Source organism: Xanthomonas sp. GPE 39 (assembly GCF_000963005.1).
Lineage (GTDB): Bacteria > Pseudomonadota > Gammaproteobacteria > Xanthomonadales > Xanthomonadaceae > Xanthomonas_A.
In genome coordinates this window covers 2,482,808-2,538,748 of record NZ_JZHZ01000007.1, presented here as the reverse complement: position 1 = coordinate 2,538,748, position 55,941 = coordinate 2,482,808, and the positions used below count along the sequence as shown (strand labels likewise).

General features: G+C 62.5%; 50 protein-coding genes and 1 tRNA gene (1 of these 51 running past the window's edge). 25 read left to right on the top strand and 26 right to left on the bottom strand.

From position 1 onward, the window contains the following. Both XALGPE39_RS10545 and XALGPE39_RS10540 read right to left on the bottom strand, forming a co-directional pair. Positions 1-1,470, bottom strand: partial view of a DUF802 domain-containing protein gene (locus XALGPE39_RS10545; protein WP_045728135.1) — the 5' portion only. It extends 627 nt beyond the left edge of the window; 1,470 of the gene's 2,097 nt are visible here — the first part of the coding sequence; the start codon lies at positions 1,468-1,470; its stop codon lies beyond the left edge, outside the window. A 10-nt stretch (positions 1,471-1,480) separates the two neighbouring features. After that, positions 1,481-2,218 (bottom strand): DUF3348 domain-containing protein, encoded by a 738-nt coding sequence (locus tag XALGPE39_RS10540; RefSeq protein ID WP_045728134.1) that lies wholly within the window; start codon positions 2,216-2,218, stop codon positions 1,481-1,483. 510 nt (positions 2,219-2,728) lie between these two features. On the opposite strand from XALGPE39_RS10540, the gene XALGPE39_RS16245 reads away from it, so the two are divergent. From XALGPE39_RS16245 to XALGPE39_RS10520, 4 genes are all read left to right on the top strand, one after another. Continuing rightward, a complete protein-coding gene (locus XALGPE39_RS16245; RefSeq protein ID WP_200893878.1) occupies positions 2,729-3,592 on the top strand; it encodes a hypothetical protein in 864 nt (287 codons plus the stop codon). After that, the gene (locus tag XALGPE39_RS15725; RefSeq protein WP_152624884.1) at positions 3,589-6,402 is read left to right on the top strand and encodes a hypothetical protein; all 2,814 of its coding nucleotides are present in this window, start codon (positions 3,589-3,591) and stop codon (positions 6,400-6,402) included. Before XALGPE39_RS16245 ends, XALGPE39_RS15725 begins: the two co-directional genes overlap by 4 nt. 102 nt (positions 6,403-6,504) lie before the next feature. Further along, entirely contained in the window at positions 6,505-8,199 is a 1,695-nt protein-coding gene (locus XALGPE39_RS10525; RefSeq protein ID WP_045728133.1) for a type IV secretory system conjugative DNA transfer family protein, read from the top strand. A gap of 4 nt (positions 8,200-8,203) precedes the next feature. Further along, positions 8,204-8,572 (top strand): hypothetical protein, encoded by a 369-nt coding sequence (locus tag XALGPE39_RS10520; protein ID WP_152624883.1) that lies wholly within the window; start codon positions 8,204-8,206, stop codon positions 8,570-8,572. A 307-nt stretch (positions 8,573-8,879) separates the two neighbouring features. Here XALGPE39_RS10520 and XALGPE39_RS10515 read toward each other — a convergent pair whose 3' ends face one another. The 3 genes from XALGPE39_RS10515 to XALGPE39_RS10505 form a co-directional block, all read right to left on the bottom strand. Beyond that, the gene (locus tag XALGPE39_RS10515; protein ID WP_045729145.1) at positions 8,880-11,603 is read right to left on the bottom strand and encodes a TonB-dependent receptor; all 2,724 of its coding nucleotides are present in this window, start codon (positions 11,601-11,603) and stop codon (positions 8,880-8,882) included. Between the two features lie 142 nt (positions 11,604-11,745). Continuing rightward, a complete protein-coding gene (locus tag XALGPE39_RS10510; protein ID WP_045728131.1) occupies positions 11,746-12,924 on the bottom strand; it encodes a phosphatidylinositol-specific phospholipase C1-like protein in 1,179 nt (392 codons plus the stop codon). 213 nt (positions 12,925-13,137) lie between these two features. Then, complete coding sequence (locus XALGPE39_RS10505) at positions 13,138-15,084, bottom strand: acetyl-CoA hydrolase/transferase C-terminal domain-containing protein (RefSeq protein ID WP_045728130.1); 1,947 nt, start codon at positions 15,082-15,084, stop codon at positions 13,138-13,140. 109 nt (positions 15,085-15,193) lie between these two features. Between XALGPE39_RS10505 and XALGPE39_RS10500 the strand changes: the two genes are divergently transcribed. The 3 genes from XALGPE39_RS10500 to XALGPE39_RS10490 are packed head-to-tail and all read left to right on the top strand — an operon-like array spanning position 15,194 to position 17,608. Then, a complete protein-coding gene (locus XALGPE39_RS10500) occupies positions 15,194-15,562 on the top strand; it encodes a BlaI/MecI/CopY family transcriptional regulator (RefSeq protein WP_045728129.1) in 369 nt (122 codons plus the stop codon). After that, the gene (locus XALGPE39_RS10495) at positions 15,552-17,015 is read left to right on the top strand and encodes a TonB family protein (RefSeq protein ID WP_045728128.1); all 1,464 of its coding nucleotides are present in this window, start codon (positions 15,552-15,554) and stop codon (positions 17,013-17,015) included. Before XALGPE39_RS10500 ends, XALGPE39_RS10495 begins: the two co-directional genes overlap by 11 nt. After that, positions 17,012-17,608, top strand: coding sequence for a hypothetical protein (locus tag XALGPE39_RS10490; protein WP_045728127.1), 597 nt, complete (start codon positions 17,012-17,014; stop codon positions 17,606-17,608). The genes XALGPE39_RS10495 and XALGPE39_RS10490 overlap by 4 nt, the downstream gene beginning before the upstream one ends. 17 nt (positions 17,609-17,625) lie before the next feature. On the opposite strand, the gene XALGPE39_RS10485 is transcribed toward XALGPE39_RS10490, so the two are convergent. From XALGPE39_RS10485 to XALGPE39_RS10455, 7 genes are all read right to left on the bottom strand, one after another. Beyond that, a complete protein-coding gene (locus tag XALGPE39_RS10485) occupies positions 17,626-18,243 on the bottom strand; it encodes an ATP-binding cassette domain-containing protein (protein ID WP_045728126.1) in 618 nt (205 codons plus the stop codon). Positions 18,244-18,271: 28 nt separating this feature from the next. Beyond that, the gene (modB, locus tag XALGPE39_RS10480) at positions 18,272-18,967 is read right to left on the bottom strand and encodes a molybdate ABC transporter permease subunit (RefSeq protein ID WP_045728125.1); all 696 of its coding nucleotides are present in this window, start codon (positions 18,965-18,967) and stop codon (positions 18,272-18,274) included. An 8-nt stretch (positions 18,968-18,975) separates the two neighbouring features. Beyond that, positions 18,976-19,752 carry a molybdate ABC transporter substrate-binding protein gene (gene modA / locus XALGPE39_RS10475; protein ID WP_082061887.1) on the bottom strand — a complete coding sequence of 259 codons (777 nt, stop codon included), beginning with the start codon at positions 19,750-19,752 and terminating at the stop codon, positions 18,976-18,978. A gap of 134 nt (positions 19,753-19,886) precedes the next feature. Then, positions 19,887-20,717 carry an MBL fold metallo-hydrolase gene (locus tag XALGPE39_RS10470; RefSeq protein WP_045728123.1) on the bottom strand — a complete coding sequence of 277 codons (831 nt, stop codon included), beginning with the start codon at positions 20,715-20,717 and terminating at the stop codon, positions 19,887-19,889. Next, positions 20,714-21,064, bottom strand: coding sequence for a metalloregulator ArsR/SmtB family transcription factor (locus tag XALGPE39_RS10465; protein WP_045728122.1), 351 nt, complete (start codon positions 21,062-21,064; stop codon positions 20,714-20,716). Before XALGPE39_RS10465 ends, XALGPE39_RS10470 begins: the two co-directional genes overlap by 4 nt. Before the next feature lie 4 nt (positions 21,065-21,068). Then, positions 21,069-21,437, bottom strand: a complete 369-nt coding sequence (locus XALGPE39_RS10460) for a rhodanese-like domain-containing protein (RefSeq protein ID WP_045728121.1) — start codon at positions 21,435-21,437, stop codon at positions 21,069-21,071. Positions 21,438-21,662: 225 nt separating this feature from the next. Continuing rightward, positions 21,663-22,475 carry a S1/P1 nuclease gene (locus XALGPE39_RS10455; RefSeq protein ID WP_045728120.1) on the bottom strand — a complete coding sequence of 271 codons (813 nt, stop codon included), beginning with the start codon at positions 22,473-22,475 and terminating at the stop codon, positions 21,663-21,665. Between the two features lie 222 nt (positions 22,476-22,697). Here XALGPE39_RS10455 and gap point away from each other — a divergent pair, with 222 nt between their 5' ends. The 7 genes from gap (at position 22,698) to XALGPE39_RS10420 (ending at position 30,544) form a co-directional block, all read left to right on the top strand. Next, the gene (gene gap, locus XALGPE39_RS10450; protein WP_045728119.1) at positions 22,698-23,699 is read left to right on the top strand and encodes a type I glyceraldehyde-3-phosphate dehydrogenase; all 1,002 of its coding nucleotides are present in this window, start codon (positions 22,698-22,700) and stop codon (positions 23,697-23,699) included. A 346-nt stretch (positions 23,700-24,045) separates the two neighbouring features. Then, entirely contained in the window at positions 24,046-25,221 is a 1,176-nt protein-coding gene (locus XALGPE39_RS10445; protein ID WP_045728118.1) for a phosphoglycerate kinase, read from the top strand. Continuing rightward, complete coding sequence (locus tag XALGPE39_RS10440) at positions 25,218-25,868, top strand: HAD-IA family hydrolase (RefSeq protein ID WP_045728117.1); 651 nt, start codon at positions 25,218-25,220, stop codon at positions 25,866-25,868. Before XALGPE39_RS10445 ends, XALGPE39_RS10440 begins: the two co-directional genes overlap by 4 nt. Positions 25,869-26,082: 214 nt before the next feature. Then, on the top strand, positions 26,083-27,549 hold the full coding sequence (gene pyk / locus XALGPE39_RS10435) for a pyruvate kinase (protein WP_045728116.1): 1,467 nt from the start codon (positions 26,083-26,085) through the stop codon (positions 27,547-27,549). A 687-nt stretch (positions 27,550-28,236) separates the two neighbouring features. Then, entirely contained in the window at positions 28,237-28,881 is a 645-nt protein-coding gene (locus XALGPE39_RS10430; RefSeq protein ID WP_045729144.1) for a hypothetical protein, read from the top strand. 70 nt (positions 28,882-28,951) lie between these two features. After that, positions 28,952-29,275 carry a hypothetical protein gene (locus XALGPE39_RS16465; RefSeq protein WP_152624882.1) on the top strand — a complete coding sequence of 108 codons (324 nt, stop codon included), beginning with the start codon at positions 28,952-28,954 and terminating at the stop codon, positions 29,273-29,275. A 264-nt stretch (positions 29,276-29,539) separates the two neighbouring features. After that, positions 29,540-30,544, top strand: coding sequence for a class I fructose-bisphosphate aldolase (locus XALGPE39_RS10420; protein WP_045728114.1), 1,005 nt, complete (start codon positions 29,540-29,542; stop codon positions 30,542-30,544). Between the two features lie 175 nt (positions 30,545-30,719). Here the strand turns inward: XALGPE39_RS10420 and XALGPE39_RS10415 are convergent, their stop codons facing one another. Continuing rightward, entirely contained in the window at positions 30,720-31,277 is a 558-nt protein-coding gene (locus XALGPE39_RS10415; RefSeq protein ID WP_045728113.1) for an O-acetyl-ADP-ribose deacetylase, read from the bottom strand. 53 nt (positions 31,278-31,330) lie between these two features. On the opposite strand from XALGPE39_RS10415, the gene XALGPE39_RS10410 reads away from it, so the two are divergent. The 3 genes from XALGPE39_RS10410 (at position 31,331) to cysN (ending at position 35,005) form a co-directional block, all read left to right on the top strand. Beyond that, positions 31,331-31,903, top strand: coding sequence for a hypothetical protein (locus XALGPE39_RS10410; protein WP_235429792.1), 573 nt, complete (start codon positions 31,331-31,333; stop codon positions 31,901-31,903). A gap of 184 nt (positions 31,904-32,087) precedes the next feature. Then, entirely contained in the window at positions 32,088-33,089 is a 1,002-nt protein-coding gene (cysD, locus tag XALGPE39_RS10405; protein WP_255352726.1) for a sulfate adenylyltransferase subunit CysD, read from the top strand. 5 nt (positions 33,090-33,094) lie between these two features. After that, positions 33,095-35,005, top strand: coding sequence for a sulfate adenylyltransferase subunit CysN (gene cysN, locus XALGPE39_RS10400; protein ID WP_045729143.1), 1,911 nt, complete (start codon positions 33,095-33,097; stop codon positions 35,003-35,005). 205 nt (positions 35,006-35,210) lie between these two features. On the opposite strand, the gene XALGPE39_RS10395 is transcribed toward cysN, so the two are convergent. The 4 genes from XALGPE39_RS10395 to XALGPE39_RS10380 all read right to left on the bottom strand — a co-directional run bounded on the left by XALGPE39_RS10395 (position 35,211) and on the right by XALGPE39_RS10380 (position 40,032). Beyond that, a complete protein-coding gene (locus XALGPE39_RS10395; protein WP_235429791.1) occupies positions 35,211-36,551 on the bottom strand; it encodes a hypothetical protein in 1,341 nt (446 codons plus the stop codon). A 240-nt stretch (positions 36,552-36,791) separates the two neighbouring features. After that, entirely contained in the window at positions 36,792-37,892 is a 1,101-nt protein-coding gene (locus tag XALGPE39_RS10390) for a glycosyltransferase family 4 protein (protein ID WP_045728109.1), read from the bottom strand. Beyond that, positions 37,889-38,632: a polysaccharide deacetylase family protein gene (locus XALGPE39_RS10385; protein WP_045728108.1), complete on the bottom strand. Its 744-nt coding sequence runs from the start codon at positions 38,630-38,632 to the stop codon at positions 37,889-37,891. Before XALGPE39_RS10385 ends, XALGPE39_RS10390 begins: the two co-directional genes overlap by 4 nt. Positions 38,633-38,958: 326 nt before the next feature. Continuing rightward, positions 38,959-40,032 carry a hypothetical protein gene (locus tag XALGPE39_RS10380; protein ID WP_235429790.1) on the bottom strand — a complete coding sequence of 358 codons (1,074 nt, stop codon included), beginning with the start codon at positions 40,030-40,032 and terminating at the stop codon, positions 38,959-38,961. 527 nt (positions 40,033-40,559) lie between these two features. On the opposite strand from XALGPE39_RS10380, the gene XALGPE39_RS10375 reads away from it, so the two are divergent. The 3 genes from XALGPE39_RS10375 to XALGPE39_RS10370 all read left to right on the top strand — a co-directional run bounded on the left by XALGPE39_RS10375 (position 40,560) and on the right by XALGPE39_RS10370 (position 43,283). Further along, positions 40,560-41,405, top strand: a complete 846-nt coding sequence (locus XALGPE39_RS10375) for a TrmH family RNA methyltransferase (RefSeq protein ID WP_045728107.1) — start codon at positions 40,560-40,562, stop codon at positions 41,403-41,405. Beyond that, the gene (locus XALGPE39_RS15980) at positions 41,383-41,532 is read left to right on the top strand and encodes a hypothetical protein (protein ID WP_161795340.1); all 150 of its coding nucleotides are present in this window, start codon (positions 41,383-41,385) and stop codon (positions 41,530-41,532) included. The genes XALGPE39_RS10375 and XALGPE39_RS15980 overlap by 23 nt, the downstream gene beginning before the upstream one ends. Positions 41,533-42,227: 695 nt before the next feature. Then, complete coding sequence (locus XALGPE39_RS10370; protein WP_045728106.1) at positions 42,228-43,283, top strand: cytochrome P450; 1,056 nt, start codon at positions 42,228-42,230, stop codon at positions 43,281-43,283. Between the two features lie 105 nt (positions 43,284-43,388). Here the strand turns inward: XALGPE39_RS10370 and XALGPE39_RS10365 are convergent, their stop codons facing one another. The 4 genes from XALGPE39_RS10365 to XALGPE39_RS10350 all read right to left on the bottom strand — a co-directional run bounded on the left by XALGPE39_RS10365 (position 43,389) and on the right by XALGPE39_RS10350 (position 46,255). Continuing rightward, entirely contained in the window at positions 43,389-44,453 is a 1,065-nt protein-coding gene (locus XALGPE39_RS10365) for a LacI family DNA-binding transcriptional regulator (RefSeq protein WP_045728105.1), read from the bottom strand. Between the two features lie 183 nt (positions 44,454-44,636). Continuing rightward, positions 44,637-45,056, bottom strand: a complete 420-nt coding sequence (mscL, locus tag XALGPE39_RS10360) for a large-conductance mechanosensitive channel protein MscL (RefSeq protein ID WP_045728104.1) — start codon at positions 45,054-45,056, stop codon at positions 44,637-44,639. Between the two features lie 101 nt (positions 45,057-45,157). Then, positions 45,158-45,865: a fumarylacetoacetate hydrolase family protein gene (locus tag XALGPE39_RS10355; RefSeq protein ID WP_045728103.1), complete on the bottom strand. Its 708-nt coding sequence runs from the start codon at positions 45,863-45,865 to the stop codon at positions 45,158-45,160. 117 nt (positions 45,866-45,982) lie between these two features. Beyond that, positions 45,983-46,255: a membrane protein gene (locus XALGPE39_RS10350; protein ID WP_045728102.1), complete on the bottom strand. Its 273-nt coding sequence runs from the start codon at positions 46,253-46,255 to the stop codon at positions 45,983-45,985. A gap of 201 nt (positions 46,256-46,456) precedes the next feature. On the opposite strand from XALGPE39_RS10350, the gene XALGPE39_RS10345 reads away from it, so the two are divergent. Beyond that, positions 46,457-46,795, top strand: coding sequence for a Rieske (2Fe-2S) protein (locus XALGPE39_RS10345; protein ID WP_045728101.1), 339 nt, complete (start codon positions 46,457-46,459; stop codon positions 46,793-46,795). Here XALGPE39_RS10345 and XALGPE39_RS10340 read toward each other — a convergent pair. The 4 genes from XALGPE39_RS10340 to thiS form a co-directional block, all read right to left on the bottom strand. Continuing rightward, entirely contained in the window at positions 46,792-48,660 is a 1,869-nt protein-coding gene (locus tag XALGPE39_RS10340) for an SLC13 family permease (protein WP_045728100.1), read from the bottom strand. The two genes, XALGPE39_RS10345 and XALGPE39_RS10340, sit on opposite strands and share 4 nt — an antisense overlap. A gap of 102 nt (positions 48,661-48,762) precedes the next feature. Continuing rightward, positions 48,763-49,521: a tRNA (guanosine(46)-N7)-methyltransferase TrmB gene (gene trmB, locus XALGPE39_RS10335; protein WP_045728099.1), complete on the bottom strand. Its 759-nt coding sequence runs from the start codon at positions 49,519-49,521 to the stop codon at positions 48,763-48,765. A gap of 10 nt (positions 49,522-49,531) precedes the next feature. Continuing rightward, positions 49,532-50,326 (bottom strand): thiazole synthase, encoded by a 795-nt coding sequence (locus tag XALGPE39_RS10330; RefSeq protein ID WP_045729141.1) that lies wholly within the window; start codon positions 50,324-50,326, stop codon positions 49,532-49,534. Between the two features lie 64 nt (positions 50,327-50,390). Beyond that, positions 50,391-50,591 (bottom strand): sulfur carrier protein ThiS, encoded by a 201-nt coding sequence (gene thiS / locus XALGPE39_RS10325; protein WP_045728098.1) that lies wholly within the window; start codon positions 50,589-50,591, stop codon positions 50,391-50,393. 174 nt (positions 50,592-50,765) lie between these two features. On the opposite strand from thiS, the gene XALGPE39_RS10320 reads away from it, so the two are divergent. The 4 genes from XALGPE39_RS10320 (at position 50,766) to XALGPE39_RS10305 (ending at position 54,995) form a co-directional block, all read left to right on the top strand. After that, positions 50,766-52,586, top strand: a complete 1,821-nt coding sequence (locus tag XALGPE39_RS10320) for an autotransporter domain-containing esterase (protein ID WP_045728097.1) — start codon at positions 50,766-50,768, stop codon at positions 52,584-52,586. Positions 52,587-52,831: 245 nt separating this feature from the next. Then, positions 52,832-52,905: transfer RNA gene (locus XALGPE39_RS10315), tRNA-Gly, on the top strand. 252 nt (positions 52,906-53,157) lie between these two features. Beyond that, positions 53,158-54,480, top strand: coding sequence for a site-specific integrase (locus XALGPE39_RS10310; protein ID WP_045728096.1), 1,323 nt, complete (start codon positions 53,158-53,160; stop codon positions 54,478-54,480). Between the two features lie 86 nt (positions 54,481-54,566). Further along, positions 54,567-54,995 (top strand): hypothetical protein, encoded by a 429-nt coding sequence (locus tag XALGPE39_RS10305; RefSeq protein ID WP_045728095.1) that lies wholly within the window; start codon positions 54,567-54,569, stop codon positions 54,993-54,995. A 253-nt stretch (positions 54,996-55,248) separates the two neighbouring features. Here XALGPE39_RS10305 and XALGPE39_RS10300 read toward each other — a convergent pair whose 3' ends face one another. Further along, complete coding sequence (locus XALGPE39_RS10300) at positions 55,249-55,824, bottom strand: hypothetical protein (RefSeq protein WP_045728094.1); 576 nt, start codon at positions 55,822-55,824, stop codon at positions 55,249-55,251. Between the last annotated feature and the right edge of the window lie 117 nt (positions 55,825-55,941).

Here is a 55,941-nt window from a genome sequence, read left to right as displayed (position 1 = left end):
GGCGGTGGTTTGCAGGGTGTCGCAGATGTCCTGCTGGCGCTGGGCGATGCGCTCGCCACTGTGTTCCCAGTGTTCGCTGAGCGTGGCGCTCATACGCGCGAAGCTGTCGGTCCACACGCTCAGACGTGCCTGATCGCGTGCTTCCAGCGCGTCCTGCAATTCGGTGTGTGCCTGCCGCAGTGTGTTGGCGCTTGCGGTGGCGCGTTGTTCCAGGTTCGACGCTGCCGTGTCCAGCGCCTTGGCGTTATCTGCGGCGAGGGTATCGTTGAGTGCTTGCTGTTGCGTCAGCGCATCGTGCCAGGCTTGCCGGGCATCGTCGCTGGCGGCCTGCAAGCGGGCCGAAAGCGTTTCTACCAATGTGTTGGTGCGTTGTTCGAGTCCGTCGCCGGCGCGTTGCAGGGTGCTGCCCAACGCTTGCAGCAACGCGGCGTTGCTGCGTTGTTGTTCGGCCAGTGCGGTGTCCCAGCGCTGCGCGGCATGTGCGGCGGCATCCGCAAAGCCACTCGCCAGGGCGTCCAGTTGCCGTTGTACCGCTTGGCCGACGCTGGCTTGCAGCGTCGCGCTCTCGCGTGCCACGCCGTCCAGTGTGCGTTGCACCACCGGTTGCAGCGCGTCGCCTAGCGCGCGTGCGTGCGCGTCCACGCCAGTCTGCAGTGCCTGCTCGACTGTGCCGGCCAGACGCGTGTAGGTGGCCTCGGTTCTGTGGTGGAAGGCGTCTTGGTGAGCGGCGAGGCGTTCGCCGCTGGTCGCGCTATGGTGTTCGAGTGCGCTCATCAGCGTGTGCAGCTGTTCGACCAGGGTCGGCATCAGTGCGGTTTGGGTTTGCAGCAGTTGCAAGGCTGCGTTGCGTTGATGCGCTTGCGAATGCGCGTGCAGTGCGGTGGTGCCGAGCAGGTCCAGTCGCTGCACTGCGTGGAGCCGTTCGCGTCGGCACAGCGCGGCAAGCAGGCCGAGCATTGCCGAACTGGCCACGCCGGCGATCGAGGTGCCGAAGGCAAATCCCAAGCCTTTGAGCGGTGCGGCCAACGCGGCACGGATGGCGTCCAGGTCGCTCGCGCTGTCCAGTGCCAGACCGGTGCCGCGCAATGTGGCCATCATGCCGAGGAAGGTGCCGAGCATGCCCAGCAGGACCAGCAGGCCGACCAGATACGCGGTCAGCGCGGGTACCGGCAAGGCCGCGCGTGTGCCTTCGATGCGTAGGCGTACCGCGTTGCGCAGGCTTGGGTCCAGCCGTTGCAGCCAGCCGTCCAGATTGGTGCGTGCGGTGTCGGCATCGTCCAGTGCCTGCACCAGAGTCGCGCTGGCCTGACGGTAGCGGTACAACTCCGCTACGCCAGCCATATAACACACGCCGATCAGCATGGCGAAGCCGGCGCCGAGCGGGTTGGAGCCGAGATAACCGCAGCCGATCCAGCAGACGACGGCGAGGCCGGCGAGGAAGACGGTGGTATGGAAAAAGTTTTTGAGCATGAGAGTTCGATCAACGGCTGCGAAGCGCGGCTAGCAGCGCTTCGATGGGATGGAAGCGCACGTCCAGCTCGGCGCGCAGGAGGCTGTGCAGGTCCTGGCGAAAGCGCTCCAGCCAGGCGTCGTCGGGCGTTGCCGGGAGGGTGTGCGTGGGGGCATCGGCGTCGTGCTGGCGTCCTGCTGCGCGCAGGCGCTGGAAATGCTGTTCGAGCACGGTGGGGATGGTCGCCAGCAAGGTTTGCTCGCGCGGGCTCAGGGTCTGTTCCATGACCGCGTCCACTTCAGCCAGCCGTGCCATGTCTGCCGAGACTTGAGCGAGTGCGTCGCGCAGCAGCCCACGCAGTCGCCCGCTAGCGCTGAGAATCGCCCGTTGCAGCGACAGATAGCGTTGCTGGAACGGGGCATAGTCGATCACCTCTATGGCGGCCATGGCGGTGTCGGTCTGCCGCGTGTTTTTTGGCTTGCCGGTTTCCTGGGCGAGGTCGCTGGCAATGGTCGCTTCCAATGTCGCGCGCGCGTGGCGGCATTGCGCTTGGAGCGCAGCGACGTCGGGCGCCTCGGCGGTGGTGGCGGTGGGTAATGTCCCGTCCAATGCCCTGGACACGGCGACCGCGCGGTTCCAGTCGATCCATTGGCCGAGCCGGTCGGCCAGCGGGGGGCTGGACGCTGGCAACTGCGCGTCACTGAAACGCGCGAGCTGGCGAATGAAGGCCGGACCCGGGGCAGGCGACCGTGGGGAGTGTTTCTGCATGCGAGCGATCAAAACGCAGCATTTTACACGCGAATGAAAGACTCGCCCGTTGGCGTTGGCGTTGTCGTCGTCGGTCAGAAATGGGCTGTTGGCAGGATCCTGTCGTTCATGCCGGCAGGCTGCGGGTTCGGCGGTGGTATGGCCCGCCCAATCGACTCGTCGACACATCTCGGAAGTGACCTGATTGCGAGTGCCGTGTTGGTGCGAAGCGATGCTGTAGGAAAACTTATGCCAAACGCTAGCCAGCTCCCCGATGTCTATCGCTTAATGCCTGCGTGATGCTGTGCATGCCGGACGCGGGGCTAAGGGCGTCTGAGCAGCGTTAATCCGTCACCTCGCTATCGCGATCACGCCCTGGGCAGTAGGTTGTCTCTCTCCCTTTCCACAGGTGAAACCATGGCCTTGCCGACTCCATGGGCAGGTCATGCAGCGGCGGCATCGGCCCTTTGTCGTAAGATCGCAGGCGTAGTGGGGAAGCTTGCTCAAAATCAAAAGGAAAGGTAACGCGCGATGAGCCAGGACACCGACGATCACGACGATCACAGCGACAACCCCTATCGCCCGCGCAAACTCAACGTGCGCGATCCGTTGCACGATCTGCAGCTACTGCGCGATATGGCCATCATCAATGCGCGGGTGCGCGCCGAGCTGGGGCCACTGCCATCTGGCGGATTGCCGGTGGAACCCAAGCGTAAACCCGCGCCACTGCCGTACCCGCCTGCCGCCGCATCCGCGACCCATTCCCCCGAGGACGACCCGATGAAACTGCACCACCTTGCCGCCACCGCCATCATGCCGCTGGCCCTGACCGCTGCGGGCTGCTCCAAAGGCATCGATGTCGGCAATGACGGCGCTACTGGTCACCTCAATCCGCATCCGGTCAAACGCTACGAAGTGATTGCCACCTCACATGCGCCGGGGCCGTGGGATTCCATTAAGGCGTATATCGGGTATGACGTCATCAATGAGAACTGTGTGCCAATGATGCCGTTCGTTGGTGTGCGGCAAGTGCCTGGTACTGGACTCGATGTTCCTATGACACAGGTGGACGATCACACGTGGAAGGGATATTTCTACCGCGACGCCTTGCTGGATGAGGACTACTTCAAGCTTGGCGTGTGCCACTGGGATGCAACCGGTGCTGGCATTTCGGCGATTGGCAAGGGGGTCAGATTCAATTGGGGTCGTCTGTTGAATACGCTTCTGAATGCGGACCAGGAGAAGCAGACCTTCTACTTCAAGAAGAGTGCATATGGGGATCAGCATCTCGTTGAGTATGGTGCTCAAACCCTCGCGGGAGACGACGACGATGCGCTTCAACATCCAGATGCTCACTTCCAAGTCACCATTACTGTCAGGGAAGCCAAGCTATGAGCACTACCGATCAAGCACGTGCCGACGCTGCTGTTAATTCCTATAAAAACCGTTCACAGAGTGAAGTTGACAGTATCAAACACATACCTCTAGGAGGTACAGACTATACCGTCTTTGGCTACGCGAACGATCCTATAACCGGATTTCATGCTACGGCATATCAGACTCTGGAGAAGCCATATCGCATCATCATCGCCTACCGTGGTACCGATACGGATTTATTTACCGGCGAGACCAAGGCGGAAAAAGCAAGCCATGCGCTTACCACCCTCCAGGACATCGCCGTCGATGCCACGATGTTGCGCGACGCCGTCAATCCACAAAAGGCCGCCGCCGATGCGTTCACCGCGCAGATGCTGGCCAAGGCCGCTGCACGAGGTATCCCCAAAGACCACGTGACCGTCGCCGGTCACTCCCTCGGCGGCGCGCTGGCGCAGATCGAGGCGGCCAAATACGGCCTGGCCGGCTCCACCTACAACGCCTATGGCGCGCGGGCGCTGACCGATGGCACCCCGCAGCCTGGCTGCCACGTCACCAATTACCGCATGGCTAACGATCTTGTGAGTGCCTCTAGTCCTCATGTCGGCAGCACGGTGTCGTTAGCCAGTCATGACGATGTGCAGAGTCTGCGCGCTGGCCGGTATTTGGATGCGCCCGTCGGCGCACCGCCCCCGAATGTGCTGATGGCAACGCGATGGGGGGACCACGGCGCTGCCCAGCACTTCGGCAGCCAAAGTCCGGACAACGTCCTTGCCCCGCAGCGTTTCAGTGAAGCGTCGCAGCGTTACGCTGACCATCAGAGTGCCTTCGAGCATTTCACCTGGGAGGTTGCTCACGAACGTGCCGAATTGTCCCAGGCGTTGCGCCAATTACGCGCACACCCTGACCAAACCCACCTGCCAGCGGATATCCAGCGGCAGGTGAACGAATACCTGGCGTTGAACGTGGACCCATCGCTGCGCGAGGCCATCGAACATCACGCGTCCGTGCAGATCACGGCACGCGGCCTGCACGATGCCGGCGATGCCGCACGCTCGGTGGGCCATGCGGTACACGACATGGACGAGCGCATGGCCTCGGATGCACAGCGTGCGGGTGTGGCTGGCCTTGCCTTGAGTCCCATGGCACCGCTGGTCGGTCAGGCGGCAAGCTTAGCGGTGCACTTGCACGGGCGCGCTGCAGAGGCGGCGGGCCACTTCGTCGGCGATCAATTCGAGTCGGCCAAGCACGCCGTCGAACAGAGTGCACACTATGTTGCCGACGCGGCGCAGCGGGTCATCCACGACCCTGACGTCCAGGCGGCAGGGACCAACGTCGTGAATCAGGCGGTCGATCTCTATCATGGCGCGCAGTCCGCCGCACATTCATCCGCCGGACAGGCCATTGGGCAAACATACGACGGGATCAAATACATCGTCTCGCCCGGCATCGACGTGGTCGAACACGCAGCCGGGCAAGCCTACGACACGCTGACGCATCCGGGTCAGTTGTTCCAGCACAGCGCGCAAGCCGCGTCCATCCCTCCCACAGCGACGAACGCGGATACGTCTTCATCTTCATCCTCATCCGCCGCCGCATCCGCCATGCCGCCCCAGGCCATGGACAGGCACACGGGCCTGCAGGAAGACCATGCCGCCCAGCTGCGCCAGGAACACATACGACAGGCGCAGCAGCAGGCGGCGCACCTGGCGCAAGTTCATCGGCAGACACAACCGCCACCCGCTCACAGCAACCCGGCCCATGAAAAACCGGCCAGCGTGGACATGCAGGAACAGGCGCGGATCGCGCAACTGCAGCAGCAGGAACAGCAGGCGCAGGCAGCGCGCGAGCAGCAACACCGCCTCGCGCAGCAACATGCCCAGTTGCACAGTCAAATCATGGATGCGCAGCAACGCGAACACGAACAGCGCCACAGCCAAGACACCCGGTCGCATCAACACGAACAGCGCCAAGCTGGCGAGGCGATGTTGTACACCCCGCCGACGCGCATACCGCGTTCGGATGAGCATCTCCAAGACTTCCGTCACCCGGACCACCCGCTCCACCCACGCTATACCCTGTTCAAGGACGCCCTCGCGCAGTCCCACGACGTGCCCAGGAATGGTGACAAATTACCCTACGGCCCGGAGCAGCAGGAACGACTGGCTGCCGCGTTCACCAATACCCTGGGCATCGATAAGAATTTCGAACACAGCATCAAAGGCTTCAAACAACACGAAGGCCAATTGCTTGCCTACGAAAATCCGTTCTCGGTGTACGAGAAGAGCAAGGTGCTGCGGATCGATCCGCAGCAGGCGTTAGCGCAATCGCCCGAGCAGCATGCCGCGAACTGGCGGGCACGCGAAGCGACCCATGCACCTGCGCCGCCAAGCCGCGCCATCGCCCCCGTGGCGATCACCGCCGAGGATATGCGCCATCCGGCGCACGCGAGTCATGCGCTGTTCGGCCAGGCGCGCGATGCCATCGCCGATGCGCATGAACGCTGGGGTCGTCCCGTGCCGGATGCGGAGCAGTTGGACCGTCATGCGGCACAAGTGGTCGTGGAGACGCGCAAGTTTGGTCATACCGAAGTTGAGAAGATCTATCTGGGCCTGCCGCAAGGCCATACGACTCAGACGCCGAATTACCTGGCGAAATCCCACGGACAGCTATGGGCGCAGGTCAATGCACCGCAACTGACGCAAGCGCCGGACGTGGCCCAGGCTAGCCAGCAATTGCAGAGCGTGGAGCAGCAGCGGCTCGCCGAGCAGGCGATGCAGGCCCAGCGCGCGGCGCAGATGCAAGGGCAGGGCATGGTCATGAAGCTGTAGGGGGCAACCGTAGACCATCCAGACACACCGCATGGACGACCATGCGCCAAGCCGCATTTCTCACGCCCGATTTCCACCGATTCCCCAAGGAAGAGTCCCCCGATGAATTCGCGTACCAAAGCCATTACCGCTGTCATCGCGTTGCTACCCGTTGCCATCGCTGGGCTGTATCTGTCTGGCTTTTTGGTGCTGACTCTGCTCGGAGAACACGCACAGGTACAACTACTGACCTATTGGCGCTATTGGCAGGTGGTCGATCAACCCGCGTGGCATCCGTATGCCATGAAAATCAAGCTGTCGGGTATCTGCGGCTTCGGCTTGCCTGTCATGCTCTACCTCATCATGGTGTATGCCATGCTGCGGACGAAGGCGCGGGAGTTGTATGGCAATGCGCGCTGGGCGCGTAGCGGCGATCTGTCCCGGCACGATGTGCTGAAGGACGATCCGCGTGGATTGATTGCCTGCCGCTTCGGTCGCCGCTTCATCCGCATCCAGTCCAAGCACTTGTTGTTGGCGGCCAGTACCCGTGGCGGCAAGGGCGTGAGCGTGGTCATTCCGAATTTGCTGGCATGGCTGGAGTCGGCGGTGATCCTGGACGTCAAGCGCGAGGCATGGGAAAAAACCGCTGGCCAGCGCGCCAAATACGGCCAGGTGTATCTGTTCGATCCGTTTAGCGACGACGGTAGTACGCACCGTTGGAATCCGCTGGGCTATGTGCGCCTGGACCCGAACCATCGTAACGGCGACATCGTTGCCATCGCCGCCACGCTGTACAAGGAGATGAGCGGCGAGAATCCGTTCTGGCCGGCAATGGGCCGCAAGACCTTTGTGGCTGCCTGCGAATGCCTGTTTGACGATTATGTTTCCAAGAAGGAGACTGGATTTGAAACGGGCTTGCCCACACTTGGGGGCGTCTATCGGCTGCTCGCCGGCGCACACCTCAAACCCGGTCAGTCGATGCAGCACTACCTGGGCGAGCTACTCAGCCAGCCCACGCTCGGCACGCATGCGCGGACCGGTCTGAACAACCTGGTCGGCCTGGCTCCTGAGACGTTCACCTCCGCCATCGAAACGGCGCTAGCACCGCTGAACATTTTCAGTAACCCGATTGTGGATGCGGCGACCAGTGCAAACGATTTTGACCTGAGCAAGTTGCGCAAGACCATCCAGTCGATCTACGTGGGCGTCAGTCCGGCCAAGCTGATCGAAGCCAAAGGCGTGTTGAATCTGTTCTTCGAACAGGCGATCAAACTCAATGGTCGCGAGTTGCCCGAACATAACCCAGAGCTGAAATACCAGTGCATGTTCATGCTCGATGAATTCACCGCGCTGGGCCGCGTGGAGATCGTGCCGGTGGCCGTGGGCTGGGTCGCTGGTTATGGCATCCGCATTGTGATTGTGATCCAGTCGATTGCGCAGTTGGAATCAGTCTATGGTGCCGACACAGCGCGCGGCCTGATTACCAATCTCGGCGTGCGGATCGTGTTTACTCCACGAGAACAGCGCGATGCTGAGGAATACTCGAAGATGCTGGGCGAGACCACGGTGCGCCGTCGGCAGCGCACGCAATCCTACGGCCAAGGCAACAGCCACAGCTATACCGAGGTGCTGGATCGGCGTCCGTTGATGAATCCGGATGAGGTCAAGGGACTGGCACCGGAGAAAGCCATCGTGTTCATCGAGGGGGTTGGCTATCCGATCCTGGCGGACAAGATCTTTTACTACAAGGACAGCTACTTCAAGCCGCTGCTGCTGAAAGCACCGCATGTGCCCCGACTCGCGCTGGGCGGGGCGTAATCGCGTGAGGTTTTTCGGTCGAGGGCGTGCTGACCTGAGCCAGCGCCTGGATGTACTGGAAAAGGCGCTGCTCGATCACAAGAAGAGCATCCACTTCCTGGAAGGTCAGCGCATCCGCACGGTGCGTCAGTTCGCAGCGATGCAGTCGCTGGTGGAGTCGCTGATACGCACGCATCCGCGACCGGACATGATGCTGCGTTGGTGGAATCACGAAGTCCCAAAGTTGATCGATGAGGTCAGCGAGGTGCCGGAGGATATCCACGCCGAACATCAATTGGAGGCGCTTGCTTGGCAGGCGATGGTGAAGCGCTATACCTACCTGATCGAGGCGGCGGCAGATTTCTATGCGCAACACCATGAAGACGATGACTAAAACGGCGGAGCCGCAATCCCAGCATCATTGACGCTGGCGGTTTGCCATATAGGGCGGCGAGCCGACAATTCGCCGCAATCGCGCGCTAGGCAATCCTATTGATTTCTGCCAATTCCTAAAATAAGTATTAGGGGCAGTGTCATCGGTGCTTGGGCTTGAGTTTTGTTCTAGGAGCGCGAGTCAAAATTCATGAAAGCCAAGCACATACTGCGTTTTGCTGTTTTATTCGAAAAATCACGGCGAAGGCGTTGCGGCCATTCGACCACTACGCCCCCGGCGCAGCGCGCCGGAGGCATGGGGGCGGTCATCAGTAGGTGTAACTCAGGGTCAGCATGTACACGCGTCCGGTTTCCACGTAGGCACCGTCGGCGCCCGGGTCGTAGGCCATGTATCGGCTGGACTTGCCCTGGGTTTCGTAGAAGGTCGCGGAATTGAGCAGGTTCTTGGCTGCGATTCCCACATCGATGCCGTGCGGCAGGTGGTAGGTCGCGGTGAAGTCCAGCGATTTGACCGGTTGCAGGTAGTAGTTCAGTCGGTCGCTGGTCAGGCCGAGCAACTGCAGGCCGGTGTAGTTGTAGCTCAGGTCGGCACGCAGCCGGCTGTCGTCGTAGAACAGATCCAGGTTGTAGATACGTTCCGGTGCGCGCGGCAGCCAGGTTTTTTCCGGTTGATCGGTGCGCTTGCTGTCGGCGGCGCTGTGTTGCAGCGTGAGGTTGGCGCTGACTCCGAAATTGCTCCACACCCCGGGCAGGTTCTGCAAGCGCTTGCTGCCGTTGAACTCCACACCGTACAACTTGGCCGTGCCGCCGTTCTGCGGCATGGTCACCGGCACGCCGTTCTCGAAGGTGGTGCCGGTGGGGACCAGGCCGCCGAGCGTGTTGTCGTTACTGGTGGCCGATTGCGAGGTATAGATGAAGCCGTTGATGCGCTTGTAATACGTCGATGCGCTGAGAACGCCGCCGTTGTGATCGTAGAACTCGGCAGACAAGTCGAGGTTGTCGGCCGTGCTCGGTTGCAGATTGGGATTGGGCTTGGAAATGCCGATGACTTTCTGATTGGGGTCGATCGTATAGACGGTTTCGCCGGAGATCAGGCCGAAGGCCGGACGGCTGAGGCTGCGGCGCAGCGAGGCGCGGTAGACGGTGAAGTCGTCCGGGCGATAGTTCAAATTGATTCCAGGCAGCACTTCGGCGTAGGTGCGGCCAGCGCCGACGAAGCGGCCGGTGTTGCCATCGCCGTTGGATTGCCAGGAATCGGCCGAATAACGCGTGAGTTCGTAGCGCACACCAGGCACGATGCTCAGCGCGCCGAAATGCAGCGTGGCCATCGTGTAACCGGAATAGATCGCTTCGGTGCTCGATGTGGTATTGGCGTTGTAGTCGTTAGCCGTATAGGCGCCCGCGCCGGTCGGATCGTTGGCGTACTTGTAGGGCACCGCCTGCGCCAACACCCAGTCGCGGTCCAGGATCTTGAACGGACCGTGGTAGTGACCATCGAAGGCGTTGTAGGTCAGGCGTCCCGGTAGCGCGCCCAGCGGCGGACCACCCGCGTTGGGGAATACGTAGTTGGGGCCGCCGAAATACGGGCCGTTGTAGATGAGGTTGCCATCCTTGTGGAAGAACGGATGATCGTAGGCACCACGGTCGGAGTGGTCCACGGCCAGGCCGGTCTTGACGTTGTCCAGCACATCGCCATCCACGCGATAGGTGATATCGGTGTGCGCATTGAGGTGATTATCGTGGCTGCCGGCGTCATGGCCCTGGGTTTTCCAGAACAGCGAGGAATTCAGGTTGTAGAAAAAGTCTTTCAGGTTCTGCGGGCTTTGCTCGATGCTCGGATACGTCGTGTCGCTGAGATCGAAGGCGAAGCTGCCGGGGGTGAAGCCGTACAGGCTCGCCGATACATAGTCTGGACGGCTGCGCGTGCCGCGTCCGAACGAGGTGCCGTAGTCGAAATGCAGACGGTCCAGCGTGGTCTGTCCGCCCAGTTGCAGCGTCGCCAGCGTCTCGTCGATGTCGTGCGTATTGAAGTAGCCGCCACGCACTGCCGTGGGTTGATTGTTCACCGTTTCCAGGCGCGCGCTGGATTGATCCTGCTGCCCGGTGACGCTGTAGTTGCCGTAGATGGCGCGTGCATAGAGCGCGCTGTTTTCGCCCTGCCAGTCGAAGCTGAGATTGGCGCCGTAACGTTTGATCTGGCTGGTGTAGATGCTGTACTTGTAGCGGGTGTCGATCAGTGGGCCGACATTGCGCAGGTCGCTGGCGTTGGCCTGGCTTGGGTCCAGCGGGACATATTTGCTATTGGGCGCAGGTGCCTGCGCCATATTGTTGTTGTTGCCGTAATACGCCGAGGCATACAGGCCGAAGGCATGGTCTTCGCCGAATTTCCAGGCCAATTCCTGCTGCAGCATGCCACCTTTGTCTTTGCCGCCGAGTTTGGACGCCAGCGCATTGAGTTGACCCTGCGCGGTGGTCTTGCCGTAGAAGTCGCCGCTGAAATCGAACGCGCTCGGAGTGCGCATATCGATTGCTCCGCCGGTGGCGTCGCCCGGCATATCCGATGTCGGCGACTTGGACACGTTGACCGACTGGATGCCGAACGGCGCGAGCATATTCAGCGAGATCGCACGGGTGGAGGAGTCGGTTTCGGGCATGCTGAAACCGTTGAGGGAATAGGCGTTGTAGCTGGCGTCCAGGCCGCGGATGCTGACATACGCGTTCTCGCCAGTGGTGGCCTGGCCCAGGTGCATATCGCTATAGGAGGACAAGCCAGGCAGATGTGAGACCACGTCGGCGATGCCGCCGGAGGGGATCGCGTCGATCTGTTGCTTGCTCATCACACTGTTGACGCCGGTGGACATGCGTTGTTCGTCCAGCGATCCCGGTGCGGCGGCTTGCGCGGCCTGCACGTTGACCGAGTCCAGCGTCGTCGTGTTGCGGTCGCTGACTTCGTCCGCATAGGCTGGTACGGAAATCGCCAGCGCGGTGGCGATGGCGCAGGTCAAACGACCGAGATGCTGCATCTGTTGCATGTTGAAGACTCGTGGGGTTGGAAAAGAAACGTCTGCGTCCGCCTGCGCGCGCACGGCGACAGACGCGCAATCGCTCAAGCTTTCCATCGCTTTATTGAGGATGCGCGCTGTTTTCGCTGTGCTGTTGCGTGGCGGATGTCGATCAGTGGCTCAGATCGACGCCTTGGCAGTGGGTGTTCGGCAGTTGCGGATTGCAGCGCGCGACCATGTGCTCGCCGAAGCGCACCACATAACCGGAAGCGGCGGGCTCGTGATCGGGAAAGTCGGTGCTGAGCAGTTGCGCACCGCTGGCTAACATGGCGTCGCGACGCGCGGTGTCGCCGTGCTCGGCTTCTTTCAGGTCCGCATCGGTCCGGGTGCGGACCAAGTAGCCGGCTTTGACCAGGCGTGCGATCTCTTCGGCACTGCTGTCGTTGCGCTTGATAAAGGCCGCATCGGCCTCGCCGGGCACCGCATTGGTGAAGCACACCCGGCCGCGCAACGCCGGATGGCCGGCCAGATAATCGTGGCCGACGCTGCTTTGGTCGAACAGAAACACGACCTTGCCGCGCGCATCGTCCAACGACGGCCAGCCGTGGGCCAGGATCGCGGCATTGAGTGTGGGCGCCTTGCCACGCACCTGATCGGGGCTGATGTATTCGCCGGGCTTGAAGACCGAGCGCAATTCGCGATCCAGCGCATCCAGCGCGGCGGTATTGAACGGTTCCGGCTGGACCGTCGGGAACGCCAGTTGCATGGGCGATTCCTTGGTTTCCAGCAGGATGAAGATCGGCACATGACCCGGATGCTGTTTCGACCAGGCACGCACTTCGCGCAGGCAGGCCACGAGGGGTTGGCAGGTGCTGCGTTGGTCGAGGTCCTGGATGTGCAGCACCTTGAAACCCGGACGTTCCATCACCCCTGGCGGAGCGAAGGCCGGCGCCGGCGGCAGCCCAGCCTTGGCGATCTGTTGGATGAGCGCCGGGTGCGCGTAGCGCCCGCCCTTGGCGTCGGCATAGATGTCCAGTTCGAGCTGCCGCACACCGTCGTCCAGTTGCTGGGTCAACGGTGGATGACGGTAATTGAGTGTCGCAAACATCGCCGGATCCATGCGCTGCAACAGCGTGGCTTCGCTAGGCGCGAATCCAGCGTGGTAGCTGTTGTGGCTGCCGATGTATTGCAATTCGTTGAGTTTTGGCGCTGCCTGCAACGCCATCGGCGCGGCGGCGGCGAGCAACGCGATCAGCATGCGGGCCAGCGCTGTGCGCTGCGGGCGTGGCGTGGCGGAGGCGGTGCGATCGGACAGCGGCGACAACGACGTAAAAGAACAATGAGCGTGCATGCAGCAATACAAGATAAAAATTCATTAACATCATCACAGTCTTGCTTGACGCTATTCTTTCTCGATTATTTCATTTTCGTGTAACGCGGATCGCGTTCGTCGATAGGGTTTGGCATCGCCGGTCATGATGGCCGCGCCAGGACCACCTTGCAGAACCGCCGCGTGACGCCGACCTGCAAGGTTTTCCGGCCGCTGTCGATGCAGTCCAGCGGATCAGGGCGAGGAGGTTTGTTTCAATGCAAATGCCAGTAACCGTGCCTGAATACGTTCGCCGGTCGTGCGTGGGCTGTCCAGTGCCATGCGCTGCAGGCAGGCGGGATCTGCGTCGTGGTGCGTCAGCAATGCCCGTGCCAGCGTCAGTACTTTCGCGCCGGTGCTGGCGGTGCGTTCTTGCAGCCAGCTCAGCGCACGCAACAGGCGTTGTTCCACCTCGGTGAAGTCGCTGCCCAGTGGATAGTCGGGCAAGGTGCCGTCGGCGCGGAATGGCGCTAGCGCGTCGCGCACGCGCGCGGCACGCTGGCGCTGCCAGTGCGGCGGCGCCACGAAGTCGGCCGGCAGTTTGCCGTGACGCTTGGCCTCGGCCAGCAGCGCCGGTTGCGCTTGCGCGTCGGTGATCCCCAGCATCGCGGCGATGCAGTCCTCGTCGGTCGATCCGCGCAGGTCGGCGATACCGTACTCATTGACGTAGAGATCGCGCAGATGGCGCGCGATGGTGGTGTGGCCGTAGTTCCAGCGCACATTGGAGTGCGTTGCGCCGCCGTCGCTGCGGGTGGCACGGAACATCAGCACGCTGCGCGCATCCTCCAGTGCATGCGCCATGGCGACGAAGTTGTACTGACCACCGACGCCGGACACCACGCGGCCGTCGTCCAGCCCATCGGACACCGCCGCGCCCAGTGCGGTGACCATCATGCAGGAGTTGAAGAAGCGCGCCTGCCGTCGCTGCAAACGACGCAGCGCTTCATTGCCATAGAGCTGGTTGATCTCGCTGATGCGGTGCATGCCGATCCCCGCGCGCGCTTGCGGGTCCATGTCGCGCAGCCAGGCGTAGAACGCGGGCGAGCCAAGATAGAACGCACCTTGCAGGTATTCACCGTCGCGTTGCAGCCGCTGTAGATCCTGCGCATCGGCGCTGCCGTCGGCCACGCGTTGCATCAGTGCGGTGTCGTCGAGCACCTTGCGGCGGATCACCCCGCATTGGACCAGTTGTCGGAAGCCTTCGTTGAGCATCTCGCTGCACCCGAACAGGCCAACGGAGAACGGCGCCAACCCGCCGCAGGCGCGGACCGTCGGATGCTGTTCCAGTGCGGGATCCAGCGCTGCCAGCACTTGTCGATAGCGTGCGTTGTCGGTATGCCGCAGCACCAGCGCGTGGCACAGCGCATCGGCCAGCGTGCCGATGCCGATCTGCAGCGTGCCGCCGTCGCGCACCAGGGTGCTGGCATACAGGCCGATGGCGTAGTCGGTATCGGCCACGGGATGTCGCGGCAACCCGAACAGTGCGGGGTATGGTGCAGGCGGCGTCAGCACCAGATCGAAGAACGCAGGGTCCACCGCGGCGCTGCCGCCGATCCACGGCAATTGCGGATCGACCTCGGCCACCAGCAGCGGCCGTGGCAAGCCGCGCCGTTGCAGTGCGTCCAGCGTGTCCTGGGTGATGTCGTTATTGCAGGAGAACGATAGGCCATTGCCGTCGGGCGCACGCGCGACCTTCTGCACGATCAGGTTCGGTGCGCGTTGCGCCACCGCGTCGGCGGCGTGGGTGTAGTTGAGGCTGGTGTAGCGGCGTTGTGCCTGGGTCGAGCGCAGCAACGCGCCGGACTGCATGTAGAACTCTTCCACTTGGATATGCGCCGGCAGCGCGTCGCGGCGCAGTGCTTCCACGTACTTGAGTTTGGGGAAATCCTCGCCGAAATGGCGTTGCAGGAATGGCCGTGCGAAGCGCCCCTGCAGGCCGCCTCCGGGTGCTGGCGGATGCAACGACAGCGCGGTGTAGAGCTGCATGGGCCGCGTGGCATCGGCTTGGATCCGCGTGTATAGCGCGTTGAGCAGGCGGTGCGGTTTGCCCAGGCCCAGTGGCGCGCCGATCCGCAGCGGGCCGGGGATGCGCTGCAGGATCAGCTCGACAGCGGCGTCGAGATCGTCGAAGTGGTCGGTCATCGCGATAGCTTAGGCGAGGGGCGTTGAGCGTGCCCGCATCGGATGACGAAAGTGCTTGACAATAGATCCGTTTACTCATGTAATCGATAAAAATTACAGGTGTAAATGTATGTCGATCAGCGAGGCGGAAGCCGTGGTCATGGAGGTGCTGTGGGAGCGGCACCCGCTCAGCGCCGAGGAGGTGTTCGCGGCCTTGTCGGGGCATGGCGGTTGGGCCGAGCCCACGGTCAAGACCCTGCTCAACCGCTTGCTCAACAAGGGCGCGATCCGTGCCGACAAACAAGGCCGGCGTTATTTGTACACACCACTCTTGCAGCGCGCGCAATGGGTGCAGCAACAGAGCGAAGGTTTGCTCGAGCGCCTGTTCGGTGGCCGCATCGCGCCGCTGGTGGCGCACTTCAGCGAACGCGGCAAGCTCAGCGATGCCGATGTCACCGAACTCAAACGACTGATCCAGGAGCTGGACGATGAGCATTGAAGCAATCGTGACAAGCATTGCCACGACGGCGTTAGCCGGCAGTGGGGCGATCGTGGCGGTCCTGGCATTGCGCGCACCAATGCGGCGTGTCTTCGGTGCCGGCATTGCCTATGTGCTGTGGATCGTGGTGCCGTTGGCGATACTCGCCACGCTGCTGCCGGGCGGTTGGCACCCGCCGCTGCCGGCGGCTTTTACCGTGGCGATGCCGAGCGTGCGGGTGGGTGCTCCGCACGCCGTGGCGGATGCGTCCGCCGCCGCTGCATCGCTGGCGACGGGGGCAAGCGCGGTTTGGCTGGTGGCGTTCTGGACGTTGGGCATGATGACGATGGCGGCGCTGTTGTGGCGGCAACAGCGCCGTTATCGCCGCAGCCTGGGCCGTTTGCAGTCGAGCGAGCCGGGCGTGTCGATCGCGCAACATGCGCTGCATGGTCCACTGGTGCTGGGCGCGTGGCGCCCACAGGTGGTGCTGCCGGCGAACTTTGCCGAGCGCTATCCGCCGCAGCAGGCGCAGTTGGTGCTGGCGCACGAACGCATGCACATCGCCCGTGGCGACACGCGCTGCAATCTGCTGTTGGCGGCACTGCGCTGCGTGTACTGGTTCAATCCGCTCCTGCATTGGGCGGCGACGTGCTTCTGCGTCGATCAGGAACTGGCCTGCGATGCGGCGGTGCTGGCACGGCATCCGTGCTCGCGCCGCAGCTATGCCGAGGCGATGCTGCAGACGCAGTTGGATGCGGTCGCGTTGCCGGTCGGTTGCCATTGGCAGGCGGGTGCGCTGTTGCGGCAACGCATCGTGCTGCTGCAACGGCCAGCCGTGCGCGGCTGGCGGCGCGGTGTCGGCATTGCGGTGGTCGCGCTGGCTGTCCTGGGTGGCAGCGTCACGGCGTTGGTGCTTGCTTCCAGCGTGCCTGCCATCGCGATGGCCCGCGACGTGGCGCTTGTTGGCGTGGTGAAAGACAGGCTGGATCAGCCTGCGCCGCGTGAGACGCAACGTCCGGCGGCGGACGCCGTCACCTGGTTTCCCTCGGCGCGCTTCATGCCCCCGCCGCACTATCCGGAAGCGGCCGTGCGCGCGGGGATTTCCGGCAAGGTGGTGCTGCTGCTCAAGGTGGATGCGATCGGTAAAGTCCGCGCGGTGCGTGTGCTCGACCACGGTAGCGGCAGCCCGGCGTTGGATGCCGCTGCGGCCGCCGCAGCCTGGCAATGGCGCTTCAACCCGGCCATGGCGCATGGCCGAGCGGTTGCTGCCATGTTGAAGGTTCCGGTCACTTTCGAGGTCGACATGGATCCGGTGTCGCCGCCGGCGGGTGTTGCCGATGCCGGGGATTACCGCTGGTATCGGTTAGGCGAGGATGCTGGCAAAGAGGTGGCGGATTTGTGCGACAAGTTGATTCCAGACACGCGCGGTCGCGCGGCGCTGCCGCTGTGCGGCATAACCACGGCGGTGCGATGAGCGCGCGCTGGCCGCTACTGCTGCCGCTATGCCTAGCGGGCTGTGCCAGCCAGGCCCCGCGCGAGCTGGCGCAATCGCCGCAGCGCCTGGCCTCGGTGGATCAGCAGAGGCTGGACAACCGCGTGTCCGCCGCTGCCGGTGCGGCGCAGGTGCTGCGCTACCAGATGCAGTCGCAGCAGGTCTTCCGCATGCCCCAGCCGTTGCAGACGCCGACGCCGCAGTTGCCCGCCGATTCGCCGCGCCGCAGTCTGTCGCCGACCATGCTGTGCGTGCGGGTGATCCTGTCCGCACAGGGCGCGGTGGAACGCAGCGAGACGCTGAACGATCGTCCTGAGTGCAGCGCGGGGGCGCAGGTGGAGATGGCCGATTTGCAGCAGGCGGTGCGCGACGCGGTGGCGGGTTGGCGCTTCGTGCCGGCGGCGATCTGTACCTATGCCGATCCCGCGCAGCAGCCGGCAGTGGAGGGGCGTTGCGACGATGCCGCGTCGGTGGAGGACGTGCCGGTGACGTTGGCGTATGCGTTCACGTTCGCGGTGCGCGAAGGCAAGGCCACGGTGCAGGGCGGGCGCATGCAGCGCGGTCGCGCGCATTGAATGCGCAGGCGCTGCGGCTAATCCAGCCGATGCAGCGCATTGGCGATGCGCGCCACATCCTCGCTCTGGTGGCTGACGTATAGCAGCGGTAGGCGCATATCGTCGCGCACGCGTTGCAGGTAGGGAATCAGTGCGTTGCGGCGTTCGGCGTCCAACGCGCAGAGCGGTTCGTCCAACAGTAGGATCGTCGGCTGCGAGAGCAAGGCGCGCCCGATGGCCACGCGCTGCGCCTCGCCGCCGGACAAGGTATCCGGCCGCCGCGCCAGCAACGCGCCAATGTCCAGTAGATCGACGACGGTGTCCAACATGAAGCGCGGCATCTGCGCGCGCTGATGGCGGCCGTAGTCGAGATTGCGGCGCACGTCCATGTGCGGGAATAGGCGTGCGTCCTGAAAAACGTAGCCGATACGGCGTCGGTGCGCGGGCAGGTCGATGCCGTTGGCGCTGTCGTAGAGCACGCGTCCATCCAGGACGATGCGCCCGCTGCGCGGACGCAGTACGCCGGCAATGGCGTTCAATATGCTGGTCTTGCCGGCACCGGATGGGCCGATCAACGCGATGGCGCGTGCCTGTTCTTCGATGCGCACGTGTCGCTCGAAGTGCCCGCGTTGCAGGTGCAGGTGCAGGCTCAGCATCGCGCTTGGCGTTCGTTGCGAAGACGACTCATGCGTCCTGCTCCGGTGCACGTTGGCGCTGCACCAGCCATTCGGATACCAGCAGCGCGGCCAGCGAGATCGCCAGTGCCACCATCGCCAGCCGCCAGATGCCGGTCTCGCCACCGGGGACCTGCAATAGGCCGTAGATCGCCGAGGCCAGGGTCTGGGTTTGCCCGGGAATATTGGCGACGAAGGTAATGGTGGCGCCGAATTCGCCCAATGCCTTGGCGAAGCCGAGCACGCTGCCGGCGACCACGCCCGGCCACGCCAGCGGCAGGGTGATGCTGAAAAACACCCGCCACGGTCCGGCACCGAGTGTGGCGGCGGCCGCTTCCAGACGTCGGTCAGTGGATGCGAAGGCCAGGCGGATGGCGCGCACCATCAGCGGAAAGCCCATCACCGCGCTGGCCAGCGCCGCGCCGGTCCAACGGAACGCAAACTGCACGCCCAGGTGCGCGAACAGCCAGGCGCCGACGGGTCCATGCAGCCCGAACACGCACAGCAGCGCATAGCCGGTGAGGACTGGCGGCATCACCAGGGGCAGATGCAGCAGCGCATCCAGCAGCGCTTTGCCGGGAAAACGGCGACGCGCCAGTAGCCAGCCGCAGGCCACGGCGAAGGGCAGGCTCGCCAAGGCCGCGACCAGTGCGACCTTCACGCTCAGTGCGATGGCGGCCAGTTCTTGCGTAGTGAACGCGAACAAGGGCGGACTCAGTGCGCCAGGGTGAAGCCATGGCGGCGGAAGATTGCCTGCGCCGGTGGCGTGCTCATCCAGTGCACGAACGCGCTGGCGGCCGGCTGCTGCGTGCTGGCGCGCAGCGGTGCCACCGGATACACGATCGGCGCGTGGCTCTCGGCAGGGAATGTCGCCACCACCCGTACCGTTGCTTCGGCCTGCGCATCGGAGCCGTACACGATGCCCAGCGGTGCCTCGCCATGCGCGACCAGCATCAGCGCGCTGCGCACGTTGTCGGTTTCGGCCAGACGCGCGTGCACGCTATCCCACTGGCCGAGTGCGCGTAGCGCGGCGCGTGCGTACTTGCCCGCCGGCACGCTCTCGGTCTGGCCGACCGCCAGACGTCCCTGCGCGCCGAGCGCGGTGGCGATGGCGCCGGGCTGGCGCAGGTCGATCTTGACCGCACTGCCCAATGGCGACACCAGCACCAAGCTGTTGCCGAGCAAATTGCGGCGTTGCGTCGGATCGATCAGCCGGTGTTGTTGCAGCTCGTCCATCCATGCCTGATCGGCGGAAACGAACACGTCCGCTGGCGCGCCTTGTTCCACCTGCCGCGCCAGCGTCGAACTGGCCGCATAGGCGACTTGCACCGGGGTGCCGGTCGCGTGCTCGTAGGCGGTGGCGACCTCGTCCATGGATTCCTTCAAGCTGGATGCGGCGAACACGGTCAACGGGGGTTGCGCCGACACGGGCGCGATGGCGAGCGTGATCGCGATGAGCGCGCACAGACACAGCAGGTGGCGTCGCGTCATGGGCACGGGAAACATACCGATGGTGTCGCGGCGGTCACGTCAGCCACTGGCCGCTGCGCGCAGGCGCGCAGGCGGCGAATCGCGTGGTGGCTGAGGGCAGGGCAGGAGCGACGCATGCCGGCATCCTAGCGCCTTCATTCCGCCGTTGGGGCGAGGCCGTCGGTGCGACCGGCCTGGATATTGGCGCGGATCGACGGCTGCATCAGTCGTGGTTCGGCCAACGTCGCATCGCGTGCCTGACGTAGCGCGATGAACTGCGCTTCGCTGATCCCGTCGCGCACATGGATGTTGTCGCGACGCTGCGCACCGATGCTGGTTTCGCACGCGACCGCGCGACCGCCGGGGCCGTAGTCGTGGCACACGAACACGCGCGTGCTGTCCGGTAGCGCGTATAAGGCGCGGATCGAGCGGTACAGCGTCGCGGCATCGCCGCCGGGGAAGTCGCAGCGGGCGGTGCCGCTGTCGGGCATGAACAGCGAGTCGCCGGGAAACAGTGCATCGCCGATCAGATAGGCAACGCTGTCGCTGGTATGGCCGGGGATCGCGATCACCTGCGCCTGTAGGTGGCCGATCGCGAAACGTTCGCGGTCAGCGAACAGATGGTCGAAGCCGCAGTGTGTGTCGGCGTCTTCGGCCAGTCCGAACTGCGGCGCGAAGTGCGCACGCACCTGACGGATGCCATCGCCCATTGCCAGCGTCGCCTGCGGCCAGTGCTGCTTGAACCACTGCGCGGCGGAGACGTGGTCGGCATGCGCGTGGGTTTCCAGGATCCAGTGCAGGTGCAGCGCGCGTTCGGCGAGGCAGTCGGCGAGGGCGTGTGCCGGTCCGTCGTGCGCGGTGCCGGTGGCTGGATCGAACTCCAGCACCGGGTCGATCACCGCCGCTGCATGGCCGTCCTCGACCACATAGCTCCAGGTGCCGGATCCGGCATGGTGGAACGCATGGACACGCGGGTGTTGGCTCATGGGCTGGTCCTGCTGGCGGTAGGAAGAGCGGCGCCGCAGTAGATGCCGTGCAGCACCTCAAGGATGCGCCGCGCCGGACCGGGCACCAGCGAATAGTAGATCGTCTGTCCGTCGCGGCGTGTCTGCACCAGACCGTCCTCGCGCAGTAATGCCAGGTGTTGCGATAGCGCCGACTGGCTCAGTTGCACCCGCGTATTGAGTTCGCCGACTGATTGTTCGCGATCCAGCAGCAGGCATAGCAGCAATAGCCGCTTCTCGTTCCCGAGTGCCTTCAGCAGGTGTGCGGCCTCGCTGGCGTGTGCACCGATCGCGAGTGGATCCAGCAGGGGCATCGCATGGCGCGGCATCGGCTCAGAAATCGACCGGCCTGCCGGCGGCGGTCCAGCCGAGAAAGCCACCGGGTAGTGCGCGCACCGCGCGGTAACCCAGTTGCCGCAGGCTCACTGCCGCTAGTGTGGAGTGGCCGCCGCTGGCGCAGTACAGCAGGATCGGCTGATCCTGCCGGGGCAGCGCCGGATCGCTGTCGAGACGGAATGCGAGGATATTGCGCGGGATGTTGATCGCCTCGGGAATGTGGCCGATGGCGAACGCGCCGGGTTCGCGCACGTCGATGATCCATTCGCCGGGCAGCGGCATGGCGGCGGGATCGGCATGGAGGGGGAGGTCGTGGACCTGCGCGCACGCGCGGTCTACCAGGGCCTGGGCGGAGGAGGCGGGCATGGGTGGGGACTTGGATGGGAGAAGAGACGAGCTGTGGATTATATCAGTCGTTTCTAATGTAAGAAATTCTGAATCTATCGCGCAGCCAGACGCGTTGATGCCATACCTTCGCTCAGGCATGGGGCGCGCGATGGAGCAGCGGATTCTTCGCTGTTGCCGCTGTCATGGGCTGTCGCGTTCGACGCCGCAGTTCGCCGGGGTTGTACGGCGCTTGCAGGACTGTGCTTATTCGCCCAGTGCAGCGTTCAAGAGCGCGGCCAGATTAGCACCGGCCTGGCGCAACTGGGCCTCGGCGACTGGACGCCAGGTTGTCACGTAGTCCGTTGGCAGGGTCGCGCTGGGTGGGTAGAAGCCTGGGCGTTGCATGATCCGGCACGAGGCTTCGGCCCAGGTTGCGGCTGCTGGCGGTAACACGGGGGCGGTGGGCGATGGCGGCGGCAGCGGCTGTGCTTCCAATTGTGTCAGATAGGCCGCTTCGCTCAGGCCGCGCTTGTCCAGCAAGCCGCTGTCCCATAGCGCGTGCAGATTGGTGCCTTTGCCGTTGAACTGGATTTGCACGGTGTTGGCACCTTTGTCGTGGGCATAGCCGGCGTGCAACGGTTGCTGTACGTCGCCGGCGAAATGCACCACGAACTTCAGTGCCTGCGCGCGTGCTGCCGGTGTTTGGCTGCGGTCGGCGAGGATCGCGCTCTGGCGGCGCAGTGCTTCGACTACGCAGTTGCCATCGGCACAATCGCGGGTTTGCACGTAGTGGCAATCGTGCTCGCCCAGGTTGACGTAGTGCCAGCGCGCGCTGCGTTTGCCCAGGTCCGGATCCTGTTCGCGGATCTGGTCGGCCCAATTGGCGACACCGGCCAGCGTTGGCTCGGCTTCGCCTTGCAGCAGGGTGCGGATGTGTGTGCGGGTCTGCGCAGTGAGTTGGGTCTCGGCGAGGTCGGCGATCAGGCGGTGACCCAGTGGTCCCCAAGCGAAGGCGGACGCTGGTATCAAAGCGAGTGCCGCGGCGAACGCGGTCCGAAAAAACGCGTGTGACGTCATGATGCGCAGTCTAGCCGGTGAGGATGCCCTTGCCATGCTGCGTCGCGTTGTCGTTGCGTGGCCGCTCAGTCGCCACCACAACGGCAGTGATGGCGATGTCGGTGCCCGCGAGGTGGAGCGCCTTCCCAAACCCGTGTGTCCGGCGTGCTGCGGCGGGCCTGCTAGAATGCGCTCCCTCTCTCTTTCACCCGCCGCGGCAGACGCGGCAGCAGGAGTTCTGAAATGGCAATCAAGGTCGGTATCAACGGTTTCGGTCGCATCGGACGCAATGTGCTGCGCTCGGCTGTACAGAATTTCGGCAGCGACATCGAGATCGTCGCCATCAACGACCTGCTCGAACCGGATTACCTCGCCTATATGCTGCAGTACGATTCGGTGCATGGCCGTTTCGCGGGCCAGGTCGCGGTCGAGGGCAATTATCTGCTGGTCAACGGCAAGAAAATCCGTTTGACCCAGGAGCGCGATCCGGCCGCGCTGAAGTGGGGCGAGGTCGGTGCCGAGGTGGTGATCGAATCCACCGGCCTGTTCCTGACCAAAGAGACCGCGCAGAAACACCTGGACGCCGGCGCCAAGAAGGTGATCCTGTCGGCGCCGTCCAAGGACGATACGCCGATGTTCGTGTTCGGCGTGAACCACAACAGCTACGCCGGTCAGGCCATTGTCTCCAACGCCAGTTGCACCACCAACTGCCTGGCGCCGCTGGCCAAGGTGATCAACGACAAATGGGGCATCAAGCGCGGCCTGATGACCACCGTGCATGCCGCCACCGCCACGCAGAAGACCGTGGATGGCCCCAGCAACAAAGATTGGCGCGGTGGCCGTGGCATTTTGGAGAACATCATTCCGTCCAGCACCGGCGCGGCCAAGGCGGTCGGCGTGGTGATTCCTGAGTTGAACAAGAAGCTCACCGGCATGAGCTTCCGCGTGCCGACTTCGGATGTGTCGGTGGTCGATCTCACGGTCGAACTGGAAAAGCCGGCCACCTACGCCGAGATCTGCGCCGAGGTGAAGGCGCAGAGCGAAGGCGCGTTGAAGGGCATTCTCGGTTACACCGAGGACAAGGTCGTGGCGACGGATTTCCGTGGCGATGCGCGCACCTCGATCTTCGACGCCGACGCGGGCATCGCCCTGGATTCCACCTTCGTCAAGTTGGTGTCGTGGTACGACAACGAGTGGGGTTATTCCAACAAGTGCCTGGAAATGGTCAAGGTCGTGGCGAAGTAACGCGCCCGACAAGTCGCACGCAAAAGAAGCGCCGTTCGGCGCTTTTTTTGTGGCTGTCGCGATGCGTCGAGAGGTGGGGTGGGCGATGGTGCTGTGGCGGTGAATCCTCGCCCGAGCGCTGGAGCGCGACAGCGACGTGTGCACGTGCTGCAAACCCATGGTTTGCGCACGTCGGCCAATCCCCCGCAACGCGCCGATTTGCCGCTGCGCAGCCGACACCTGACAATACGGTGATTGCCTCGTCACCGCGCGGCCATTGATGCAACGTCCCGCAACCGCTTCCCGCCGTCTTGCTGCGTCAATGGCACGCTTTTCCCCTTGCAACCTCACGATAGCGAGTAACCACATGTCCATCCTGCGAATGACCGATCTGGATCTGTCCGGCAAGCGCGTACTGATCCGGCAAGATCTGAACGTGCCGATCGACAACGGCCAGATCACCTCCGAACAACGCATCCTGGCCTCGGTGCCGACCCTCAAGCACGCGCTGCAACAGGGCGCGGCAGTGATGGTGACCTCGCACCTGGGCAGGCCCAAGGAAGGCGTGTGGACCCAGGATGATTCGCTGGAGCCTGTCGCCACGCGTCTGGCCGCGCTGCTGGGCGTGGATGTGCCGCTGCTGCGTGATTGGGTCGATGGCGTGGACGTGCAGCCGGGGCAGATCGTATTGCTGGAGAATTGCCGCATGAACGTCGGCGAAGGCAAGGACGACCCCGCGCTGGCGAAGAAATACGCGGCGCTGTGCGACGTGTTCGTGATGGATGCCTTCGGTACCGCGCATCGCGCGCAAGCCTCGACCCATGGCGTGATCCAGTTCGCCCCGGTCGCGGCGGGTGGTCCGCTGTTGATGGCCGAGTTGGACGCCTTGGCCAAGGCGTTGCAGCATCCGGCCAAGCCGCTGCTGGCGATTGTTGCTGGCAGTAAAGTCTCGACCAAGTTGGAATTGCTCTCGAACCTGGTGAACAAGGTCGATCAACTGATCGTCGGCGGCGGCATCGCCAACACCTTCATTGCCGCCGCCGGACACTCGGTGGGCAAATCGTTGTGCGAGCCGGACCTGCTCGACACCGCGCGCAAGATCGTCGCCGACGCCAACGCGCGTGGCGCAGCGATCCCGTTGCCCAGCGACGTGGTGGTCGCCAAGCAGTTCATGGCGGATGCTCCGGCCACGGTGAAGGCCGTCACCGACGTCGCCGACGACGACCTGATCCTGGACATCGGCCCGCAGACGGCCGCGCACTACGCCGAGTTGATCGCCAAGGCCGGTACCGTGGTCTGGAACGGTCCGGTCGGCGTGTTCGAGTTCGACGCGTTCGGCAAGGGGACGCAGACCTTGGCGCACGCCATCGCCGCCTCGCGTGCCTTCTCCATCGCCGGCGGTGGCGACACCCTGGCCGCGGTCGACAAGTACGGCATTGCCGAGCAGGTGAGCTACATCTCCACCGGCGGTGGCGCATTCCTGGAGTTTTTGGAAGGCAAGACCCTGCCCGCAGTTGCCGCGTTGCAGGCGCGTGGCGGTTGAGCGGCATCGATACCCTGTTCTTCGATCTGGATGGCACGCTGGTCGATTCGCAGGCTGGCATCGTCGGCAGTATTCGCCATGCCTTCGCCGTCATGGGGCGTGCGCCGCCGGAGTTGGCGCAGTTACGCGATTGGATCGGGCCGCCGCTACGCGACAGCTTCCATCAGCACTTCCATGCTGACCAGGCGTTGGTGGAGCAGGCGCTGTCGCTGTACCGGGCGCGCTACGATGCGCAAGGCTGGCGCGAACTGCAGGTGTTCGATGGCATCGCCATGGCGGTGAACGCGTTGCGCGCGGCCGGTCACCGGCTGGCGGTGGTGACGTCCAAGAACCAGCGGTTCGCGCAACGTATCGTCGCGCACCTGCCATTTGGCGATCATTTCGCTGAGGTGGTCGGCGCCAGCGACGACGGGCAGCGCCGCTTCAAGGCGGACTTGATTGCCGAGGCGTTGCAGCGGCTGGACGTGCCCGCGGCGCAGTGCCGCATGATCGGCGACCGCCGCATGGATATCGAGGGCGCGCGCCACCACGGCATGCGCAGCATCGGTGTGCTATGGGGCTTCGGCGACGCGGACGAACTGCGTCGGGCTGGGGCCGACGCGTTGGCGCCGACGCCTGCGCATTTGCCGACGCTCGCCACGGCCTGAGCGCGGCGGACATCGGGCTGGATGCGGCGTGGGGTGACGCCCCGTACCGGCCTGTTTGCAGCGCGCGAGCTAAGCCGTTCGGCGCATGCGCGGCTGCATACTGCTGCGCATGGTGTGCATGTCATGCCGGGGTGTACGGGCGACCATGACACAATGACATTCTGTGTGATGAGTGTGTGTGCTAGCTTTGAATGCTTTTCCGAAGGATGCCGTCATGACCGAACGCCAGCGCCGTACTAGAATTCTCGCCACCCTTGGCCCGGCCACCGACCCGCCCGGCGTGCTCGAGGATCTGTTCCGCGCCGGCGTCAACGTGGTGCGGTTGAATTTCAGCCACGGCGACCCTTCCGGTCAGGCCAAGCGCGCCGACGCGGTGCGTGCTGCCGCCGCGCGCGTCGGTGCCGAGATCGGCATCCTCGCCGATTTGCCCGGCCCGAAGATCCGCATCGAGCGCTTCGCCGAAGGCAAAGTCTCGCTGAAGCTTGGCGCGCGCTTCGACCTGATCGCCAACCCCAATGCCGCGCCGGGCGACGCCACCCAGGTGGGCGTGAGCTACCTCGGACTGCCGCAGGACGTGGCCCCGGGCGATGTGCTGCTGTTGGACGATGGTCTGGTGCAGTTGCAGGTGACTGACGTGCAGGGCGAGCGCATCGTCACCAGCGTCCTCAACGATGGCGTGCTGTCCGACCGCAAGGGGCTGAACAAGCAGGGCGGCGGGTTGTCGCTGGGCGCGTTGACCGAACGCGACAAGGAACTGATCGCTATCGTCGCCAAGATCGGCGTGGACTTCATCGCGGTGTCGTTCTGCCGAAATGCCGAAGACATGAACGATGCCCGACGGATCGCCCGCGCCCACGGTTGCGATGCGCTGCTGGTGTCCAAGATCGAGCGCACCGAAGCGATCGAGAACCTGACCGAGATCGTCGAGGCCTCGGACGTGGTCATGGTCGCGCGCGGCGACCTGGGCGTGGAGATCGGCGACGCCGAGTTGCCCGGTCTGCAGAAGAAGATCATCCGTGAATCGCTGGCGCAGAACAAAGTGGTGATCACCGCCACGCAGATGTTGCAGTCGATGGTGGAAAGCCCGATCCCGACCCGCGCCGAAGTGCTGGACGTCGCCAACTCGGTGATCGACGGTACCGATGCGGTGATGCTCTCGGCCGAAAGCGCCGCCGGCGCCTATCCGATCCGCGCGGTCGAGGCGATGGCGCGCATCTGCCTGGGCGCCGAGCGCCAGTTCGAGACCGAGACCGACTTCGGCATGGCCCCGCGCAACTTGGAGCGCGCCGACCAGGCCATCGCGATGGCGACGATGTTCCTGTCCCAGCACGTGGGCGTGCGCGCCATCGTGGCGATGACCGAGTCTGGCGGAACGCCGCGCTATCTCTCGCGCTTCCGCGCCAAGGCGCCGATTTTCGCGGTCACCCGCCACGATGGCGCGCGCCGGCACATGTCAATGATGCGTGACGTATTCCCGATCAACTTCGACAGCCGTGGCCTGACCCCGCGCGAAGCGGCACGCGGTGCCATCCGCCTGCTGGTCGATGCCGGCCTGTTGGCTCCGGGTGACCGTGTGGTGTTCACCAGCGGCGAGCACATGGAAACCCATGGCGCGACCAATACGCTGCGCCTGCTCGAAGTCGGTGCGGACGGCAACGCCACCGGTCTGGGCGATCTGTAATCGCGCCGCCGCGCCTACGGGCGCGGTCCGCCCGCGTGACGTTTCCAGCGTCGCGCGGGTTCTTTCCTAAGCCGCCTGTAGCGGGTTGCTTTCCCGAGTGCCGACGCGAGTCTATGTGTCGGGCGGATGTGGGTAACGGTAGTCGAGCCGAGGATTCCTCCGGCACTGGACGGGCGATGCTGTTGCGCAGGAGCCGACGCCAACAATGGGCGGGCTGATCGGGAAACCCCGCGATAGAGGGTAGGGGTTTTCCTACCTCGCGCTCTAGAACTAGGTGAATTAAGGCGGGGCGTGCGCGTAGCCGCTGCGCTGTCGTGCCGTGCAGTGGAAATTCAGCAAGGGCTATGCCAAAGTTCTTTCACGCTGCCTCATACGCAGATCAGGGACGATGCGCCCAGCGGATCACACGGTCGGTCGCTTTCCTGCGGTTCTCACGAACCCTGGGAGATTTCCCGCGTTTTCGTTGCGCACAATAGGGGGGCTTTGTCGCCGGTTTTCCCTGCGCATCGGATCCCGCTGTCATCTGTTCCGCGTGCCTTTATTACCGAACAAGACTTGCCGAGATTCGTCATGAGCGCCTATTTCCGTCTTTTCCGTCAATTGCGCTTGTTCGCCTGGCTGTTGCTTGCCGTTGGATTGATGGCCGGGCCGGCCAATGCCCAGTGGATCGTCAATGACCCGGCCTCCATGGCGAAGTCCATGGAAGAATATGCCAATCAGGCTGCCCGCTGGAGTGGGACGCTCGACCAGTATCAGAAAGAGTTGGATCATTACCAACAGCAGCTCATCAATTTACCGCGGCTGAATTTCGGTGATTCCACCATGCCAGACAGCTTTCCCGAGCGCCCGTCGGACTACGGTCTAGCGGATAGCTGCCCCGGTGCCAGCCAGAGCGGAATATCGGGTCTGCTGCAGAAGTTCACTTCGATCGCGGCCAACACGAATAGCGGCAACGCGGTGGACGAGCAGACCAAAGTATGCGGACGTATCGTATTGGCGCAGAACGCCCAGTACAACGAAACTGTGCGAATGCTCAAACGCCTGATGCAGCGCAACGAGCAGTTCAAACAGTTGCAGGCCCAGCGCGACAGTGTGGGGTCCGCTCAGGGCGCTTTGGCGGCCAATGACAACGAGACCCAGCGCTTCGTCGCGCAGAACGCCATGGACCTGAACTACTGGCAGGCCGAGATGAAGGCATACGATACCTACATCCTCGCGCTCAAGGACGATCAGGGGCGGCTGTCGCGCAAGGCAATGAATGGCGACGATGGAAAAAAATTGATCGGGCAGGTGGTCCAGGCGGGCACGCTTGCAGCGGCGTTGTCGCATTGATGGCGACCTTGTCGACGTCTCGCTCATTTTATACGCAGAAGTAAATGGCCCCAACCGAGGAGAGCGCGCGATGAAATCGTATGGATGGTTTGCTGCGTTGTGCTTGTGTACGGTTTCCATGCAGGCCTCGGCCCAGTACGTTGTCATTCCTTACTACGACAACAATCCCTTCCTGTTTTGCACGCTTGGTGTGCCGCAGGATTGCTGGGCGCCGGTCGATGCGGCCACTGGCGCATTCGTCGTCACCAATTCGTACTGTTACAACGCGGTCTCCTCGGCGTTGTATGCAACGGTCTGCCCGATGGCATTCCCGAAAGGATTGGGCGCGGGCGGCCCATCGACACAGGTGTCTCCGCAGACACCTGTTACGCCTACACCTGCTGCGACGCGGTGAAGCTGGGCGCTTGCGCCCCAGGATTGAGCAACAAAGAGCTAGGCCATTGCGCCGACCAGATCGACCATGCGCACTACGTCGATCTGGCGTCGATGGCCGATGCGACGTACTGGGTGGGCGTATCGCGCTGATGGATGTGTGGCCTGTCGAGAAACGGCGCGATGCTGTGGTCGAGCGTTGCCAGTGCCAATGCCAATGCGCAAGTGCCGAATCGCTGCGAGTGACCGGGATATACTGGGCCTTCCCCCGTATCGCAGGAATCCCATGAGCATCGAACAGCTTGCCGAAACCGCTCAGGCGATGGTTGCCCAGGGTAAGGGCATCATCGCGATCGACGAATCCACCAGCACCATCGCCAAGCGCTTTGCCAGCGTTGGCATCGAGAATGTCGAGGAAAATCGTCGGGCCTATCGCGAACTGTTGCTGACCACGCCGAAACTGAGCGAGCACATTTCCGGCGCCATCCTGTACGACGAGACGATCCGTCAGAAGACCAAGGCCGGCGTGCCGTTTCCCAAGTACATGGCCGAGCACGGCCTGATCCCGGGTATCAAGGTCGACAATGGCACGTATCCGCTGGCCGGCATGCCGGGTGAGCTGATTACCGAAGGTCTGGATGGCCTGCGCGCGCGCCTGCAGGAGTACTACGCGCTCGGTGCGCGCTTCGCCAAGTGGCGGGCGGTCATCACCATCGGCGAGGACATCCCTTCCGGCGTGTGTATCGAAACCAACGCGCATGCGCTGGCGCGCTATGCGGCCTTGTGCCAGGAGCAGGGTCTGGTGCCGATGGTGGAGCCGGAAGTACTGATGGACGGCGACCACGACATCGAGACTTGCTACGAAGTCACCGAGGCCACGCTGCGCGCGCTGTTCGGTGCGCTGTACGAGCAGAACGTAGTCCTGGAAGGCACGATTCTGAAAGCGTCGATGGTGATCGCGGGCAAGGGCTGCGAAGAGCAGGCCGACGTCGAGGAAGTGGCCGAGTCCACGGTGATGTGCCTCAAGAGCACCGTGCCGGCGATTCTGCCGGGCATCGTGTTTCTCTCTGGCGGGCAAACCGACGAGCAATCCACCGCACATCTCAATGCCATGAATCAGCTTGGATCGCTGCCGTGGCCGTTGAGTTTCTCGTATGGTCGTGCGATGCAGCAGGCCGCCTTGAAGCTGTGGTCGCGTGACATCAAGGGCAATGTCGCCAAGGCACAGCAGGTGGTGTATGAACGGGCCAAGGAAAACAGCCTGGCCGCACTGGGTAAGTGGCGGGGCTGAGGTCGCGTTCGCCCAGTGCGCATCACACGGCGATGGCCTGCGTTCTTTTTGATCGGTGTGTGCCATGCCTGTGTGCTGTGCACTTTGGCATTGGCCGTTCGATACGGACACTGAAGTTGTTGCGGTGTCGGTTTGCTGTGCGATGGGTTACGGCATTCCTCGCTATGGCGCGGGTTCAGGCGACCTGCGCCTGACCCGTTTGCTGCATCGTGATCTGGGCCATGGCTTGCTGATAGGCCTTGTAGGTTGTCGCATCGTAGGTCACCAGGATGATGCGCTTGGGCGAGGCATGCGTGCGCCGCCAGGCGTCGGTCTCGGTCGCCGCGATGCGTGCTGCTTGGTGCAGCGGGTAGCCAGCGGTGCCGCAACTGATCGGGGGGAACGCGACCGACTCCAGGCCCATCTGCTCGGCTAGGCGCAGAGCACGCCAGTAGCAGTTGGCGAGCAACGCTGGTTCGTCGTGCAGGCCATCTCGCCAGACTGGGCCGACCGTATGCAGCACATACCGCGCTTTGAGCCGGTAGCCGGACGTGGCGTGTACTTCACCGGCCGGGCAGCGTATGCCTGGCTTGAGTTCCGGTAGCCGCCGACATTCCTCCAGCAGCTCCGCGCCTGCGGCACGGTGAATCGCATCGTTCACTGCGTCGCCTCCGAGCAGTGATTCGTTGGTGGCGTTGACGATAGCGTCCACGTCCAGATGGGTGATGTCGCCTTGCCAAATATCGATCTTCATGCAGGAATCTTTATGGGGGTCGAATGATGGAAGTGTGAGGTTGCGATCTTCCGTTGCCACGGCCGCTTAACTTGCCAAGGGCAAGACTGTCGCATCGCCATCTCAACATCTGCGACATGAACCGAAACCTGCCGCCGCCACTTGTCGCCGATGCCTTGGCGCGTGGCAAGATCATTCAGGCGATCAAGCTATTGCGTACCCACCGCAACATGGATCTGCACAGTGCGAAGTTGCAGGTCGAGTCATGGTTGCATGCTGATGCGGAGCAGGTGGTCACGCAACTGCTCGCTCGTTATGCCAGGGCTGATGTGTCCGTGGTTGTCGACAAAAACAAGCATGCGAGCGAACACCCGATGAACAGTGCGACCGCGCCGCGCCTGCCAGCGACGAGTGAAATGGCGTTGCACTGCGGCGAGGGGCATAAAGTGGCTAGGCTAATTTTTGACCACTATCCGCAGATGCCGCTGCGTGAGGCGATCACAAGGGTCGAACGTTATCATCGTTTGGAGTTGTCAGTGGGCACTGGGCGCGCGGTGGTTGCTGGCAATCGCGTCAGTGTCTGGTGCTGGGCCATGCTGGGGTTGCTATGTGCAGTTGCCGGCGCGGCCTGGTGGCTGTATCGCTAGTGAGACTGCATCAGGTATGACGTGCCTCGCATGCCTGCGTGCTGCCGAGTCCACTGGCAAGGCGAGCAAGGTCGGCAGCGGTTTGGAGCCGGCCCTGATGACCCGATTCGCTACGCTTGGCAAGCTCGCACAGTCGTGCCGGCCTTGAGATATCGATGTCCCCTCGCCCTGAGTAGCGGTTGGGTTGAGGGGGCGGGTCAAAACCCTGTCCAGCCCCACGCATCGTCCACGCTGTTACTCTGCGCTTCGGCCTTCCACTGCATGTGACTTCGTTGCGATGAGTGCTTGCGTCCTGTCCCACCTCGATCGGCTCGAGGCCGAGAGTCTCCACATCTTGCGCGAGGTGGCGGCCGAATTCCGTAACCCGCTGCTGCTGTATTCGGTGGGCAAGGACAGTTCGGTGCTGTTGCACCTGCTGTTGAAGGCCTTCGCGCCAGCGCCGCCACCGATTCCATTGCTGCACGTGGATACGCGCTGGAAATTCCGCGAGATGATCGCCTTTCGTGATCGCCGTGCCGCCGAGACCGGAGTGGATCTGCGTGTCTATATCAATCCCGATGGGGTAGCGCAGAACATCGGCCCGTTTACGCATGGTGCCAGTGTGCACACCGAGGTGATGAAGACGCAGGCGTTGAAGCAGGCGCTGGCGTTGTGGCAATGCGATGCCGCCATTGGCGGTGCGCGCCGCGACGAGGAAAAAGCGCGGGCCAAGGAGCGGGTGTTTTCGTTTCGCAATGAGCGCCAACGTTGGGATCCCAAGCAGCAGCGTCCGGAGTTATGGACGCTGTACAACCCGCGCATCCATCCGGGCGAGAGCGTGCGCGTGTTTCCGCTGTCCAATTGGACCGAGTTGGATATCTGGCTGTACATCTATCGCGAAGCGATTCCGGTGGTGCCGCTGTATTTCGCTGCCGAGCGTCCAGTGGTGGAACGCGACGGTGCGCTGATTATGGTGGACGATGCGCGCCTGCCGCTGCGCGAGGGCGAAGTGCCACAGCAACGTCGGGTGCGTTTTCGCACACTTGGTTGCTATCCGCTGACGGGTGCCATCGCGTCGCAGGCCGATACCTTGGAAAAGATCATCGCCGAGATGCTGCAGACCACCACCTCCGAACGCCAGGGACGCATGATCGATCAGGATCCGGGCGCATCGATGGAGCAGAAGAAGATCGAGGGGTATTTCTGATGGGCATGCAGCGTGGGCAGGCGACAGAGCCGGAAGAGGGCGGCGGAGCATCCGACATCGCGCGCTATCTGCATCGACACGAATGCAAGCCACTGTTGCGCTTCATTACCTGCGGCAGTGTCGATGACGGCAAAAGCACATTGATCGGGCGGCTGTTGTACGACAGCAAGCAGGTGTTCGACGATCAACTTGCCGCGCTCGGTGCCGATAGCAAGCGCCATGGCACGCGCGGCGGGGCGGTCGACTATGCGTTGTTGCTGGACGGCTTGGCTGCCGAGCGCGAGCAGGGCATCACCATCGATGTGGCGTATCGTTACTTCGATACCGACACGCGCAAGTTCATCGTTGCCGATTGTCCAGGACATGCGCAGTACACCCGCAACATGGCCACTGGCGCTTCCACTGCCGACTTGGCGGTGGTGCTGGTGGATGCGCGCAAGGGGCTGCTGACCCAGACCCGTCGGCATAGCTATATCGTGGCGCTGCTGGGGCTGCGGCATGTGGTGCTGGCGGTGAATAAAATGGATCTGGTCGATTTCGCGCGCGAGACATTCGAGGCCATCGCCGTGGAATACCGGGCGTTGGCCGCGCAACTGGGCATCGATCAGGTCCAGTGCATTCCGCTGTCCGCACTGGAGGGCGACAATCTGTTGCAGCGTTCGGCGCGCATGCCGTGGTATGACGGTCCGGCGTTGCTGGAACATTTGCAAAGCCTGGAGCTGGAAACGCAACAGGCCGATTGCGCGTTACGCCTGCCGGTGCAGTGGGTCAACCGTCCACATGACCAGTTCCGTGGCTTCGCCGGTACCTTGGCAGCGGGCGAGGTGAAGCCGGGCGATGCGGTGGTCGTGGTGCCGTCGGGGCGTCGTTCCCATGTTGCGCAGGTGTTGATCGGTGCGGCTGAGGTGGCGTGTGCAGTGGCCGGGCAGGCGGTCACGCTGACCCTTGTCGATGAGATCGACATCAGCCGTGGCGACGTCATTGCCGCAGCGGCGGATCCGCCGGAGGTGGCCGATCAGTTCGCCGCGCATGTGCTGTGGATGGACGATGCCGCATTACTGCCCGGTCGCCCGTACTGGTTGAAGATCGGCACGCGCACGGTGTCGGCCAGTGTCAGCGAGATCAAATACCGCGTCGATGTGAACACGCAGGAACGGCTCGCCGCCAAGCGTCTGGAACTCAACGAGGTCGGTTACTGCAATCTGGCGCTGGATCAACCGGTCGCGTTCGCCCCGTATAAGCGCAATCGCACGCTCGGCGGTTTTATCCTGATCGATCGGCAAAGCAATGCCACCGTCGCCGCAGGCACTCTGGACTTCGCGCTGCGCCGCGCCGGCAACCTGCACTGGCAGCATCTGGACGTGGACAAGGCGGCGCGTGCGCGGATCAAGGGGCAGACGCCACGCGTGCTGTGGTTCACCGGCCTGTCCGGTGCCGGCAAATCCACGATCGCCAATCTGGTCGAAAAACGCTTGCATGCGCAGGGTCGGCATACGTTTCTGCTCGATGGCGACAATGTGCGCCATCGGCTCAATCGCGATTTGGGTTTCACCGACGAGGATCGTGTGGAGAATATCCGTCGCGTCGCCGAGGTGGCGCGGCTGATGGTCGACGCTGGGCTGATCGTGTTGGTCAGTTTCATCTCGCCGTTTCGCGCTGAGCGCGAGATGGCGCGGGCAGGTTTTGCGCCTGGCGAGTTTGTCGAAGTATTCGTCGATGTGCCGTTACAGGTGGCCGAGGCGCGCGATGTCAAAGGGCTGTACGCCAAGGCACGCGCTGGCAAGATTCCCAACTTCACCGGGATTGACTCGCCCTATGAGCCGCCGGCGCAGCCGGATCTGCACTTGCATGCCGATGGCGAAGATGTGTCTGCGCTCGCGGCGCAGGTGCTCGCCTGGCTTGAGGCGCACGATTGAGGGCGCAGGTGCGGGATGATGGCCCATGCCTACCGGTGTTCGACCAGGCGATAACGCGGGTTTAATCCAGCCGGTTGCTTCGCGCAAGTGGGGTGTGTGTCGGCCGCGCACACGAGGGATTGGCTAATGTCAGCTTGCACTTGCACATTGCCATCGTCATAAAAGGCGCGCCGCCATGCAACTGCGGCGCGACGGATGGCCCAACTCAGTAGTAGATCGTGGCCGAAGTGGGTGTTGTCTCAACATCGTAGTTGCATTGCACGTCGAGATCGGGACTGTAGTTGTTGGATGTCCATGGCGGAGAGTGCACGCGACGTAATTTGTAGTCGTATACGCCGATATCGTCAAAAGTGATGCTGCCGTCGGGTGGGTACTGGTCGCAACTATCAATCGAATACACTTCCAGCGCGCCTGCTACCGCAGAGCTGATGCTCAAGTTGCCGTAATACGTCGTGCTGAGCCGAACGCTCTGGCCGCTGGTGAGGTTGCGTGTGTCGATGTTCCAGCTTGAGCAGGGCCTAAGGTTGTTGCAGGTGGCATAGGTGTCGCCAACGATTTGATCGCCGGTCTTGGCCGCAATGGTGTCGCTTTGCCACACGGTGCCGTCTTTGCAACAGTTCCAGCTACTCAGGTCCCAGGCGTTGTCGTAGCCGCGGTAAGCCAGCACCGGTTGCAGGATGGCCGGATAATCGGTCGTGATCCCAGGGAAAAAGTACACCGTCTGTTGCGCCACGTTAGTCGGGTTTTGCGGCACTTTCCAACTCGCCACGATGCGGCCGAGCGGGGTGCCAGTCTGGTAAAAGGCTGATGCGACCCAGCTATCGGTAATCGGTGGCGGTATTGAATGGTGAGGTTTGGATGCGGTCAGCGCGGCGTCGCCGCGCACCTGCCTGCCATCCAGGCCAGTGCCGTCCGGCCGCACACGGGTGCCGTTGGCGGTGAAGTTGTCCTGGGTGCAGACCTTGGTCTGTTCGCGCATGCCATTGGTGTGTTGCACGCTGCCGTCTTCGAGGATGCGCTCGTCTTTGCTGATGTGGTGGACGCAGGCGGGTGGGAAGTAGCCGAATGGGGTTTGCACGTAGTCGTCGGGGACGCCGGCGGGTTTATGCTTGGCTTGCATGTCGGCAACACGCATCAGGCGTGTGTCGGGTGCATGCTCCTGGGCCAGGGCGGTGCTGGTGGCGCTGCCAATGCCTAGCAGTACAAGTAAAAAAATCAGTGCGATGTCGATATGGTGGCGACAGCGGTGTACCACGGATGTTGGATGATCTGCGTTGAGATTCATTGGAATCGCTTTGTCGTGACTGAATACGAGCGTGTCCTTGGAAGGCCCAGTATTCGGCTGCTGGATTGCATGTCGATACGCGCAAGTTGGGCCGCGGATGCGGAATTCCCATGTGCGAAATGAGGGTGTTGAGTGCTTTAGGTTCGCTCGATAGTGGCCTGCATGCTGGCTGTAGGAGTGGCGACGATGTGCCGCTTTGATCTGGCATTCTTGTAAAAATTCAGCAAATACATTTGCGAATTCGGCATGGCCGGTAAACATTGGAAGTGCGGCACAGTTGAATCTTGTTGGTTGCTTTCTTCCTTGGATTTATTTGTAGACAAATACGCGAGTCAATGCAACCACTTTGTGGTGCCCCGATTCGAGCGCAGAGATGTCGGCGATGGTGCTGGATGAGCGAGAATCGTCGCCTCGTGCGAGCGACCTGTGGACCATCGCAAACGAGACGGCGTGCGTCCCAATCGCTGGCATTTGCATCACCGCAACTACGCCCGTTTGTGTCTATGCCCGCGGTGGTGGAGCGCAGCGCGGCTGTTCCAGCAACTGCACGAATTGCGCGGCGATCACCGCGCCGCCGAAGTTTCGCTGGACGAACGCACGTCCGGCTTGACCCATGCGTTGGCGCCGCGCCGTATCGCATAGACGCACGATCGCATCGCGCCAAGCGTCCACGTCGCCGGGCGGCAGCAGTTCGCCGCTGATGCCCGCATCCAGTGTTTCGGCCACCCCGCCGACGTCGCTGGCCAGCACAGGCACTTCGCTGGCTTGCGCTTCCACCGAGACCCGGCCGAAGGTTTCCGGCGCCAGCGACGGAAACGCCAGCATCGACATCGCGTTGTAGTAGGGCGTTGTGTCGTTGACCCAGCCGACGAAGCGATGGCGCGCGCTGTCGTCCTGAGCGGCGGCCTGCGCCTTCAGTTGCGCCGCGTCCGGCCCATCGCCAAGCCACAGGCAATGCAGCCGCGGCTCCAGCGCCATCGCCGCCGACGCGGCTTGCAATAGCGGGAAGATGCCCTTGCCCGCGTGCATGCGTCCGCTGTAGCCGAGGACGATGGCATCATCGGGCAATTGCTGCGCGCGGCGGATGGCCTGGCCTCGCACTGGATCTGGACGCAGTCGCTCCATGTTCACCGGGTTGTACAGCACCTGCACCAGTGCCTCCGGTACGCCGCGCTGTAGATACGCCTGCCGCGCGTAGTGCGATACGGCGAAGAACCGTGCCGCCAGACGCGGGATCGCGTAGCCGGACAGCGCGCTCATCGCCGGTGTGCGATGGCGGAACAGTGCCACGCGGATGCCGAGAGTGCGCCCAGCCAGCAGCAGCGGCCAGTATTCCTTGCCGAAGTTGCCGACCAGCCAATCCGGTTTGCTGCGCCGCGCCGCGCGCAACAGCGGCGCGTAACCGGCGGGGTCCAGCACGTTGCGGAACCGCCCAAGATGCACGGTGATGCCGCTGCGCTGCAGTTCCTCGGCGATCAGTCCACCTGCGCAGGCGATCACTTCCACGTCGTGGCCGACGCCGGCCAGCGCCTGCGCCAGGGCCACGAAGTGCGTGGCTGCGCCAGTGTTCTCAGAGTTGGTACCGACGAACAGGAATTTCATGCGCGGCGGTCCTCGTAGGCAGTCAGTGCACGCAGCGCGAAGTGCGGCAGTAGATGGTGGCGTGCGACCTGGATGCGCGGGTAGCGCCATGGATCGGACCCCGACACGGCGCGGCCCCGGCGAGTGCTGGTCGCGGCGGTATAGCCAGCGGCACGTACGGCTTCGGTGACGCGCTCGTCCATGTCGCCATAGGGATAGCAGAATTGTGGCACCGCTTCGCCGAGTAGATCTTCCAGCTCGCGCTTGCAGCCGCCGATCTCCTCGCGCAACGCGGCGTCGCTGCATCCGGTCAGGTGTGGGTGCGAGCGGGTGTGTGCGCCGATCTCCATGCCGCCAGCGCGCCAGCGGCGCAGCTCGTCCAGGTTCATCAGTGGCTTTTCGATGCCGAGTTTCTCCGCGTCCCAGACGTTGTGGCGGCCAATGCAGCCACTGACCATGTAGACGGTGGCGGTGAAGCCTAGCTGTTGCAGCACCGGCAGCGCCGCGTGCAGGTTGTCGAGATAGCCATCGTCCAGGGTGATCACGGCGATCTTGCCTTGGCGCTCGCCACGCAGGTAGGGCATGGCGTCGGACATGGAGACGCCGCGGTAGCCCAGTCGCTGCAGCAGGCGCATCTGCCGGGCGAAGCGCGCTGGTGTCACGTACAGACTGCGGTAAACCTGTAGGTGTCGCGGCGCTTCGGCGATGTTGTGGTACATGAAAATCGGAATGCGGGCCGTAGCGGTGGTCTCGGAAGGCATCTGGAACGGCTCGGTGACAGGGGCGCAATGGGCAATGGACGATTTTAGCGCAGCTCGCGCGTGACGGTTTGTTCGCGCAATTACATGGCGCGTGGTGCGCGCTGCTGCCGGCCTGCGTCGCATGTGCTGATGGGCGCGTTCGCCGACATCATGGCAGAGTCAGCATGGCCGGTATCATTGTCGTCTGACGGGTGTGGGCGGTTCCGGTGCTGTGCCTGCAGCGGTGAAGCGCGCGGTTGCCGAGATCGCGTTGCTGTTCGTGCGCATCTGTCGGCGTCCATGGATGTCGCGCCGCCAGAGAGCGGCGGCGCGACGCAGGCGCAAGCTCAGTAGTAGATCGTGGCCGAGGTTGCGGTGGTTTCCACATCGTAGTTGCATTGCACGTCGAGATCGGAACTGTCGGTATCGGAAGTCCAATCTGGCGACCGCACAGGACGTAGCTTGTAGTCGTACACGCCGATTTTGTTGAAGGTGATGCTGCCGTCGGGTGGGTACTGGTCGCAACTGTCCACCGAATACACTTCCAGTGCGCCGCCCACCACCAGGTGCGTGTCCGAATCGATATCGTAATTGGTGCTGAGCCGCACGCTCTGGCCGCTGGTGAGGTTGCGTGTGTCGACGTTCCAGTTCGAGCAGGGACTGCGGTTGTTACAGGTGGCATAGGTATCGCCCACGATCTGATCTCCGGCATTGGCCGAAATGTAATCGCTGTGCCACACGGTACCATCCTGGCAGCAGTTCCAACTGCTGAGGTCCCAGCCGTTTTTGAAGCCCCGGTAGCCCAGCACCGGTTGCAGGATTGTTGGATCCTCGCTCTGCATGCCGGGGAAGAAGTACACCGTCTGGTTAGCGACGTTGGTTGGGTTCTGCGGCACTTTCCAACTCGCGACGATGCGGCCCATCTTGGTAGAGGTCACGTCCATGGCCGACTGGATCCAACTATGGTCGATCGTGGGTGGCGGCACCGAGCCGCGCGATTTGGAGGCGCTCAGCGCTGCGCTGCCGCGGACCTGGCGGCCATCCAGGCCAAGACCGTTCGGGTGTACGCGGATGCCTTTGGCGGTGAAGTTGTCCTGGGAGCAGACTTTGGTTTGTTCGCGCACGCCATTGGCGTGTTGCACGCTACCGTCTTTCAGGATCCGTTCGTCGCTGCCGACGTGGTGGACGCAGGCGGGCGGGAAGTAGCCGAACGGAGTTTGCACGTAGTCGTCGGGGACGCCGGCGGGTTTGTGCTTGGCTTGCATGTCGCCCACCCGCATCAGGCGTGCGTCGGGTACATCCTGAGCCAGAGCGTTGGCGCTGCTGAGGCCTAGCAGCGCGAGTAAAAGCGTCAGTGCGACGCTGGGATGACGGCGATAGCGTCCTGCCACGGAGTGTGTGGAATGTGTGTTGAGTGTCATTGGAATCGCCTTGTATTGAATGCCTGCAAAGTGCGTTCCCGGTAGTTCACGCATTGGTGGTCTCGGCTGACGCGTCGACACGCGCAAGCTGGATCGTCGATGCGGAATTGCCGTGCGAGAAAACGAGTGTGTTGAGCGGTGTAGATCAGTTCGATAAATGCCTGTCTAGTCGATGGATGGGCGGGGGAAGATGAATTGTGCCGATGTGGCGTTCTTGTCAAAATTCGACAGATAAATTGGTGAATTCGGTATCGTTGGCGAAGGTTGGAGTTGCATCACGGTCACGACTGTGGATGTTTTTTTATTTCTTGGTCTAATTTGTGGACAAATGCGTGGGTCGATGTAACCATTTACGCAGTGTCCAGATTCGAGAACGTGCCGATGCGACCCGCCGGCCCTGGATGCGCGAAAATCACTCAATGGCGTCGATTCGACGCGTGACCCTTGTGTTTTCAGGAAGCTGCCATGCGCTTACTTACGCGTTGTCTCTGCTTTGTCGGAGTGCTGTTGCGTGCGGGTGCTGACCGATGAGCTCGCCTTGGGGTGATCGTCCGCGTGGCACGCGGACACCTGCACCGAGGCAGCGCAGTGCGTCCGAGCCTGTGGCCGATGCCCATCGCGACGAGTTGCGTTTGTACGGGCTGAATGCCGTGCGCGCGGTGTATGCGCGGCGGCCCGAAGCGATCCGGAAGTTGTATCTGGCTCAGGCGCGGATTCCCGCCTTGCAGCCGTTGCTCAAATGGTGCGTGGCGCATCGCGTCGGTTACCGGGTAGTGGACGAGGCCGATCTGAATAAGCTCGCCGCCAGTGCGCACCATGAAGGCGTGGTTGCCGATGTGCTGCGCGAAGCGCCGTTGCGCCTGGAAGATTGGTTGCAGACGCTGGCGCCAGGTCCAGTGTTGGCGCTGTGGCTGGATGGGGTCGGCAACCCGCACAACTTCGGTGCCATCCTGCGTTCGGCTGCACACTTCGGCGCGGCCGCGATTCTGTTGCCGGAAGGGGCGATGTTGGCCTTGTCCGGTGCCGCCGCGCGGGTCGCCGAGGGTGGTGCCGAGGCGGTGCCGCTGGTGCGCTTGCCTGCGCCCACTCAGGCATCGGCGCAACTGCGCAACGCCGATTTTGCTTTGGCGGCGACGCTGGTCGAGGGCGGCGACGCGTTGTTCGCCACCGCGTTACCGCAACGCCTTATCTACGTGATGGGCGCCGAGCGTGATGGTATGGATCGCGATTTCGCGCAGGCCTGCGACCTGCGTCTGTCGATTCCCGGCAGCGGCGCGGTGGAAAGTCTCAATGTCGCTGCGGCGACCGCCGTGTTGCTGGGGGCATGGCGCTGCCGTCACCCGTTGCCGAATGATCGACGACAAGGCGATTGAGCTGCGCTGCACGCAACATGCGGACTGTGATGTTGTCGCGATGTTGTCGATGCGGGTGTTGACGTCATCTGATGTTTTTCAACTTCCTCGCCGCAGCGGTCGCGCGCGGCATCTCATCATGCGCTGAGCGTATTGCATGAATAGATTGCATATGGCGATGCAATTTTGTGCGCAGGTGCATGATTTCGTGTTTGCGCATCCTGCGATGGCGGGGTAGGCTTCAAGCGCGGGCTTCGCCACATAGTGGATTCCCGCGCAGTGTCAATATGGTTGTAAACGATGTAATCGCTTGCCCGAAAGGGTCATCCATTATTGCTACGAGGATATCGCTTATGAAGCTAATGCTTACCATCAAAGGTCTGATTTCTTCCAAGAAGAGCCTGAAGTCCTACTCTTGGCCGCACTGGTACTGATTGACATATCCGCTGTATTTTTACAGCGGATATAAATCAACGATGCAATCACGCCGCCGTAAAGGTAATTCTTCATTCAAACCGAGGATATCTCCATGAAGCTGCTTTTTTCCATCAAACACCTACTCTCCTCCAAGAAGAGCCTGAAGTCCTCCGCTTGGGAGGGATACATCTCCTACTAACCGTCCCATCCACTGCGTTCCGCAGTGGTACTTGGCACGATGCCTCTACGTTGCTAGGTGTGGGGTTCGAGTTTATCTACTCACCCTGCATGGCATTGTGTATTTTGGTTGTGACCATTGCGAGACGTGTGCGTCAGGTGCTCCATTGCTCCTGAAATCTGAAGCAGTCGATGCCCGGCGGACGGGGTTCGTCGGGCATCGTTTCTTTTAAGCTTAGGAGAATTCGGATGTCCGCAATCCTGACTGGCCGCGAAGTGCGCACGACCGTCTTCGCATCGCCCCTGCAGGCGTTGTTACGCGAGCATCTAGGACAGGATGCGTTCCGGTTGGAAAAGAATACGATTGGTGTCGCCGGCGCGACGCTCATTGATCAATTGCTTGCGGCGAGACCCGCGACAGAGCACGAACGTCCGACGTTCAAACCCTTGCAAGGTCGTTCGATCACCCGCGCCGAAGCCGCGAAGCTGATGCAGGCCATTGGCTCGGACGTGCGCGAGGCGCTGAAACGCCCGGTTCCCGCAACGCTCGATCTATCCGGTTCGTGGCCGCATGTGGGGCATCGCTATCTGTGCGATCTGTTGCTCGGGACGGATCCATGGCGTTTGCGTGTGCTGATGGACAGAGCACTCGAACTGACTCCCATGTTGACCTGGACGTTTATCGCGGCCGGCGCGGCATTGCCGTTGACGGCGCGGGAGGACGCTTCGGCGCTGGCCAAGGTGACCGTTGCCGCAGGCGCGAGCTGTTATCGCGAGCGTCGCCATGCCATGGGTCTGTATCGACGTGCCGCCGTACCGCTTTGCTTCACCATCTCTGCGCTCGTCGCCAATGCGCTATGGCTCGGATCGCCTTTCGATCCATCAGCATCCAACCGCAACATTCTCTACGAAGCAATGCGCCTGCTGCCGCCGGCCTGGAGCCTGCTGCGCAAAGCTTCACCCGAATACGTTGCGCTGGACCAGCGCATCGGCGTTGCCGATGATCTCCTGGTCCTGCCCCTGCTCAGTCACCGTGACCCGGCGCTGTGGGAGGACGCGGAGGTGTTTCGTCCAGACCGCTGGGATCGATTGGATCCCGATGCGCTGCCAGGCTATCTACCGTTTGGACACGCATCCGAACGCTGCTGGGGGCGGCACATGGTCATGCCGCTGGCCGAGCAAATGCTGGAGTTGCTGCGCGCTCAGGACCTCGTCGTCAGTCCGAAGCAGCGTCGTGCGCATGTGCCGCTGCCTGGGTTGCTAGGGGTCTTCCAGATTGACGTCGTCCGACAGGGGCGCGGCTGATGCGCTGCGCTGGTGACCAAACGCATGGCATTGGTCCGTCAATTGCACCCGGCCTGCACCGCGTGTACACGTTTGTTTGCCGGCCATGACGCCACGGGCAACGCGTCAGTTCGATGCGCGTGCCGCTGCTGGTGGTGCGGTGGAGTTGCGCGGTACCAGCGTATACGTCATCACGTGGTGGATGCCGCGATTGGGTAGGCCGCTGCGGCGTTGGCGGATTTCGCCGAGCAGCAGAGTCACGGCGGTGCGGCCCATCGCGGCGACCGGTTGGTGGATGGTGGTCAGCTCGGGCCAGATCGTGGTCGCGACCGGCGTGTCGTCGAAGCCGGCGATCGATAGATCCTCGGGCACGCGCAGGCGCAACCCGTGTGCCACGGCCACTGCGGCTGCGGCCATGTCGTCGTTGCTGCACAGGATGGCGCTTGGATGCGGTGTTGTCTGCAATAACCTACTTGCGGCGAGCAGTCCGGAGCGATAGGTGAACAGACCTTCGGCCAGACGTGTCGGCTCCACCGTCAGTCCGCTTGCGGCCATGGTGTCGAAGAAGCCGCGGCTGCGTAGAGCGCTCGGCGTATGACTCGGATCGCCGCTGATGAAGCCGATATCGCGGTGGCCCAGTTCCAGCAGGTGCCGGGTGATTGTGCACGCGGCCTGGTAGTCGTCGATGCGCACCGAGCTGATGCCGCGCATTGGCGTGCCGGTGGCCACGGCTACGAGTGGGATGCCGCGTTCGTCCAACGTTTCGATGGTCTGCCACGCATCGCACAGTGGTGGCGGCAGGATCATCCCGTCGGCACCGGCGGCAAGCAGGCGCTCGGCGGCGGCGTGTTGGTGATCGCTGTTCTCGCTTTTTTCCACCAGAACCTGGCTGCCTTCCAGGCTGCTTTGCTCCAATACGCCGAGCATGAACTGGTTGAGATAAGCCGCGCTGGGGTTGCTGTACAGCACGCCGATCCGCGCCAGGCAAGCGGTGCGCAGCGAACGTCCGGCCAGATTGGGACGGTATCCCAGTGCCTTGATCGAGGCTTCCACGCGCTCGCGCATGCTAGCGCCCACGCGTGGATGACGATTGATTACACGTGAAGCGGTCATCGGTGACACACCCGCATGGCGGGCCACATCCAGCAGCGTCACCGCTGAGCCCACGCGACGTTGTCGTGTGGTCATCAAGTGTCCTGATGTTGTTGCGAAGGGAGCTGCGTTTGTCATCGGCAGGTCATATACAGCTTACTCCCTGTGCGGCACCGCTGTCTCGGCTTGGTGTCTACCAAGTCGCTCCCTGATCGCGGCTGGCTTGCTGGTGACACGCCTGGCCCGCGCGACGGGGCCGTGCGGCGCAGGCCAGTCGGGTGTTCAGCGTGGTGTTGTGTCGTGCTTGAGGGAGTCGCGGATCTCGCGTAGCAAGAGCACTTCCTCGCTTGGGCCCTTGTCCGCTGGCGGTTCCTTGCGGGCGATGCGGTTGACCGTTTTCACCAACATGAAGATGGCGAAGGCCACGATGACGAATTGGACGATGGTATTGAGGAAGTCTCCGATGCCGATCACCACTGCCGGCACCGGCTTGCCGGCCGCGTCCACCGTCGCCGCTTTCAACGTCCATGCCCAACGCGAGAAATCCATGCCGCCAACGAGCAGTCCAATCGGCGGCATGATGATCTTTTCCACCAGTGCGGTGACGATCTTGCCGAATGCGGCGCCCAACACCACACCGACGGCAAGGTCCAGCACGTTGCCACGCATGGCGAATTCCTTGAATTCGCGGATCATGCTCATCGGAGGTTCCTCTTCGTTGACGCGGGCGGATCGCCGCAGCCCTAGACTAGCGCAGTCGGCGGTGTGTACGCCGGTACAGGTATTGTGGCGCTGTGCTGCCGTTAGCCGACGATAGTGCCGTGGCGCTCGATTACCTTCTCCAGGCGTGCGCTGAAACGGTCGCCGGGCTGGAGTGCGGCCACGCCGGCGGGCGTGCCCATGAACACCAGGTCGCCAGCGCGTAGCGCGAACAGCATAGACAATGCCTGCAGGATCTCCGGCACGTTCCAGATCATCTGCTCCAGTCGCGATTGTTGGCGGATCTGGCCGTTGACTTCCAGCGATAGCGTGCGCGTTTCCAGCGGGCCCACTTCGCTGGCCAGGACCAGTTCGCTGATCGGCGCGGAGTGGTCGAAGCCCTTGGCGATGTCCCAGGGCAGTCCCTTTGCCTTGGCCGTTGCCTGCAGGTCGCGACGGGTCAGATCCAGGCCCACGCCGTAAGCCAGTACTAACGCGTTGGCCTCGGTGATGCTCAACTCACCGGCCGGCGCGTTCCGCCCCACTGCTGCCACCAGTTCCACCTCGTAGTGCAGGTCCTGCGTCGCGGGCGGGTAGGGGATGGTCTCGGTGCCGATCACCAGCGCATCGGCGGGTTTCATGAAGAATATCGGCTGACCGCGCTCGGCTTTCGTGGCGGGGACGCTGGCGCCCATCTCGCGCGCATGGTCGGCGAAGTTGCGGCCCACGCAGTAGATGCGATGCACGGGAAATAGGCCCTGCCCGCGCACGGGAACGCGCGGAGTCTCGGGGGCGATAAACAGGTCGCGCATGCACAGATACCCTGGCGGCAAAAGGATTGCCGCAGTGTAACGCCCATGCTTGTTTGCAGAGCTGAAAAACTAGGCGTGCGCCGCTACCGAGCGCAGCGCAGCGCACGCGATGGTGATTTACAGCGGCAGTGCGGGCTTGCGCACCACTCGGTATTCACCATCGACCACCTGATGGCGCACGGTTGCCGGACGCTTGCCGCGTTGGCTCAGTAATTTCATCGCGATGCCGCCGAGGATCATGGCCGCACCCACGAACACGCTGATGAACACCAGCCCTGCCAGAATTGCCAGACCAATCAGGCCAAGCGCCAGTTTGACCAGTGGATGGCGTGGCTTGCGCGGCGCGAACACCTGTCGGAGGTGGTCGAAATTGAAGATGCGATCACGCATGGCAGATGTCTGTGTCAGTTGGAACCGATGGCGCGCAGTATCGGTGCTGTTTTATCCTGAGTGGTGAAAAATTCGTTAATTAAAAAATTAACACTTGCCGCTCAATCGTTTGTATGTATCGCCCAAGTGAAATGGGAATGGCGCTGCCAATGGAGTCGCCATGCAAGAATGGGGGTCTTGTCGCTGCCCGCTCCACGTTCGATGTCCGACTCTCCTGCCGTGCTTGCGTCCTTGCATCATCTGGTCCCTGGTGAACTGATCGAGGTCCAGGCCATGCTTGGCGGCGAGTCCGAGTCGCTGCTGCTGTATCGCGATGGCGACGATGTACGCGTCTGGTTGAATGTCTGCCCGCATGCCGGACGACGTCTGGATTGGGCACCGGGTCAGTTCCTGAAAAGTCGCCAAGGCCACTTGGTGTGCGCCGCGCATGGTGCCGCGTTCGACTTGCAGGCGGGTCAATGTGTCTCGGGCCCATGTCGTGGCGAGAGCCTACATGCGGTGCCGGTGACAGTGCGCGCCGGACAGGTGGTCCTGCTTTAAAGCGCGCCCCACCAGTGCATCGACATCAGGTTGACCATCAGCACCACCACCAGCGTATAGATCAGCGATAACGGCCCACCCACCCGCCATAGTTCGCGCGGCTGGTAGTTGGCCGGGCCGGTAATCATCGAGATCACTGGGTTGGACGCAGTCATCAGGTTGTTGGAGGCCGACAGCGCCACGATGAGTGCGAATGCGGTGGGATTGCCGCCCGCCGCCAGCGCCAGGTTGACGGCGATCGGCACCATCACGATGGTCGCGCCGACATGGCTGATGACCAGCGAAAATGCCGTGGTGAGCAAGCCCAATGCGATTTCCAGAGTCCACACCGGCATGCCTTCTGGCAGCCGCGCGATGGTGTGGCCGGCAACCCAGGCGGCGGTGCCGCTGCTGTCCATCGCCCAGCCCAGCGGGATCAACCCGGCCATCAGAAAGATGGTCTTCCAGTTGATTGAAGCGTAGGCCTCCTCCATGCGCAGCACACCGGTCAGCAGCATGCCGGCCACGCCGGTCATCAGGGTCAGTGCCACCGGCAGTTTGGAGGTGAGTGCGATCAAGATGGTCAAGGCGAAGATCGTCATCGCGATCTTGAATTTGTGCGGGCGATGTTCGCCCTTCGGATAGTCGGTGACCACCACGAAGTCGCGGCTTTCCGAGGCCTGTGCCAAGTCCTGCCAGATGCTATGGAACACCAGCATGTCGCCAGCGTACAGCGGCACCTTGCGGACATTCTCGCGGATCACTTGCTTGTTGCGGTTGATCGCCAACAGGCTGATGCCGGCCTGCTTGCGCAGGCGCAGTTCGGCCGCGCTCTTGCCGATGAAGCGTGAGGTCGGGGGGATCACCGCCTCGGAGATGCCGGCGCGGCTGGGGTTGAACAGGTCGCCGAGGTGGCGCAGGCGCGAGGACATACGCAGGAAATGGTTCTGCGCGAAATCGGCGACCTGCTGGCGCGTACCCATCACCCCGAGCACACTGCCGACCCAGATACGCATCTCCGTCGGCGGTGCCAGCCGGGTATCGTTGCCGGTTTTCAATGCCAGCAGCAGTGGGGCGTTGTGGATGGTCTCGGCCTCGCCCAGGGTCATGCCGACCAACGGACTGTCGGCGCTGACGATCAATTCGAAGACGTCGCCCTCGATGCCGTAGGTGTGGGCGAAGTAGCTCTCGGTGCGTGCAGGAGTGACGCCGTTGTTGATCAGCAGTTCCTCTTCCGCCAGCACCTTGTCGCCGCGCAGGCGGAAGTAGATCAGTGAGGCCAACAACAGCGCCAAGCCGATCGGCAGCGGCGCGAACATGCGCAGTGGTTGGATCGTGGCCATGCCCGAGGGCAGGTTGTTGTTGGCCGATTGCAGCAAATCGTTGAGCAGGATCAGTGGCGAGGTGCCGACCATGGTCAGCGCGCCTCCCATCACGATCGCCGCGGCGATCGGCAGCAGGAGCCGTTGCAGGGTGAGCGTGGTACGCCCGGCCAGCCGCGCGGCGACCGGCAGGTACAGTGCCATCACCGACGGGTTCTGCATGAACGAGGAATTGAGTCCGGCGATGGCGGTGGTGAACAGCATCAGCCGTTCCTCGACGCCGCGCGCACGTCGCAGCAACCATGACGCCAGCCGGTTCAGTGCGCCGGTGCGTTCCAGTCCCGCGCCGAGGATGGTGGTGGCGATGATGCTCATCACCGCGTTGCCGGAGAAGCCGCTGAACAGTTCCTCTGGCGCGATCAGGCCGGTAACGCCCAGGACCACCAGGACCACCAGGGCCACCACGTCGGCGCGAATGCGTTCGAACACGAACATTGCCATCGTGAAGCCGACGAGCCCGAGAACGAGTTTCATGTCGTTGGTCAGGGTCAGCGCGGTGTCCATGCGGGGCTGTGCTCGTAGATCGGGGTCAGGCGCAAAGCGACCGCAGGCACGATGCGCATGCGGCAGTGTAGGTCGGTGGCGGGAGCATGGCGCAGACGCACTTCATAGATGTGCTGTCGCTCCTGTTTCCACCTTGTCGTACAGCAAGTCCCATACGCCATGGCCCAGGGTCTGGCCACGGGTCTCGAAGTGGGTCTGCGGACGCCAGTGCGGACGTGGCACGTGGCCACGCGGCCCGGCGCGGTTGCTCAGGCCTGGAGTGGCGTCGAGCACGTCCCACATCTGCTCTGCATAGTCGGCCCAGTCGGTGGCGCAGTGCAGCCGGCCGCCGTCGCGCAGCTTGCGCACCAGTAATGCGGCAAATGCCGGTTGCAGCAAGCGTCGTTTGTTGTGGCGCTTTTTATGCCATGGGTCCGGGAAATAGATGCGGATTTCGTCCAAGGCCGCGTCGTCGATTTCGTGTTGCAGCACTTCCACGGCGTCGTGGTGGTACAGGCGCACGTGCGCGGCGTTGTCTTCGTCCAGGGCATTGAGCAGGCGGCCCACACCCGGTGCATGTACTTCGATGCCGATGTAGTCGCGGGCCGGATCGTTGCGGGCGGCATGCCGCAGCGCGGTGCCGTTGCCGAAACCGATCTCCAACACCTTGGGGGCATTGCGTCCGAACAGCGCCTGTAGATCGCGCGGCCGACCCTGGTAGTCCAGGCCGAAGCGCGGCCACAGTGCATCGAAGGCACGCTGCTGGGCCGGGGTGAAGCGGCCTTGGCGCAAGACGAAACTACGCACCTGGCGGCGGCCTTCCTCGACCGTGAACGGCTTGGGCGGTGTCTTGGCGCCGGCGCTGGAAAACGGGTCGGTCATGCGCGTGTTTTCATCCGATCAGCCCATCAACTGGCGAGGACGCGCTGGCGTAACGCTTGCGCGGGATACGCCCGGCCAGGAACGCTTCGCGTCCGGCTTCCACGGCCTTGCGCATCGCGCTGGCCATCAGCACCGGGTTGCGCGCCCCGGCGATGGCGGTGTTCATCAGGACGCCGTCGCACCCCAACTCCATCGCGATCGCTGCGTCCGATGCGGTGCCGACGCCGGCATCAACGATGATCGGCACCTTGGCGTTGTCGATGATTTCCAGCAGGTTGTAGCGATTCTGGATGCCCAGCCCGGAGCCGATTGGCGCGGCCAGCGGCATCACCGCGACGCAGCCGATTTCTTCCAGGCGCTTGGCCAGAATCGGATCGTCGCTGGTATAGACCATCACCTCGAAACCTTCGGCGACCAGGATCTCGGCGGCCTTCAGGGTCTGCACCACGTCCGGGAACAGGGTGCGCTGGTCGCCCAACACTTCCAGCTTGGTCAGGTTGTGCCCGTCGAGCAACTCGCGCGCCAGGCGGCAGGTGCGTACCGCGTCTTCGGCGGTGTAGCAGCCAGCGGTGTTGGGCAGGATGGTGTAGCGCTCCGGCGGCAGCACGTCGAGCAGATTGGGCTCGCCCGGACTCTGGCCGATATTGCTGCGGCGGATCGCGACGGTGACGATCTGCGCGGCGGCGGCCTCCGTCGCAAGGCGGGTTTGTTCGAGATCGGCGAATTTGCCGGTGCCGGTGAGTAGGCGCGAACGATAAGGTTTGCCGGCGATGACCAGCGCATCAAGTGGGGCGTGAGGGTTCATCGGCGGATTATCGCCCATCGCACCCGCGCTGCCGAGTTCGCGCTGCGTCGTGGGCCATCGCGATTCAGCCGCCGCCCAGTGCGTGCACGATCTCGACCCGATCACCATCGTGTAGTAGGTGGTCGGCGTGTGCGCCTCGCGGCACGATCGTGCCATTGACTTCGACCGCGACCCGACGTTGTGCGAGATTTTCCTCGGACAACAGTGTGGTGACGGTGCTGCCGGGGGACAGCGTGCGCTGTCTGCCATTCAATTCGATATACATGTTAAGGTTTCGTAGCGTGCGCTTCGGTGCGCGATTTGCGTTACGCACAGGCGCGAGGTGAGTGTCTGGATGGGGTTGAGATCGCACCATCTTGCCATGCGGCTTCAATTTTTTTCCTTCGCTCATTTACTTGCACTACAAACAATTTCAATGTTCTTGCCCGGGAGGGCATTCATGACTTCTATCCGTCTGTTCCGTTCGTCGCTTGCCGTCGCCATCGTGCTTGCTGCCGCGCCCGCATTTGCCCAATCCACCTACAGCCGCACGGTGTTCTTCGGTGATAGCCTGACCGACGCTGGCTATTACCGTCCATTGCTGCCGGCCTCGGTGCAAGCGGTGACTGGACAGTTCACCACCAATCCGGACTGGGTCTGGGCGCAGTACATCGCCCGTCACTACGGCACCAATGGCGCAGCCAATGGCAATGGCCAGATCGGCGACAACTATGCCGCGGGCGGTGCCCGCGTCGGTGTGGACAATCTCACTGCCCTTGGCGTGGCGCCGTCGCTGGCGACGCAGACCAGCAACTATCTGGCTGCCAACGGCGGCAAGGCCGACCGGCACGCTCTGTATGGCGTGTGGGGTGGTGCCAATGACTTGTTCGCCATCGGCGGGCAGGGTGCTCCGGTGGCTTCCACCATCGCCGATGCGGTGACGGCCGAAGTGGGCATCGTTGCCAGCCTGAAGAGCGCGGGCGCGCGTTACGTGATGGTCACCGATGTTCCCGATCTCGGCATTACCCCGAGAGCCCGCGCCGCTGGCGCGAATGCAATGGCACAGGGCACGGCGCTGTCCAGCGCGTATAACACCGCCTTGTTCGCCGGACTGAAGAGCGCCGGATTGCGGGTGATTCCGGTGGACTCCTTCCACCTGCTGCAGGAACTGGTCGCCAACCCGGCGATGTACGGTTTTACCAATGTCACTGGGACCGCCTGTCAGCCGCAGATCACCGCGCAGTCGTTTACCTGCAACCCGACCACCTACGTCAGCCCCACTGCCCCAGAAACGTATGTGTTCGCCGATGGCGTGCATCCGACCGGCTACACCCATGAACTGCTGTCGCAGTACACGCTGTCGATTCTGGAAGGCCCGCGTCTGCAGCAGGTACTGACGCGTTCAGCGCAGATGGTCGGTCGCGCGCGTGCGGACCAGGTGGCTTGGCATGTGGACGGCCGTCCGGAGGCCGATGGCATGCGTTGGTGGGGCAACCTGCGCGGCGACATGCAGCGCTATCAGCACGGCGACCTGTACGACGGCATGGCGCCGGCGGGTTTGTTCGGCCTGGATTGGTCGCGCGGTGAGTGGGTGTTCGGCGGCTTCGGCGGTTTCGGTCGAGTCGATGCCGATTTTGGCAACAGCAGCGGTAAATACACGCAGAAGGACTCCACGCTGGGCGGCTTTGCCGGCTGGTACGGCGAGCAAGCGTGGGTCAACGCTCAGATCAGCTACAGCTGGTTGCGCTACGACGTGACCCGCAAGGTCAACCTCGGCCCGGCCAGCATTGAGCACAAGGGGTCGCCGGATGGCAGTAACCTGACCGCGGCCCTGCAGGGTGGTTACGAGTTCGGCTTAGGTCCTTTCAAGACTGGCCCGGTGGCTGCTGCGATCTGGCAGAAGGTCAAGCGCGACGGCTACACCGAGAGCAACCTGGATTCCAGCGCGCTGGGCTATAACAACCAGAGCGTCGAGTCGATGGTTGGCCGTATTGGTTGGAAGGCCAGTCTCGATGTCGGCATAGTCAAGCCGTACCTGCAGGCTACCTACGATCACGAGTTCAAGAAGAATCATGAAGCCACCGCTTGGTTGCAGACTATGTCGGATATCGGCAGCTTTGCGGTGCCGGGCATCAACTTCGACCGCAACTATGGTTCGGTGGTGCTGGGCGCGCGGTTCAAGCTATTGGGTCTGGACAGCAATGTCGGCATCGACACCACCACGGCGCAGTCGCGTGCGCACGACACGTCGGTGTTCTTGAACCTCGGCTGCAGTTTCTGATTGGTTGCCATATCGCCTGTCGTGTCCGTTGTTGTGTTGGACGCGATAGGTGATGCAACGCCGTGCGTCGGCTAGACGCACGGTGGCAGCAAGGGCTCTGGTTGCGCCACTTCCATGGGAGATGGCGTGGCTGGAGCCTGTTTATTTTTGGGTGTTTCCAGGTCGTCTCGATGTTATCGGTGATCTCTGGAATGCGCCGCTTTGTTGCGCAACGACGGGCTCAACGCATAGACTGCGCAGGCAATGCGGGCGTAGCTCAATGGTAGAGCTGTAGCTTCCCAAGCTACTGACGTGGGTTCGATTCCCATCGCCCGCTCCAGTCTCGCGAGTTGCAGCGCTAAGTTATTGACTGCGCTGGCTATTCCTCCCGGCTGAAGACCGCCTCGAACGACCTCCGAAGGTATCGTTTGAGGTATCGTTTTTGCCCAAGCCCCTCTTGCTGCATCGGCCGTCAGGCCTCTACGTGCGCTTCTTGGTTCCTCCTGATTTGCGGGGGCAAGTCGGCTCGCGATATCTCGTTCGCCCTCTCCATCTTCGCCCCGGCGATGCTGCGCGTCTGGTGTCTGCCTACATGGGGATGGCACTATCGAACGCGTTCCAAGCATTGAGGCAGGGGAAGTCGGTGGATCTGGACGAAGTGCTGCGCCGCATTCGAGAACAAGGACTGCGCGAACTCACATTGACCGATGTGACGCTGCCCAATGGCACGCATCTCGGTAAGGCCCAGATCGACACGCCCGAAGATGCGGCGCTGTTTGCTGAGCTGTTGCGCGATCCAGTCAGCGGAAATGCCGCGCCTGCCAAACCAAGTGGCTGGCGCACCGGCAAGGCCAAAGCGTCTGGCCCGCTGTTGTCCAAGGCGATTGCGGATCACTTGGGAGACTTGGAGCGTGCCAAGCTCCACAGTAAGACGGTGCTTGAAAGCCGCCACTCATTGCGTTTGTTTGCGGGTGCGGTGGGGCAAGATCTCGCGGTGTCCGAGCTGACGGTAGACCACGTGCGCGCCTTTTTCGATGTCGTGCGGTGGTGGCCGTCGAATGCGACCAAGCGTGCGCCCTATAAGGACCTTGCGGTCATGGAGGTGGTGGCGCTTGCCCAAACTAATCAAGTTCCCGAGCCTGCCGCCTGGACGGTTGCCAAGCACCGTCAGCGCTTGTCGGTGTTCTTGGCGTCGCTCGTGTCGGCAGGGCTTCTGGCGAGCAATCCGTTAGCAGGCATCCGGGCCATTGCCACGCCTGACGCCGACGACACGGGTGAGCCCTTCACCGATGCTGAGTTGAAGGCGATCTTCGATCCGGTGGCCTTCCCGGCATGGGCCAAGAAGTATCCGCACAGATGGTTTGGCCCGATGCTTGGGCTTTACTCAGGGGCGCGCGTGAATGAGATCGCGCAGCTTCGGGTGGAGGACATCGACACGATTGATGGGGTGCCAGGGTTCTTCGTGCGACAGGGCGGGAAGGGGCAGAGCGTCAAGAACAAGAACAGCCGCCGTTTTGTGCCATTGGCCAAGCCGGTGATCGATGCCGGCTTTCTGGTCTACATCGATGAGGTGCGCCAGGCAGGACACACGCAGATCTTCCCGCATCTGCCCAACAGCACCGGACTGGGCTTTGGTCGACAGTTGAGTCGACAGTTTTCGGTCTACATTAAACGTCAAGGGATCACGGCGAAGGGGGAAGGCTTTCATGGCTTTCGCCACACCATTGCGTCGCGTTTGGATGAAGCGGGTGTGTCGGCCTCAGCCATTGCGGCGATCACCGGTCATGCGCGCGGGCAGGGCGTGTTGGAGAAGTTCTACATTGATCGGCGAAGTCTGCCGGACAGAGTGGCGTCGCTTGCTAGGTTCTCGCTCCCTGTCCAGTTGCCTGTCTACATAAAAGGCACCTTCTATTGACCTTGGGTGAGCCTAGATCATTCTGAATTAGCAGCTTTCGCTCGCTGGTCAATCTACATCTAGATTTTTGAATCAAGGGGATTTTAATGTCATCGCGTGGAAGGATAATCTATGACTATCTGTTTAGAATTTTCATAAATCTTCTCTTGTGGGTATTTTTAGCGCTGATCACCGTGGAATTGCCATGGTGGGTTTTCAAGGATTCAGGTCCGGCAGCAGCTACAGCGACCTTTAAGATTGGCAATTTCTTGGACTGGAACCTCTGGTGTAGATTGATCGTAGCCGCCGCCGTTGTAGCGGCGCTCTTGTTTCTTGTCTCAAAAAAAGATGAGGCTAAGTATCGACATCAGTTCGTTAATTATTTACTCGAGGACGTCTTTGGTGTAATAATAAATGCAGCGTCATTGCTGGCGGTTTGCTCGCTTTGGATGCTCAATCCCCTTCTCATGCTGATTGCTGCTGCAAGTTACTTGTTCGGCCTTCGCTTTTGGTATTTGCTCCTGCCAAGCCCATAGCAAAATTGAAAGATTGAAGGAAATCCAGGCGCTTACCAAAAGCATAAGAAGTAATGATCTAAAAATTGTCAACATCTCGCATATCCAATAATAATATCAAGAGGCTAGGGTATATAGGAATAAAGTCAAGTCCAAGAGGTGGCCGGGACGCTGATTGCAGGCGACTGCGAGGATCATGTTCCTGGAATTGAGTATCAGTAAACCATGATGGAAGCCTCTCCCATCTGATAATAGGTATAGGAAGTCCTTGATTTTATGAGGATTTTGGAAGGGTCGGCATAGCGGCAACCCATTCTTTGGAGAGTTCGTGGAAGACATCCAATGCTTTCAGGGATCTAGAGTGCGCGCTCTTAAGATGAGGGATGATCTCTTTCAATCTGATGGGGTCTTCGGTGCCGATGCCCCATCCCCGGCTCCCATCTCCATGGCCTATCCAAGTCGTGCGCGTTGTGACTCCGATGATCAATGATCGCGGAGATCCATGCTGATAGTCGTTCCTGAAATTACTACTGGCTTCGTTCAGTTCTCTAACTTCAAGATCTGAGAGGGATGCGGCCAGTGCGGGCCATGCGGACCAGTGGTCTGCCACTCTCTTGGCAAAGCGGATGTCGACATTGCTCTTTCCATTCCATCCATGCTCTTTTCCTACAAACGGGTTGGCCAATGCCCCGCACTCAACCGCTGCGAAGATCAATTGGCCTCGTATAGACTGGGGCGCTGATATCGCAAGATTGGCCAAAGGCTCAATGTGCTCAAGCGACAGGGAAAAGATCTGTTCGTCATCAAGGCGTTCGATTACCAGATCCCAAGCCTCCAACTTCTTGATCATGGACCCAAAGGTGTTGATATGGTTCGCAAGTTCACGAAGAGCGCGGCCTAGAGCGTGTTATGAACTTTGAAGTAGAGACGTTGCATTTCCAAGCATGAGCATTGAGAAGACGACGAA

What these genes read in the sequence shown, in the direction of transcription:
- mscL (WP_045728104.1), bottom strand. Translation starts at nt 45,056, where the DNA reads ATGAGCATGATCCGCGAATTCAAGGAATTCGCCATGCGTGGCAACGTG.
- XALGPE39_RS10455 (WP_045728120.1), bottom strand. Translation starts at nt 22,475, where the DNA reads ATGACGTCACACGCGTTTTTTCGGACCGCGTTCGCCGCGGCACTCGCT.
- XALGPE39_RS10515 (WP_045729145.1), bottom strand. Translation starts at nt 11,603, where the DNA reads ATGCAACAGATGCAGCATCTCGGTCGTTTGACCTGCGCCATCGCCACC.
- XALGPE39_RS16245 (WP_200893878.1), top strand. Translation starts at nt 2,729, where the DNA reads ATGAGCCAGGACACCGACGATCACGACGATCACAGCGACAACCCCTAT.
- XALGPE39_RS10510 (WP_045728131.1), bottom strand. Translation starts at nt 12,924, where the DNA reads ATGCACGCTCATTGTTCTTTTACGTCGTTGTCGCCGCTGTCCGATCGC.
- XALGPE39_RS10505 (WP_045728130.1), bottom strand. Translation starts at nt 15,084, where the DNA reads ATGACCGACCACTTCGACGATCTCGACGCCGCTGTCGAGCTGATCCTG.
- XALGPE39_RS10525 (WP_045728133.1), top strand. Translation starts at nt 6,505, where the DNA reads ATGAATTCGCGTACCAAAGCCATTACCGCTGTCATCGCGTTGCTACCC.
- XALGPE39_RS10470 (WP_045728123.1), bottom strand. Translation starts at nt 20,717, where the DNA reads ATGAGCCAACACCCGCGTGTCCATGCGTTCCACCATGCCGGATCCGGC.
- XALGPE39_RS10305 (WP_045728095.1), top strand. Translation starts at nt 54,567, where the DNA reads ATGTCATCGCGTGGAAGGATAATCTATGACTATCTGTTTAGAATTTTC.
- XALGPE39_RS10500 (WP_045728129.1), top strand. Translation starts at nt 15,194, where the DNA reads ATGTCGATCAGCGAGGCGGAAGCCGTGGTCATGGAGGTGCTGTGGGAG.
- pyk (WP_045728116.1), top strand. Translation starts at nt 26,083, where the DNA reads ATGACCGAACGCCAGCGCCGTACTAGAATTCTCGCCACCCTTGGCCCG.
- XALGPE39_RS10355 (WP_045728103.1), bottom strand. Translation starts at nt 45,865, where the DNA reads ATGCGCGACCTGTTTATCGCCCCCGAGACTCCGCGCGTTCCCGTGCGC.
- XALGPE39_RS10300 (WP_045728094.1), bottom strand. Translation starts at nt 55,824, where the DNA reads ATGATCAAGAAGTTGGAGGCTTGGGATCTGGTAATCGAACGCCTTGAT.
- XALGPE39_RS10345 (WP_045728101.1), top strand. Translation starts at nt 46,457, where the DNA reads ATGTCCGACTCTCCTGCCGTGCTTGCGTCCTTGCATCATCTGGTCCCT.
- XALGPE39_RS10420 (WP_045728114.1), top strand. Translation starts at nt 29,540, where the DNA reads ATGAGCATCGAACAGCTTGCCGAAACCGCTCAGGCGATGGTTGCCCAG.
- XALGPE39_RS10495 (WP_045728128.1), top strand. Translation starts at nt 15,552, where the DNA reads ATGAGCATTGAAGCAATCGTGACAAGCATTGCCACGACGGCGTTAGCC.
- cysN (WP_045729143.1), top strand. Translation starts at nt 33,095, where the DNA reads ATGCAGCGTGGGCAGGCGACAGAGCCGGAAGAGGGCGGCGGAGCATCC.
- XALGPE39_RS10460 (WP_045728121.1), bottom strand. Translation starts at nt 21,437, where the DNA reads ATGCCCGCCTCCTCCGCCCAGGCCCTGGTAGACCGCGCGTGCGCGCAG.
- XALGPE39_RS10350 (WP_045728102.1), bottom strand. Translation starts at nt 46,255, where the DNA reads ATGCGTGATCGCATCTTCAATTTCGACCACCTCCGACAGGTGTTCGCG.
- XALGPE39_RS15725 (WP_152624884.1), top strand. Translation starts at nt 3,589, where the DNA reads ATGAGCACTACCGATCAAGCACGTGCCGACGCTGCTGTTAATTCCTAT.
- XALGPE39_RS10490 (WP_045728127.1), top strand. Translation starts at nt 17,012, where the DNA reads ATGAGCGCGCGCTGGCCGCTACTGCTGCCGCTATGCCTAGCGGGCTGT.
- XALGPE39_RS10310 (WP_045728096.1), top strand. Translation starts at nt 53,158, where the DNA reads ATGGGGATGGCACTATCGAACGCGTTCCAAGCATTGAGGCAGGGGAAG.
- XALGPE39_RS10370 (WP_045728106.1), top strand. Translation starts at nt 42,228, where the DNA reads ATGTCCGCAATCCTGACTGGCCGCGAAGTGCGCACGACCGTCTTCGCA.
- XALGPE39_RS10340 (WP_045728100.1), bottom strand. Translation starts at nt 48,660, where the DNA reads ATGGACACCGCGCTGACCCTGACCAACGACATGAAACTCGTTCTCGGG.
- XALGPE39_RS15980 (WP_161795340.1), top strand. Translation starts at nt 41,383, where the DNA reads ATGATCGACGACAAGGCGATTGAGCTGCGCTGCACGCAACATGCGGAC.
- XALGPE39_RS10380 (WP_235429790.1), bottom strand. Translation starts at nt 40,032, where the DNA reads ATGACACTCAACACACATTCCACACACTCCGTGGCAGGACGCTATCGC.
- XALGPE39_RS16465 (WP_152624882.1), top strand. Translation starts at nt 28,952, where the DNA reads ATGAAATCGTATGGATGGTTTGCTGCGTTGTGCTTGTGTACGGTTTCC.
- XALGPE39_RS10445 (WP_045728118.1), top strand. Translation starts at nt 24,046, where the DNA reads ATGTCCATCCTGCGAATGACCGATCTGGATCTGTCCGGCAAGCGCGTA.
- XALGPE39_RS10485 (WP_045728126.1), bottom strand. Translation starts at nt 18,243, where the DNA reads ATGCTGAGCCTGCACCTGCACCTGCAACGCGGGCACTTCGAGCGACAC.
- gap (WP_045728119.1), top strand. Translation starts at nt 22,698, where the DNA reads ATGGCAATCAAGGTCGGTATCAACGGTTTCGGTCGCATCGGACGCAAT.
- modA (WP_082061887.1), bottom strand. Translation starts at nt 19,752, where the DNA reads ATGACGCGACGCCACCTGCTGTGTCTGTGCGCGCTCATCGCGATCACG.
- XALGPE39_RS10430 (WP_045729144.1), top strand. Translation starts at nt 28,237, where the DNA reads ATGGCGAAGTCCATGGAAGAATATGCCAATCAGGCTGCCCGCTGGAGT.
- XALGPE39_RS10540 (WP_045728134.1), bottom strand. Translation starts at nt 2,218, where the DNA reads ATGCAGAAACACTCCCCACGGTCGCCTGCCCCGGGTCCGGCCTTCATT.
- XALGPE39_RS10390 (WP_045728109.1), bottom strand. Translation starts at nt 37,892, where the DNA reads ATGAAATTCCTGTTCGTCGGTACCAACTCTGAGAACACTGGCGCAGCC.
- XALGPE39_RS10465 (WP_045728122.1), bottom strand. Translation starts at nt 21,064, where the DNA reads ATGCCGCGCCATGCGATGCCCCTGCTGGATCCACTCGCGATCGGTGCA.
- XALGPE39_RS10385 (WP_045728108.1), bottom strand. Translation starts at nt 38,632, where the DNA reads ATGCCTTCCGAGACCACCGCTACGGCCCGCATTCCGATTTTCATGTAC.
- trmB (WP_045728099.1), bottom strand. Translation starts at nt 49,521, where the DNA reads ATGACCGACCCGTTTTCCAGCGCCGGCGCCAAGACACCGCCCAAGCCG.
- XALGPE39_RS10395 (WP_235429791.1), bottom strand. Translation starts at nt 36,551, where the DNA reads ATGTTTACCGGCCATGCCGAATTCGCAAATGTATTTGCTGAATTTTTA.
- XALGPE39_RS10320 (WP_045728097.1), top strand. Translation starts at nt 50,766, where the DNA reads ATGACTTCTATCCGTCTGTTCCGTTCGTCGCTTGCCGTCGCCATCGTG.
- thiS (WP_045728098.1), bottom strand. Translation starts at nt 50,591, where the DNA reads ATGTATATCGAATTGAATGGCAGACAGCGCACGCTGTCCCCCGGCAGC.
- XALGPE39_RS10330 (WP_045729141.1), bottom strand. Translation starts at nt 50,326, where the DNA reads ATGAACCCTCACGCCCCACTTGATGCGCTGGTCATCGCCGGCAAACCT.
- XALGPE39_RS10415 (WP_045728113.1), bottom strand. Translation starts at nt 31,277, where the DNA reads ATGAAGATCGATATTTGGCAAGGCGACATCACCCATCTGGACGTGGAC.
- XALGPE39_RS10375 (WP_045728107.1), top strand. Translation starts at nt 40,560, where the DNA reads ATGAGCTCGCCTTGGGGTGATCGTCCGCGTGGCACGCGGACACCTGCA.